Consider the following 55826-nt stretch of genomic DNA (forward strand, 5'->3'; position numbering starts at 1 on the left):
ACGGAATAGCCATGATGGCAAGCTTCCTTCCCGAGTGCAATGGAGAGATGAGTTTTGCCAGTGCCAGAGTTTCCATTTACGGAGCCGTTCATATATTGGTAAATAATGCTGGCGGAGGAATTAAGCAAAGCACATTCATGGATATGACTGAGGAACTTTGGGACGAGACGTATGCATTGAATGTAAAAAGCATCCTTCTTTGTTCCCAGGCGGTGTTAAAAGACATGCTATCTCGAAAAAGCGGTAAAATCATTAATCTTTCTTCAGCAGCGGCTCGGATTGGAGGTGCGGGTGAAAGTATCCACTATGCTTCAACAAAAGGTGCAGTAAACACGATGACAGTTGGGATGTCAAGGGAGTTTATCGAACATGGGATAATTGTAAATGGGGTTGCCCCCGGAATGGTTGAAACACCGTTCCATGATAAGTTTGCCCCTGATGGCAACCGCCTCGAACTATTAGTAGCCTCCGTGCCGATGGGACGTGCTGCAACACCATACGAAATTGCAGAGGTCATCAGCTTCCTTGCATCCGATGCATCTAATTATATATTGGGTGAAACGATTACCGTGAGCGGCGGTAGATGAGAATACGTACAGTGCAAGCGAAAGAAGGGTCTTGGCTTTTTTATACATGTTGACCTTTGCAATTTCGCTGATGAGTCAATGGAAATGATATGATAAACTGGAAGCTAACGATAGAGGAAAGGCTGATTGTACATGAACCCAAAAATGACAAGAGCCGGACTTGTTACAGAAGTGATCCAGTACATTGCGGGAGCAATTTTATTGCTATTTGGACTGATTATGATCTGTGGGGCACTTGCTTCCGAACAAACAAAGTTGACCGTAACGGAAGATTTGGTACTTTTTCTTCTGATTGGAGTTCTTCCAGTACTGTTAGGTGGCTGGTTATTGTTTGCGGCAAAAAACAATTCCAAGCTCCGAAAATTAGATGCATTGGAAAATTTGGTGCTTCAGATTGCTTCGCGTAACGGCGGCAATTTAACCGCTTCCGAACTGGCGATGAATTCAAAGCTGTCGATCACGCAGGCAAATGAAGTGTTGGGGCATTTTACGAAGCAGAACGTAGCCTACCTCAAAATAGCGAACAATGGGACGTACGTGTATCAATTTGAGGGAATCATCAGTCAGCAGGACAAAGATCAGGCAGAATCGTTGAAATCCTTGATTTATAAAGAATAGCTTCGTCTGCAATTGATGGCAGAAACCTCAACCTTTCGTGGATGAGGTTTTTTGGTTTGTTCCGTAACCCTCATTCGGAAAAGGGAATAAATGAACTAACCAATCGATATGTAAAAAAACACCCGAATCAATGGAATGTTTGAGGGTGTTGCAGTTCAAAAAGATCGAGGAAGTTACCCTGTTTCATGGACATTAAGAATCAAAATAAATTCCTCCACTTCTACGCCACGTGCGTTTGAAAAGCCCTTGTCTTCTTCGATAATCATGAGGAGGAGATGTTCGTACATCCGATTAGTAAATGCTTATGTAGATCCATCAACCATTGAAAGACATGACATTATTTCGCCCCATGAAGCTTTACCAACAACTTTAAATCCAAGTTTTTCATAAAGACTGGCTGCGGCTTTATTTTCAGGGTGGTAGGCTACCATAATGTTTGTTGTATCAGGCTTTTCTCTGATTCTGTCAATAACCTGTTTCATGGTTTCGATCCCGTAACCTTTCCCTTGGTGATTGGAATCGATCATAAGTCTATAAATCCAGTATTGCGAATCGTCGGGATCTATTCCAAACATGACAAATCCAACCATAGCTTGATCCTTGTACACGGCAAGTGTTTCGAAATTCGGTAAAAATTTTGACTGAGCTAAGGAATACAGATTAGAAGCGATAAAATGTTCTTGGTCCTCACTGGGTTGTAACTGAATGCATTCTTCCCAGTTTTCAGAAGTTATTTCCTTTAGGAGAAGAGTCATGATAGTGCCTCCTTCATTGTTTTTAGGAAAATTATACTACGTCGATGAATGGAGAATACGGAGCTTATCAAAATGTCTATGATGAATTGCTGCTCTCGGGCGTGGAAGACACCATTGCTAATGATTCGGACGTGCTGTCTTATCTATATGAACGGTTCCAAGAAAAGAAACAAACACTTCCGTTTTTTGACGATATTCGGGTGAATCAGGAGGAAGTAGTCCACAGCCGTACTCAATTTCAATGCTTCTACCAAAGGGAACTTTGACTGATTGAAGTGCTTTATCGGTACCACAGCCATCGGTCGTATTCTTCCAAGCTTGATTAAAGCCGGTTATTGCAGTATGTCTTGCGTAGTTGTCTGTGATCCAAGGAGAGAAATAGCTAATGACGATGGCAAGCATTGTAACAACAACAAGAAATACGTATCTCCAGTTCACGGTAACCACCTCTTGAAATCATTATGCCATAAGAACAAGAGGGTTTTACAAATTTTTGAAGTTTCTGAATTTCCATCGCTTATTAAACCCCATTATTTCCTCCAAGTGTTTACGGTATACTAGACCTTTCTGATTGCGTGAGCAGTAGGTTAGCCAAAATAACCCCAAAGAAAAAACAAGGCCCTCTGCAATTGACTCAGAGGGCCATCGATATTCGAGCAATGGATCATTTTATTCTAGTACCATACTCTTCCATCCCAAAAGAATAGAATTTGATCTCATTTTCATTGATTTTTGAGACGTACCAGTCAAATTCGTATTTCGCTTTTAATAAGACGATTCTTCCATCAGGTTCTGCTTTCCATTGGCCAGTGATCGTACCTCCTGTTGTTTGCCACGAATAAGTGCCGTTAGCCAGGATGCTGAGGGTGTATCCTTGTGCCCCTTTACTATATTCCTGGGTAATCGTTTTCGATCCATCACCATGAGTGGTTGTTCCAGTAGTGGCAAATCCACCAGGAATCCAGATCGACCAGTTACCGACAAAAGAGCTGGTTTGGTTGATGGGCTGCGTTTGTACGGGGACAGCATTGGCTTTACTGGCATCGAGATAAAAATACAACCATTCGTCAATCGTCACTTTTGTGGTAGTGGTTTCAAAATCGACTTTGTATTGGAGAGCTTGGGGTAGTAAATGGAGTGGAATAAAGGTATGGCCATTCACGATTTTCGCCGCTGCTTCTAATTTGACCATGTTGCCATTCACCATTGCCATATCGTTATTCAGGATCAGGTGAACGATGGTATTTTCTTTTCGGAAGGTCAGCAATTGTTTGATTGGATCAAATTGCAGTTCTACTCCAAGCGGTTCTAAAACATCACGTGCAGGGATGAGGATTTTTCCATTCTCAATGACTGGTGATACTGCTGGTTGAAGCAAGGTTGGTTGCTTTGGTGCGTGTATGCCATCGGGTACGGATACTGGCATTTGAGGAGACGGAGAAGTGGATGGTGGATTGTCTTGCCACAGATTTTCTGACCACAGTCCGTTGTTTGGAGGGGGAGTAGGTGAATTTGGAGGTGGATTGTCCTGCCACAAGTTTTCAGACCATAGCTCGGTGTAAGGGTTCTCAGGATTTTGTGTAGACGGTTGTTGGTTAGTGGGTGAACCCAGTTGCCAATCTCCATCCGACCATACATCTGCTGCATGAGCAAGAGGCACAACGCTTAGACAAAAAAAGAAAAGGACAATAATGGCTGCTATTTTTCTTAGCATGTTCTTTCAGATCCTCCTTTTGCTGATATACAATAAGGGTAGCATTAAATACATAATATTCACACAAAATGGTTTCGACAATGAAATCTTGATATGAAGAGCACGAAATACGCGTGGTTTGTCTGAGCGGGAAATGTACTTGAGGAAGCCATTTAGAGGCGATCTTGGTACTAGCTTCAGCATGTGGGGAGTAGGGATAGAGGAAAAGCCCTTAGAAGAACGTCACGAAAACGAGGGCTACTCCGGATAGTGTAGCCCATAGCCAAGAAATAGCTCAGAGATGTAGTGATAGACCCTCGTGTGAACCTCAGGGAAGACAAACGCCACTTCACCCTCATTGAGCTTCCACTTTTCAGAAGACTGCTCGATCCAATACGGTACGTACATGATGTCCAGTGAGTCTTTCAAGTAGCCAACATCACTACTAGGGACAGTGTAGTAAAAAGATATGGTCAAAATGATCACTCTCCTCACAGCCAGTATGCCACAGGAAACAGGATAAAAATAGCATACGGAGGGGAGCAGAATGATTTTTTCTGTGAAAACTTTTTTGTATATGAGGTGTTCAGCGTATTTCCGCAGTGGCAAGGTTCGGGAAAGAATAAAGATCTGCTGGAGGGTGCGTTATTTATTCGGGATCGTTGGTTAGCGAATGAAAAAGTAACGCAGGTAGAGATAAGGATAGATAGCCAATTGGAATTGGAAAATGATATTCTCCACTCAGATTCTTCAGCAATTAAAAGAAGCGGCTCGCGTGATCAGCGAGGCGAAGCCAGGTGCCATTTTCACCATTGGCGGAGATTGCGGTATTGAAGTCGCTCCCGTATCTTATTTGAACCAAATATACGACGGTGATCTAGCTGTGGTTTGGCTCGATGCACATGGAGATCTCGATACCCCTTCCACTTCGCCGAGCAAGCTCTTTCATGGTATGCCGCTGCGAGCTTTACTGGGCCAGGGGGACGAGGAGATCCTCAAGCAGTGTTTTTCCACTCTTTCCGTCGATCAAGTCATCCTTGCAGGTGTCAGAGATTTGGATGAGCCTGAAGAAAGCTATATTCAGCAGTCATCTATGCGTGTATGGACGGTAAAGCAATTGGAAGAAGGCAGCAGTGAGCTTATAGAATGGATCAACATGCGAGGATTCAGCCATGTCTATATTCATGTAGATTTGGATGTTCTCGATCCGGGTCATTTTCCTTTTACCATGTGCCCGACGCCAAATGGATTGGGTGTCCATGCATTAATGAATATAGTAGAGGAGCTGCAGAGGAATTTTCAGGTTGTTGGGTACAGTGTTACAGAATTTGCCCCCAAGGGTCAGGATGAGATTGATACGTTGCATAAGCTGATTGAATACGGATGCTCGATTCATACAGAAACCGAACAAAAAACCTAACTCATAGACAATCTCGTGATTGCGAACAGCTGCCTAAAGAATGGAAAGCGTGCTAGTACAGAAGCAAATCGGGCATGCTGCGCTGCTGCTCACGTGGATGTAACTTTAAGGGTACTAAAAACATGAAAAAAAGCCCTTCTGGAAAAAGATGGGCCTTTTTTCGTTCCTATTCTTCAGGTGTCCGATCCAGAAAAAGCTTCGTGACGGAAGTATAGTCACCCTTCTTGATTTCTTCAGCGGTAGCCTTTTCTTCGAGAGGATCATGACCATTCATGCTTGGGGCTACAGTTGGCTCGTCTTTGGTGCTCGTTTCCTCTTTGTCTTTGTCCATGGGATGATCCACCGCCTTTGCTGCTAGTTTGTGGAAATATGGCTGATTCTATGCTCCTTCTGTCCGAAATCGGCTAAGGGAATACAACCAGAATCCCGATATCACTAAGGGAAGGGAAAGCAGGATCACCCATTTTCGATTCGCCAATAATCCGATAGAGGAGCAATGAACATGAGAGTGGAGCAACAGCTGGTATTTCATTTTGAAAAAGGAGATACCGTGACCGTGAAGACAACAGAACCGGAAGAAATCATTCAAATGATCGCCAATCAAAATGATGGATGGCTTCAATACGACGATGTTGTCATTAATGTGAAGAACGTCTCGTATATCCGAATCCTGAGCGAGTAGCCCCTGCCAGTACCACGACATGATGAAGAAATGCCGAACACAAGACAAGGTGCAGCGCGTTTGCTGCCGACACCTTGTCTTTATATGTTCCATTCGTTTGGAGGGAATGAAGAATGAATCGATCCTTTCATCTGGAGCAAGTTGGGAAAGAGGAAGACCTTTACGCTACAAATGGAGAAGCTACTTCAGGATTTGGTCTGTTTCGTTTAACGAATGAGCGCTATCCAGATCTGAAATGCCCAGATGGCTTAGCCGATGCGCATGGAAGGGATATCTTACGTTTTCTTTCAGTAAGCGATATTTATCTCTACAGAAATCCTTATGACAAAAATGATGCGCAATTTGGAGCAAGCGTTTTAGCCAGTATGGAGTGGGAGTTTGTCACAGTCTTTTTAGCTAATCGCTAATGCTTAATCTAACCTTTGCATGCGAAGCATCGTACGGGCACCCTTCTGGAATTCGTAAGAGGCTTCACATTCTTCAGCACTCCATCCTTGACTGCGGACAAAATCGAGTAAGCAATCCATAGACGCATACCGTCTGCCAGATAAATCAACCAGAGGGAAGATGCGAATTTCTGAGCGAGTTACCCTCATCAGCTCGTGGATGGTCTGTACATGAAAAGCGTAATCCAGCCTGTCTGCATACATAAACAGGAAGTGTGCTGACAAGGTTATATCAAATTCCTGCACGGAGAAGGGGAGCTGTGGCAGTGTCGCGGGAACATAGCGTTCTGGTCTGGCTCTCATATCCTTGACACATGCTGTCAGTGCCATCGATCTGTGCTGCTTCAGCTCAGCTACAGACCGGAACTCATTCCATACATAGTTGCTTTGTGTTTTTCCCATCTGTTCCATGGCGTGTTCGATATCCAGAAAGCCCTTGTTCTCCAACTCAGAAACAGAGTGATCGTAGGCGATGTCCGTTGCAGTCACGTCCAATCCGTTCCTTCCGGCGATTGCCGTAAATGAACAAGCACCAGCAGGACAATCCAGCACCCGTTTTCCTGTTAGCTCTTCTTGTGTCAAATCGAACATCTTCAAGTACTCGTCGAACGTTCTCCCGATAAATACAATGCGATTGATATCCAGCTTTACTCTCTCTCGGCTCATCTCAGCTCATCTCACCTTTCTCATTTTCATACAGGGTACTCGTTTAGCATACTACAGCAATCTAGAAATTAGGAAGGATTTCCCTATCGATGGCGATTCTTCATGAACTCCACAAATCCCCGTACCGCTGGCAGCCTCATCAACTCTTTTCGATAAAGAATCCAGGTTTTCCACATGATCGGCTCCGAGTCGAGAGTCGTCAAATTCCATTTATACAAACCATCTTTTGGATCAAATACGCTACTCGGAGCGATCGTATAACCCAGGTCATTCTTGACCATGCGTTTGGCCACCTCCACATTGTCAACAGTCATCGAAATGAAAGGAGGGGTCGTAAAGTTTTCCCTCCACCAGTTATCGATCACGATGTTGAGTGAGGGCTTAGGCTCATAATCAATACGAGGCATGGCAGGCAGATCGTGCAGTCCTACCTTCTCTTTGGCAATCACACAGATCGTCTCATTCGCAATAATCTCTTTTTCGTCCGGCCAATGCTGGATACCCCGAACGATGGCGACATGCGTTTCTTGCCGATGCAAGGAATGGGTGAGATCCAGATTGGACCCGGTCGTCACTGTAAAATCCACGTTGGGATACTGAAGCCTGAAGTCTCGTAGCAGCGTAGGCAGCTTGTAGAAAGCAAAGGACTTGGTCACGGCCAGCTTTAGCGTGCCGGACACCTTTCCTTCCAGATTCAACAAGGTATCTTTCGTCTCCCGGAGCTTGGCTAGCATACGGTAGCGGAGGGGATGAGCGGTTTTACCTCGGTCAACGGATCTGCTGATGGCCCCCCCACCTTGCCTGGCATGGCATTGGCAGATGGAGTGAGCGGTGCGTTCGGAGCGTTGTCTCTGATGATTGCCCTCCATGAGAGGGCGAACAATCCTGAGAGAAAAGGACAGTGCATCGACATCTCTCTTTATGAGCCATTGATGAGACTGCTCGAGCCGCATATTGTGGCGTACGATCAGCTGGGGATTATCGCCAACCGCGTAGGCAATGGAAGCCTGTCAGTCGCACCGAGGAATGCGTATCAAACGAAGGAAGGCAAGTGGGTCGCCATTTCCGGAGCTGATCGTTGTCCGAATAATTACCTGCACAAGTATTGGTTCGTCAAGGCAGAGCTAGCTAGAATGGAGCAAAAAACCATCAAGCGGAACGATTCTATGAACAGGCGATCACGGCTGCACGTCGCTATGGACTGATTCATGACTATGTGGAACGGGCTGATTATCTATCAGTTGTGATATCTGCTCAAGCCTTGTCAGGTGAAATGGAGATGGGCAAACTACTGAGCACATTGATGCGCATCATGCTTCAAAACGCTGGGGCGGAATACGGTGCACTCCTATTCAAAAATGAAGTCTGGATGGTGGAGGCGTATGGCAAGGCAGAGAAGCTGCAAATCGAATCGATTCCGCTGTATGCAGCAGAGCATCTGGTTCCGTCAACGATTATTGAATTTACTGCAAGAACGAAACAAGCCGTGATCCTGCATGATGGTGCAAAAAACAGCATGTTCCAGCGAGATGAATACGTCAAGAAAAAAGAATGCAAATCCGTGCTTTGTTTGCCTATTACCTACCAGAACGAATTGATTTGTCTGTTGTACGTGGAGAATAATTTGTCCAAAGGGGTATTCACAAAGGAACGGCTGGATGTGCTAAAGCTGCTTAGTTCCCAATGTGCTATCTTCATTACCAATGCCAGGCTGTTTGCGCAAATGCAGTTTTTAAATGACAACCTGGAGAATCAAGTTGCAGAACGAACAAGCAGCCTGGAGAAATCGATGAAAGCGACCTCCGAAGTGCTGGCAGAGATGACAGTGTATGCAGAGCGCAATCGAATTGCCCAAGAAATCCACGATATTGTCGGTCACACGCTAACCTCGACCGTTCTTCAGATCGAAGCTGGGAAGCGATTGCTGCATAAAGATATGGACAGCGCTGTCGGGCGTTTGCAGGAAGCGCAAGATCTCGTCCGACACAGTCTCAGCGAGATTCGCAATTCTGTTCACATGATGAAAGAGGACCGATATTATGACATTGGCCAAGCCCTGCAACAGCTGATTCAAGATACGGAACGGAACACAGGAGCGGTCATACATGCAGAGCTGGATTCCGTAGAGCGCTTGCCCTTGATTCATAAAAAAGTTCTCTATCATGCTTTGCAAGAAGGTTTGACCAATGGTATTCGACATGGCAAAAGCACTGAATTTCGTTTTTACTTGTATAATGACGGGGCGAACGTACAATTCACCCTCGCTGACAACGGAGTGGGTGCCAGCAATCTTGAATTGGGATTTGGTCTAAAAATGATGAAAGATCGTGTTCAGCAACTAAAAGGTACATTATCCATTGAGTCCGAACCCAATGAAGGGTGTTTGCTGCGCATCAATCTGCCATACTGAGTGGATGAGATGGGGGATGGGGTACAAGATGATAAAGATAGTCATAGCCGATGATCAGATGTTAACAAGAGAAGGCTTGCGTACCATACTGGATTTGGAGGACGATCTGGAAGTCGTAGGAGTCGCCAGTAATGGGGTGGAGGCTATTGAGTTGACGGCAAAACTTTGTCCAGATCTCGTGATCATGGACATTCAGATGCCCATTATGGACGGAATTACCGCTCTAAAGCAAATCAAGCAAAACTCACCGCAAACCTTCATCCTCATCTTGTCTACGTTTCTCGAGGACAACTATATTATTGATGGCATGGCGAGTGGTGCAAGCGGCTATTTATTGAAGGATATGGATACAGATAAAATGATCGCGGCGATCCGTGATACCGTCTTGGGACAATTTATCTTACCCTCAGCCGTTGCTTCCAAATTGGCGAGCCGCATGTTGCACATGTCTCATGATCAGCATCACTCATCCACGTCCAAAAGCTTAAAGATTGAGCTGACAGATCGAGAAAAGGAATAGGCTGGACTGATCATGAAGGGGTATAACAACCGTGAGATCGCTGCAGAGTTGTATATAGCCGAGGGCACAGTGCGCAATTATATCAGTAATCTCTATCGAAAACTGGATGTTGTCGACCGCGTTCAGGCAATCGTGCGCTTACAGGCATTGTGATCTAAAGGGGTATGGAATGATACGATGTTTTCTACTTGAGTATAAAATCAAAAACCTGCCAAACACCAAAAGGAAGTGTTTGACAGGTTTTGTTTTTTTATCTCTTACACAATAGATCCTCCTGGCAACCATTTGCTGCAATCGTCAGCCCGCTCTTGCAGCTCATTGAACAGGACGCCTGCATGATAGCCGTCGCATACGGCGTGGTGGAGCTGTACCGACAAGGGGAGGAGAGTTCTGCCGTCCTGCTGTGAATATTTTCCCATTGTAAAGATAGGCAAAAGATAGGTCCCTTCCGTGTAGATGTTCAGGTTAAAAGCAGTGAAGCTGACCCACGGAATCGAAGAGATGGGAAACGTGTTCGGCGGCTCGTCTGTCTTTGCAACGAACTCTCGAATGTCCCCGTATTGTTCCATGTCATCCAGATAGTCCTTGTAAAACGCGAGGAAGTCATCGCTGTAGGGAGTCCAGATGGTTGAAAAGCTTTTATCCTCATCATGAAAAACGGTAAAGGACGGAGACATGCTCTCCCAGTACCCGAGCTTTCCTTCTTCATCCACGCAGGTGCGAAATTCGCTGTGTCGGTTTACTACAGTGGTAATCATGTGAATCAGTGCCGGGTAGAGTTTGATTCCTTTGCTTCGCAATTCCGTCAGCAGTTGGGTAATGTCCACGCTGGCTGTCATGCTGTACGTGCATCTGACTTGATCGTAATAGTGATCAAAATACGGTTTTCTACGCCAGCTTTCGACATCAATCAGTTTGAATTTCATCGCGGATAAACTCCTAAAATGATCAGCTAGTTCAGATTAGGAGGTTATATCAACTGCTTTTACCATATCCTCATCCCATTCCTCGAAAAATTTTCTCCTGTCTGCCAGGGGAACTCGCAGCCTTGTTTTGATTGATTATTCCTCAATCACCAAGCCTTTTCCTCTATTTCCCGACATCCATTCTTCCTGTTACCGAAATCAATTTGGTCATTTCAGACTATAAACACGATATTGACTAGATAGCAAATTCAGATTATTTTAATAGTAACCGGTTACATGCGAATTGATAATTGTGTTGTTTAAATAGTGATAGATTGTGTAAACCGGTTACACATAGTCGGTGGTGATTGGAAAAGTATGAAGGCAACGATCAGAGATGTAGCCAAGCTGGCGGGTGTTTCCGTAGCGACGGTGTCCCGGGTGATGAATAAAAAAGGATACGTGAACAGCGATACCGAGCTAAAGGTCATGAAAGCGATGAAGCAGCTGCAATTTGAGCCCAACCAGATGGCGAGGGGATTGGCAGGTAAACGAACGAAGACGATCGCGTTGATATTGCCGGATATCTCCAACCCGTTTTTTCCCGGGCTCGCCAGGGGTGTCGAGGATATTGCGCAAAACAACGGCTATACCGTGATACTGTGCAACTCGGACGATATGGGAGTAAAAGAACGCTCCTACATCGAGGTATTGAAAAAGAAATACGTAGACGGGATTATCTTTGCTACCAATAATCTGGTACGAGAAGACCTGGAACGGATGGAAGAGGCGCGGATTCCTTTTGTGATGCTGGACCGAGCACCCAATATGGAGTCTGGATGCGTCATTAAGGTCGATAATTTCGGAGGTGCAAAGACGGCTGTCGAGCATCTGCTGGAGGCAGGCTGTAAAAAAATTGCTCACGTCTACGGTCCTCAGGAGCTGGTCACAGCAAAGGAGCGTCTCGCGGGCTACGAGGAAGTGGCGAGGCAGCATCCCTGGTACACCCCGACTCTGATGATCCCTGGAGATTTCACTATCGATGGAGGCATCCGAGCAGTAGACGCCTTGCTCAGCAAGCATCCGGATGTGGATGGTGTTTTTGCGGGCAATGACTTGATGGCGGTGGGTGTTCTGAAAGAGTTGAACCGCCGGGGCGTATCCGTACCAGGGCGAGTGAAGGTTTGCGGCTTTGACGGCGTCAATCTGACGGAGATTACCCAACCGGAGCTGTCTACGATTGCACAGCCAATCTATCAGATCGGGGAGCTGGCGGCGAACAAGCTGATTGAGCGAATTGACCATTCTAGTAGCCATTATGAAACCGTAGAGCTGGGTGTCTCGCTTATTGTCAGGGGGTCCACACAGAAAGCATGATGACTCTCCCAGACAAGATTCCGACTGTCGATGAACCCGGAATGAGAGAAGCGCATGTAACGTAGAGAAAGGACGGGTCGGAACGTTCGTATAGTCGAAGGAGTAGTGGAAGAGTGAAGCCAAAAATCGTCGTGATTGGAAGTTTGAACATGGACATGGTAGTCCAGACACCTCGTGTGCCCGTCATGGGGGAAACCATCCTGGGTCAAAGCGTGCAGTTCGTGCCGGGAGGAAAGGGAGCGAACCAAGCGATTGGACTCGCCAGGCTCGGAGCGGAGGTTGCCATGATCGGCAGCGTTGGCCAGGATCTTTTCGGCGGGGAGCTGCTGGGCTCTTTGCAGACAGGAGGGGTGAACAGCACAGGCGTGAAGAAGACGGAGTCCGGTGAAACAGGGACTGCCTTCATCGTGCTGGCAGAAGGGGATAACAGCATCATCGTCGTGCCCGGAGCCAATGCCCAGTGCATGCCGGCTGACATCGATGCCCAGATCGAGCTGATCGAGCGCGCGGATATCGTTCTGATGCAAATGGAGATACCGCTCGCGACTGTAACCTATGCCGCCAAGGTAGCAAAGCTGCTTCAAAAGACCGTCATTCTCAATCCTGCACCTGCACAAAAGCTGCCGCCTGAATTGTTGGCCTGCGTGGATTATTTGACACCGAACGAGACGGAGCTTTCGATTCTTATCGAGGGTGAGTCAGATTTGGAAGGAAGAATGGATGCTTTGCTGAAGCAAGGTGTTCGTCACGTCGTGGCAACGCTCGGAGCACAGGGAGTGGCATACAAGGCTCAAGCTGGATCGCTGCTGCACATTTCCGGCCATCAGGTTCCGGTCGTCGATACGACTGGCGCCGGAGACGCTTTCAATGCCGGACTGGCCTTTGCGATCGGCAGCGGCCAAGCCGTACCGGATGCGATTGCTTTTGCTAACAAGGTAGCAGCCGTATCCGTTGGCAAATTTGGTGCTCAGCAGGGGATGCCAACGCTAGACGAAGTGGTTGTTTTTTCAGAATCATTCTAATTAAAAATCTTTTTATCTATCAAAAGGGGTGCAGTGCTGTGAAAGTATTGTTTATTGGGGAATCCTGGATTGTTCATATGATTCATACGAAAGGGTACGACAGCTTCACGTCGACCAAATATGAGGAAGGCGCCACACACCTGCTGCAATGCTTGCACAACGCTGGAATCGAAGTTGACTACATGCCTTCTCACGAGGTACAGGTTCGCTTTCCCAAAAAGCTGGAGGAGCTGGAGAAGTACGATGCGATCGTGCTGAGCGACATCGGTGCCAACACCTTCCTGCTGCAAAACGCTACCTTCTACCAGATGGAAATCATTCCGAATAGCCTGGATCTCATTCGCGATTATGTCGCGGATGGCGGCGGTCTGATGATGATTGGCGGTTATCTCTCGTTCATGGGGATTGAAGGAAAAGCCAATTTCAAAAACACTGTGCTCGCGGACGTCCTGCCTGTCGTCATGATGGATGGGGATGACCGCGTCGAAGCGCCGCAGGGCGTACAGCCAAAAGCAGTAAAAGAGCATGCCATCACGGCTGGCTTGGGCGATTGGCCGCGCTTCCTCGGCTACAATCGCTTCGCTGCCAAGGCGGACGCGGATGTGCTGGTCCAAATCGACGAAGATCCTTTCATCGTACTGGGCAGCTACGGCAAAGGAAAGACAGCCTGCTTCGCCAGCGACTGCGCTCCGCACTGGGGGCCAAAAGAATTCATGGAGTGGGAGCATTACCAATCGCTGTGGGCTAGCATGCTGGAACAGATCAAGCGCTAGAAAAAAGCAAAAACACAAGAGGGAGAAGGTGTTCACGTGCAAGTGAACGAGGTCGTTTCGCAAAACAAGGATGCGTACATTGGTTTTCTTTCCGAGCTGGTGCAAACCGATACCCAGGTCATCGGTCACGGGGTGCTCGGCGGAAACGAGCAGGCTGGACAAGCCATCATCCGGAATAGGCTGGAGCAGCTGGGCTTTGAGATCGACGAATTTTGTGTGGACGATGAAAAAATCAAGAAGTACCCGGGCGCCAATCTGGGTCACAAAAACGAGGGCCGCCCCAATATCGTCGGCGTCCTGAAGGGAACGGGCAACGGCAGATCACTGATCCTCAACGGCCATATCGATACGATGCCGTTTGGCGATCGCGACAGATGGGCAGACGATCCTTTTTCCGGTCAGGTAAAGGGTGATGTCTTGTACGGTCTCGGATCGACAGACATGAAGGCCTCCCTCGCCGCGATGATTCTGGCGGCTCAGGTGCTCCACTCGATGGGCGTAAAGCTCAAGGGAGACCTCATCATCCAGTCGGTGGTAGACGAAGAAGGCGGCGGCAATGGTACCTTGGCTTGCGTAGAGCGTGGCTACACCGCAGATGCCGCGATCGTCGGAGAGCCTACGCAGCTGCACATCCAGCCGGCACATATGGGTTTCCTTTTCCATGAGATCCAGGTGGAAGGAAAGAGCCTTCACTCCAGCCAGCTGTGGGAAGGCGTCAATGCGATCGACAAAGCAATCAAGATCTACCAGTCGATCAAGGAGCTGGAGCACCACTGGCTGATGACCGAGAGACATCCGCTGCTGCCAGGACCTACGATCAACCTCGGGGAGATCAAGGGTGGGATTGCTGGCTCCGTGGTTCCCGGCTCTTGCACGCTGAAGACCTGCCTTCACTACCAGCCGAAGCAAGGCGAGTCGTACCAGGAGACGCGTGACCGTGTGCATCAAGAGGTATTGGATGCCATCAACCGTGTCGTCCTCGGAGATGAGTGGCTGCGCGAGCATCCGCCTCAGGTGACAGTCTATCAGGAAGGCTTCCCATTTGAAACGCCGGTGACGCATCCGTTAGTCCAGGAAGTCAAAGAGGTGCTTGGCGAGGTGCTGCAAGAGGAAGTTATTATCGAAGGCATGCCTGCGGGATGTGATGCCCGTTTGTTGGCCGGATTCGCCAATATCCCGACTGTCATTTTGGGCTGTGGCGACCCCAGACAGTGCCACTGTATCGACGAATCGGTTCCGGTGGACCAGTTTCTGAAGCTGATCGAGATTTATGCCCGTTTTATCGTTTCTTGGTGTGGAGTGGATTCAGATATTCAAGCATAGAAAAACAGGGGGTAATGAGAAATGGTAAAAAAAGTATCGCTGTTGGCAATGGCTGCACTGGTGTCGATCATGGCGGGATGTGGAAGCTCCGGCGCAGGGGAACAGGCTGCTAATCCGCCAGCTTCTGAAACGCCTGCTGCAAAAGAGATCACGATTGGCGTATCGACGGCTACCCTGCGCCACCAATTTTTCATCGATATTGACAACGGCATGAAAAAAGCAGCGGAAGAAGCTGGCGTGAAGCTCTTGGTCAACGACCCGAACCTCGACCTGGCGAAACAGGTATCGGCTGTAGAAGACTACATGCAAAAAAAGGTGGATGGCTTGATCCTGCTGGCCGTTGACAACGCTGGTGTGGTTCCTGTCGTGGAAGAAGCCAAGGACAAGGGCATTCCGGTCATCACGGCAGACTCGGTCGTTCCCAGTGATAAAGTCGACACCTTTATCGGGACTGAAAACCTAGCAGCAGGAAAAGAGCTTGGCGAGTATCTGAAAAAGCAGATTGAAGCAGATGGAAAAGACGTCAAAATTGCCGTAGTCACTCACGTGCAATCGTTCGTGCAAAAAGAACGTCTGCAGGGCTTCAAGGAAGTGCTCAGCTCCGTGAAAGGCGTCACCTTCCTGAATGATCAGCCTGGCTACGACCGCGAAAAATCCATGGCTACCGTAGAGAACATTCTGCAAGCGAATCCCGATGTCGACTACATCTACGCGACAGCTGAAAACAGTGTTCTCGGTGCTTTGGCAGCACTCGAATCCGCTAACAACACCAAGACCAAGATCGTAGGCTTTGACGTGACTCCGGAAGCGGCAGAAGGCATTCGCAATGACAAGATTTTGGCTATGATCCAGCAGCAGCCTGAGAAGATCGGGGAAGAAGCGGTCAAGGCTGCGATTGAAGCGATCAATGGAAAACAGCTTGAGAAAAACATCAGCATCCCTGTCATTTTGATGGACAAGTCCAACGTGGACGAACACTTCAAAAAATAAGCGAGAATGCGGGGCTCGACGAGCGTGAAGCAAGCCGGGCCCCCACTCTGTAGAAGATGCTCCACATCATGGAGAGGAGGGATCCGTTTGCAATCACCGATTCTGGAGCTGCAAAACATCAGTAAGGAATTTTCCGGCGTAAAAGCGCTATCCGACGTATCCTTGACGGTTTACCCTGGAAGCGTGCATGCCCTGGTTGGAGAAAACGGAGCGGGAAAATCAACCTTGATGAAAATTCTGACCGGAGCATACAGCAAGACCAGCGGCCAGATTTTCTTTGAAGGAAAAGAAATGGAACAGATGGACCCGAAGCTGTCCAAAAAATTGGGGATTCACTGTATTTATCAGGAATTGAACGTCATGAAGAACATGACAGTAGCGGAGAACGTCTTTATTGGCGCACAGCCGGTCACCAAGCTCGGCTTGATCGACTGGAAGAAGATGAACGATGCAGCCAAGGAGATCTTCGTTTCCTTGCAGCTCGATATCAACCCCAAGAAGCTGGTAAAAGAACTGAGCATTGCGCAAAAACAAATGGTAGAGATCGCCCGGGCGATTTCCCAGCAAGCCAAAATATTGATCATGGACGAACCGACCTCCTCCTTGTCCGAGCGCGAGACAGAAGTGCTGTTGTCCCTGGTCGAGGAATTGAAGAAAAAAGGCGTCAGTGTCCTTTACATCTCGCATCGAATGGACGAAATCTTCCGAATATGCGATACCGTCACCGTTCTGCGTGATGGCACCCATATTAAAACCTTGCCATTGAAAGAAGTAAAGAATGTCGACTCCCTGGTGGAGCTGATGGTGAATCGAAAAGTGACAGATTACTTCAACAAAGTAGAAGTACACTTGGGCAAGCCCCTCCTGCGCGTCGAAAATTTGTCCAAGCACGGTGTCTTGCGGGATATCAGCTTTGAAGTTCGAAGTGGAGAAATTCTTGGGGTAGCCGGGCTGGTCGGCGCAGGGCGCTCCGAGATTGCCAAGGCCTTGTTCGGGCTTTTGAAGACGGACTCAGGCGAGATCTTTATCGACGCTCAAAGGGTGGAGATTCAAAAGCCTTCGGATGCGATCAAGCTGGGGCTTGGCTTTGTAACAGAAAATCGCAAGGAAACAGGTTTGGCGCTGAAACAAAGTGTGCGTGCCAACATCACGATGTCCAACCTGAAAAAATATGTGAAGTACATGCTTGTCAAACAATCAGATGAGAAGCAGATCGCAGAGGAATACCGGCAAAAGCTGAACATCAAGACGGCCACGCTGGAGCAGCCGATTTCGAGCTTGAGCGGAGGCAATCAGCAAAAAGCCATTCTTTCGCGCTGGATTATCCAGGAGCCGCGCATTCTCATTCTGGATGAGCCGTGCCGCGGGGTTGACGTCGGAGCCAAGGCTGAAATATTTGCCCAAATCAGCCAGCTTGCCCAGCAAGGAGTCGCCATCATCATGATTTCCTCTGAAATCCCGGAAATCGTCGGGATGAGCGATCGCGTTCTCGTCATGCGTGAAGGCTCCATCGCCGGATTGCTCGATAAAAACGCCATTACACCAGACAACATTCTGAAACTCGCATTTGGGGGTGGAGTAAGTGCCTAAAGGAACGTCAACCGATCTGGAAGTCACACAGCTAAAGCAACACAACTGGAAGCAAACCCTGTTTACGATCTTTGATAAAGGCAGCACCATGATTGGTCTCGTGTTGCTGTTTGTCATTCTGTCCATAGTCACGACAGATTTTTTAACGGTTGACAACCTGATCAATGTGACACGTCAGGCAACGGTGCTCTGCATCATGGCCGTGGCTATGACGTTCATCATCATAACCGGCGGAATTGACTTGAGCGCTGGCTCGCAAATCGCTGTCAGCGGTGTAGCGGTGAGCGGTTTGATCGTCGCGGGAGTTCCGATTCCGCTCGCGGTGCTATTGGCCATCATGATCGGTGGACTTATCGGATTGTTTATTGGAACGATCGTGTCGACGCAAAAAATCCCTCCGTTCATCGTGACCTTGGGGATGACGACCATTCTCTCTGGACTAGCCTTTGTGTACACACAAGGAAATCCCATTGCGGTGAGCGATGCTGCATTTCGCGCATTGGGGCGCGGCTACATCGGTCCGATCCCGATCCCGGTTATCATCATGGTGATCGTCGTCATCATCGGTCATATTCTCTTGACCCATACCCGTTTTGGTCGCTATGTCTACATGGTCGGGGACAACGAAGAAGCCGCGAGATTGTGCGGGATCAACGTCAATCTGGTCAAGACAGGCGTCTACGTCCTGGGTGGAGCGGTCATGGCGATTGCAGGGATCATCCTCGCTTCCCGTCTTTCTACTGGTTCACCCAACTCAGGTACCGGCTCTGAGCTGGATGCGATTGCGGCTGTTGTCTTGGGCGGCACCAACCTGTTTGGCGGAGAAGGGAAAATCATCGGGACTTTGATGGGAGTAGCGATCATCTCCATTCTCAACAACGGATTGAACCTGTTGGACGTATCCTCGTACAACCAGCTCATGATCAAGGGTGTTGTGATCTTGCTGGCTGTTTGGCTGAACTCAATCAAAGCAAGGAAAAAAATGAGTGTGTAGGTGATTACTATGAGCGGAGGAATTTTCCCTCCTAAACAGAATGCATTATTGGAAATCCTTCCCGTAAAAAAACCGATCATCGGGATGATTCATCTCAAACCACTGCCAGGCTCCCCGCATTATAAAGGAGAATCTGTCCAGGAGATGATCGACTTCGCGCTGGAGGATGCCCGCAGATTGATCGAAGGTGGCATAGACGGATTGCAGATCGAGAATGCCTGGGATCTTCCATTTCCCAAGCCGGAGGATTTCGGCCATGAGACGGTCGCTGCGATGACAGCAGTCGGTATCGAGCTGAAGAAAATGTCCACGGTGCCGATCGGAGTAAACTGTCTGGCGAATGCGGTCCTGCCAGCTATCGCGATAGCCAAGGCGATACAGGCCAAATGGGTGCGCTCCAATCAGTGGGTCAACGCCTATATTGCCAACGAAGGCTTCGTGGAAGGAGCCTCCTCCAGGGCGATGCGCTACAAGGCGAGACTGTTCGGGGACGATATCAAAATTCTCGCGGACGTGCATGTGAAGCATGGCAGCCACGCGATTGTTGCGGATCGCAGCCTTTCTGAGCAGACGCGGGACAATGAGTTCTTCGATGCGGACATCCTGATTGCGACCGGAAATCGTACCGGGGATGAAACCTCGCTGGACGAGATTTTGGGGATCAAGGAAAATGCGTCCCTGCCTGTTATCGTGGGCAGCGGAATGACCGAGCAGAACGCGAAGAAGATTCTTTCGGTAGCAGATGGCGCCATCGTCGGCAGCTTCCTGAAAGAGAACGGCAACTGGTGGGAGCGCGTAGACACGGAGAAGGTCAAACGCTTCATGGATCAGGTTGATTCCTTACGATAGGCTGGGGTCTGGATATGGGAAAGATAGCGGTGCACGGTTTTGTGAATACAGATATCATCTGTCAGGTGGACGCCCTCGCAGAAGCTGATCAGGAGACGGAAGTGAGCAGCCTGCAATTTTTGCCTGGAGGATCAGCAGCGAATGTCGCTGTTGGTCTTTCTCGTTTGGGTGAAGAGGTATTCTTTCTGGGAGCGGTCGGCCAGCATGCGTATACGACCTTTCTTTTAGACAGCATGGAAAAGGTGCGCCGAGACTACGTCCAGATCGTGGAGGATGCATCGTCCGGCATGGTGATGGTGCTCGTGAACAAGCAGGGTCTTCGCACGATGTATACCTATCCGGGAGCCAATGTGCAGTATGAGGTAAACCGGATACCAGAAGATTTTTGCCGTGAACTCGACATTCTTCATCTGAGCAGTCCGCATCTGTCTATCGCCGAACAGCTTTTCGCCTGGAAAAAGCGAAACCCCAGGCTGCGCATTTCCTTCGATCCCAGCTCCTTGCTGACCAAAAAGGGATTGGATTCAATCAAAGTGTTTCTTGCGCAGACCGATATCCTGTTTGTGAATCGTTCGGAGCTGCAGGATTTGGTCGGTGACAGGGAAGTGGAGCAGGCTTTGCTGGAGCTGCACGGTCTTGGCGTACAGGAAATTTTCGTGAAATTGGGAAAGGAAGGGGCCGTCTACAGCACAGCCCGTGAGCGAGTCTTTCTGCCTTCCTTGCCGGTCAAGGCTGTAGATTCTACGGGCTCTGGAGATGCATTTGCGGTCGGTGTACTGTACGGTTTTTCGCGGGGATGGGACAAGAAAAAGGTTTTGCAGGCCGGCATTACCCTGGGTGCCCGTGTCGTAGAGCAGGTAGGGGCAAGAACAGGTCTGCCGCATTCTTGGGAATGAGGAGGTTAGGGAGAATGAAGGGAACGGATTTGTTTGCGCAAGTCGATCAGGAGAATGCCATTTCCTTTTTGCAGTCGCTCATCCAGATCAATAGTGTAAATCCGCCAGGTGCTGAACTGGCGGTTGCGGAAGCGATTCAAAAACGGCTAGTCAACAGTGGCTTGCATATGGAGCTGGATTTGGTGGCTGAGAATCGGGCCAATTTGCTCGTCTCACTGAATGGCGATCCGACACAGAATACCTCTCAAGACCAGGGGAAAACCTTGGTGTTTAGCGGACATTTCGATACCGTTCCAGTCGGGGGCGTGGATTGGACGTACCCGCCATTTGCAGGCGAAAGAGTAGGCGACCGCATTTACGGGCGCGGCACGACGGACATGAAAAGCGGAGTAGCCGCGATGATTATCGCGATGGAGTGCCTAGCCAAGTCAGGTATTACGCTGCCTGGAAACTTGCTTTTCGCGGGTACGGTAGGGGAAGAGGTAGATTGTCTCGGTGCCAAGGAAGTGGCGAGAAAGGGACAGATCGATCACGCCTCTGCGATCGTCGTCAGTGAGCCGACAGCCAATCAGGTGATCGTCGCCCATAAAGGAGCGCTTTGGCTGGAAGTCACCATGCTTGGCAAAACGGCGCACGGCTCCATGCCTGATCACGGGATCAACGCAATCCAGGCGATTCATCGATTCATTACCGAGCTGAATCACTATCAACTAGAGCATACACCGCATGAAATTCTCGGTGGCTCCACGTTGAATATCGGCATGATCCGCGGGGGGATTAGCGTCAATGTCGTACCGGACCAATGCAGCGTCACTCTTGATATACGGACGGTTCCGGGTCAAAATCATGCCAAGATCCTGGAAGAAATTCAACAATTGGCCCAGAAAGCGAGTTTATCTGCCTCTTGTCATATAAAGGTCTTAAATGACATGGCTTATGTCGATACGTCTGCCAGCAATCCCTTCATTCGAACAGCCATGCAGGTAGCAGGCATGGAGCAGGATGCATCGCCGCGCGGTGTCAATTACTACACAGACGCTTCTGTTTATCAGCCACACCTAAACGGAATTCCCGTCCTGATCTACGGACCCGGTGAACCGAGCATGGCCCATCAACCGGATGAATGGGTCGATGTTACGAAATATCTGGATGCGATTCGCTATTTTATCGATCTGGCAGTAGCTTACTTGAACGATGAGAACCTTGCCTAAATGGAACGAGCAAACCCTACCTTTCACCGCAAAGGTAGGGTTTCTCTTTTAAGCATGGTCACACCGATCAGGGATTGCGCTTGATGACAGGAATCCAGATCTCGCTTTTATACGCAGGCAAAGTCGTATCGGGATGTTCGTTCCACAGGATTTCCGGCCCTTTGGCCAGTTCATAGCTGGACGTGGGAAACCACTCGGCATAGATGCGGCCCCATATTTGCTGGAGTGTTTCTGGAAAAGGACCAACTGACTCGAATACAGCCCAGGTGCTAGCAGGAACTTCCAACACAGCGAAGCCAGGGGGGCATTCGTTCGTCGTCGCTACCCCGATGTAATGATCCAACTCCCCTTTTTCCTCCATTCGGCCTTCGGAAAAGTTGGTCGAAGCACTGATAATGCCTTTTGGCTCGATATTGGATTGCTGCTTAAGCAACTGGATCGTCTCTATATCCAGCTTGCCAAGCATCGCGGCAATCTCCGGATTCTCGCCTTGGAATACGATCGGCACTCGCTTCATGATCCCAATGATGCGAAACGCCTCTTTTTCCTCGATGCGATAGTTCATTTCATCTCCTCCTTGAATGGTTAGCTGAAAGTTCATTCGAGGATAGGCTTTGAGTGCCTGCTCTCGCATCCTCGATTTGGAAGGAGTGACCCCATGCAGCTCTTGAAAGGCGCGGGTGAAAGAATCAGCGGAGTTGTAGCCGTATTTGATGGCGATATCGATGACTTTTACGCGAGGGTCCTAAAGATCAAATGCGGCAAGCGTGAGGCGTCTGCGGCGAATGTATTCGGACAGCGTAACTCCCGCAAGGAAAGAAAACATACGGGTAAAATGATACTCCGAGCAATAGGCCAGCTTTGCTGCTACTTTGAAGTCGATCTCGCCGCTGAGATGATCTTCAATATAGTTCAAGGCTGCATTCAGGTGTATGAGAGAGTTCATCCTTCGTCCCTCCTTCTTAGTCAACAGAATAGCAGGAAAGCCAGCGAGCCATCCGACTTTTCGTGCACAGATTTGCAGGGATCTTCCGCAGCGTTCTTCTCTGGAAAGCTGGAAAACCTGAAAGTAGAAGTAGACTCCGACGATCAGCCTTTGTTACGGTAAATAGGAGAGAGGGAGGCAGATCCATGAGTCAGGCAAAAATCTTATTGATAGAAGATGAAAGGAAAATCGCCCGCTTCCTGGAATTGGAGCTGGAATACGAGGGATACGAAGTGTATGCTGCCGAAGACGGCGTCACCGGACTGGATCTAGGCGCCAATGATTACATTACCAAGCCATTTGCGATTGAGGAGCTTTTGGCCAGAATTCGCGCATGCATGCGTATGGCGAACGTGTTAAAAAAGGAAGTGGATACAGGACGCTACACGCTGTCCGATCTCCTGATAGACGAAAAACAACGCAGCGTGATGCGGGGCAGCATGCAGATCGAGTTGACGCCCCGTGAGTTTGATTTGCTGCTCTATATGGTGAAAAACGCAAACCAGGTGCTAAATCGAGAGCAGATTTTGACGAAGGTATGGGGTTATGACTATCAAGGTGACTCGAACGTTGTGGACGTGTACATCCGCTATTTGCGCAAAAAGCTGGACGCGTCTCCGCATGTCCCGATTATTCATACTGTACCGGGAATCGGATATACAATAAAGGGGTAATTACGGATGAATATCCGAAACAAGATCCATCTATTTTCAACAGTATGGCTGATTTTGATCGTATGCATCATCAACACTTCGATCTATTGGCTGTTTCATAAGCAAATGATGGACCAGGAGCTGGAAAGAATTCAGCTGCAGGCCGAGAATATCACGGAAACACTCCATTCATCCGCCAATCAGGTGGAGCCTGCAGATATGCTGCAAGCCTTTTTGACGCAGCTTGGCATGATCAGGGTGATTAACGAGGAGTCACGTCCCATCCTTACCGCTACTAAAGATATAGCATTTCGTGATCTCCTCCCGGAATACAGCAAATCTGAAGCTTATCGGATTGTGGAGCGGGACGGCGTAGCCTATGCGATGGCGCAAATGCCTGTCATCTGGAAGGACGGAAAGATTGTCTCCCTCGAAGTAACAACCAGTCTGGCGGATACACAGGAGACGATGCGCATGCTGCGCGTGGTGCTGCTCATCGCCTCGCTTGTTGTTTTGCTCCCTTCCTTTTTTGCTGGCAGACTGCTGGGAAAAGTGATCCTCGGTCCGATCCATTCGATGATCCAGACGATGGAGGAAATTCAGAATCGGGGTGTTTTCAAGAAGCTGGATTTGCAGCAGCATCAGTCCAAGGACGAACTGTACCAGCTGGGTAACACCTTTAATCGAATGATCGACATTTTGCATCAAAACTTTATCAGGCAGCAGCAATTCGTCTCGGATGCTTCGCATGAGCTGAAAACCCCGTTGACCGTCATAGAAGGCTATGCAACCATGCTGAAGCGATGGGGGATGAAAAAGCCGGAAGTGCTGGAGGAGTCAGTAGACGCCATCTACGCTGAAGCCGTTCGGATGAAAAAAATGACCAGACAAATGCTGATGCTGGCCAATCCCCATGAAGAGTCCCTTTTATCGATTCAGGAAGTGGGTCTGGTTCAGTTGAGCGAAGAGACGGCCAAATGGATGAGGAGAACGTATGATCAGCAGATTTCCGTCCATGCCCCAGCAACAGAAATTCGCGTACATGCCGACGAGCAAAAGCTGAAGCAGCTGCTCGTGATCTTGCTCGACAATGCGCTGACGTACAGTTCGGAACCGATCCGTATCGAATTAACGGAACAAAATGGCGAGGCAGCCCTTTCTGTTGTGGATCACGGAGTAGGCATTCCCAATGAAGACCTGCTTCATATTTTCGACCGGTTTTACAGGGTAGACAAGGCGAGAGCAAGGGATTCTGGCGGCAGTGGACTGGGCTTGTCTATTGCCAAACGAATTGTGGATGCGCACGGCGGCAGAATCGATGTCTTCAGTGAAGAAGGCAAAGGAACGACCTTTACCGTAACATTTTCCATGTCCAAACAAGCAGCAGGGGAGGAGCAGCGGTGAATCGAAAGGTTGGCATTTACTTTGGCGTGCTGATGGTGGTGCTGGTCGTCTTCGGCGTTTCGCAGCTGACTGCAAGCAAGGAAGAAGAGATCATCACGGCCGATGAGATGAAAAAAACAATCGAATCCAGGTATGCGGGCGAGGTGACCTCGATTGAGCTGATCGAGGAAGAGGGATTAAATCGCTACAGCAGTACGTTACAGGGAGCGAACGGGATCTATCAAATCCGTACAGATGCTCATTCTGGACAGATTTTGCAGCTCATTCCCTTGAAAATGGAACCAGCAGATTCCACACAGACTCAGAAGCCATCCGAGCCTGAGCAGCCCCCGCTCAAACAAGCCAACCAAAACACCGGAATTTCGCTGGACCAAGCGAAAGCCATTGCTTTGGAGCAGATTGACGGGACGTTTGACGGTATAGAAGTGGAGGAAGTAAACGGAGCCTTGGCCTATGAAGTAGAGATCGATACCTCTGACCATCAAGAGGTGAAGGTGCAAGTAGACGCTCATACCGGCAGGGTTTTGTCCGTTCTTTGGGAGGATTGAGGAATCTCTCATCATTTTCTAATCTTATTCTTATTTCTGTTTCATTTTCAGGCGCTATCATGAGGGAAACAGAGAGGAGAGATTTCTCATGAAGAAAGTACTGGATCGCTGGGAGCATCAGCCTGACAGCTATTGCAGAAGACAAAAGCGATGGGAATAAATCGACGCAGCAGCAAATGAATCGTCCTGTATATCTGGAGATTGATGATGATATACCCGCAGATGTGTTGAAAACAGTGCGGATTTCGCAGGAAGTAGCCAGGAAGCTGGCACTCGGCGTTCAGCCCGGAACGATCCGGGAAATGGAGCTGGAAACGGAGCGGGGTACGCTCTATTACAAATTCGAAATCAAGACCACCAATCGGAAGGTAGACGTCTATGTCGATGCCATGACCGGTGAAGCGTGGCGCGAAAACGATCCGGAACGCATGAAGCAAAAGGTGAAAATCAGTCTCGAAGAAGCAAAAAAAATTGCTTTGAACCAGGTGAAAGGAACGATCGTCAAAGCTAAATTGGATGAAGACGACGGACAGTATCTGTACGAAGTGGAAATGCGGACGGACCAATGGCGTGAAGTGGAGTTCGAGATCTCCGCAACGACAGGTGATGTGCTTGATGTAGATTGGGACGATTAAGTCAAATCATAAAAACCTTAGTCCGAAGCGAAACAGGACTAAGGTTTTTTCGCCATTTCATAGATCCTTAAGCAGCTTTTCGAGCTTCTTGCTCTGTTCCCGACGCCTCTTTTTGGCAGACCGTTCTTCTTCACGAAGGGCGCGCATCAAGGAGAAGCACATCAAGACCATGATGACGGCGAAAGGGAGTGCGGCGACGATCGAGGCCGTCTGTAATCCCTCCAATCCTCCGCTGAGCAGAAGGACCACCGCAATCGTAGACTGGAGGATGCCCCAGGTGATTTTGACGCGAGTGGATGGATCGAGAGTACCGTCGGCAGACAGCATCCCCAGGACAAATGTGGCTGAGTCAGCCGAGGTGATGAAGAAGGTGAAGATCAGAACCAGGGCGACAATCGCGAGAATGGTTCCCCAAGGCAGCTGTTCCAGCGCGAGAAACAAGGCGGTAGAAATATCATTCTGAACAGCCTCTCCAATCGGGGCCTGATCAAAGATTTCCAGATGCAAGGCGGTACCCCCAAAGACAGAGAACCAGATGAAGCTGAGCAGACTGGGGACGAGCATCACACAGATGACGAATTCCTTGATCGTACGCCCCTTGGACACTCGGGCGATAAACATGCCGACAAATGGGGCCCAGGCGATCCACCAGGCCCAGTAGAACAAAGTCCAATTGGCAACCCAATTCCCCTGGGTAAAGGGAGTGAGGCGCAAGCTCATGGAAATGAGATTGTTCAAATAGCTGCCTAGCGTGCTGGTAAAGGTGTCGAACAAAAATGAAGTCGGCCCCAGGATGAGGGTCAGCAGCAACAAGGCCAATGCTACTATCAAATTGGTGTTGCTGAGTATCTTGATCCCTCTATCGAGTCCCGTGGTAGAGGACAAGAGATAGATGACCGTAATAATGGCAATGATCGCGATTTGTACGGTGGTATTGGAGGCAAGTCCAAACAGATGAGACAACCCGCCGTTTATTTGCAACGTGCCAAGGCCAAGCGAGGTGGCGACTCCAAAAACGGTGGCGATCACGGCGAGGATGTCGATTGCTTTTCCGATAGGCCCATGTATTCTCTCACCAAGCAAAGGGGCAAAAGTGGAAGAAATCAACCCCTTGGAGCCTCTTCTGAATTGGAAGTAGGCAAGCGAAAGCGCGATGACGGCATAAATGCCCCACGGATGAAGTCCCCAATGGAAAAAAGCGTACCGCATAGCGACCTGCGCTGCTTCCGTCGTTTGGCCTGTTACTCCTGCTGGAGGCGCAAAGTAGTGGGAAACAGGTTCGGCGACTCCCCAAAAAACAAGTCCAATTCCCATTCCTGCACTAAAAAGCATACTAAACCAGGTAGGCAAAGAGTATTCGGGTTCGTCGTCATCCTGCCCCAAAGGGATCTGACCGTATTTGCTAAAGGCCAAATAGATACAGAAGATCAAAAAACTAAAGGCGACGATCAAATAAAACCAGCCAAAGTTCGTGGTGGTCAAGTCTAGAACGCGAGTAGCTGTTTTGGCAAAAAGCTCTGGAGAAAAGGCGCCAAACAAAACGATCACGACCACGATAAGAAACGATATCAGAAATGTCATGGGATTCCTCCAGGATATGGACTGACCATTAGTTGTAGAATCTCTCATGACATCTGAAAATATTCCTTGAAATGGAAACGTGGGCAATTAGAAAACTTGGCTACGCCAAGCTTTTGGCGGAGCCTTAGTTGCACTTATACTATCTTCCGCTAATCTTTTTAGCGCTTTAGCGCACTCAACACTTTCCGATAGTATAAAAAAGGCTGCCCAGCAGGCAGCCGTATGTGCGTGTGCTACAGATCAGCCAGTTCCAGGATGATTGGACAGTGATCGCTGCCTGTTACATCGGCATCGATACGGGCGTCAATCAAGGACGGGGCAAGCCTTGTGGAGGAGAGGAAGTAGTCGATTCTCCAGCCGATGTTGCGCTCTCTTACCTTTGGCATATAGGACCACCAGGAATAGGCATCTGTTCGATCTGGATAGAAATGCCGGAACGTGTCGATAAAACCGGATTGGAGCAGTTCACTCATCTTGCCACGCTCTTCGTCAGTAAAGCCGGAATTTCCACGGTTCGATTTTGCATTTTTGATGTCGATTTCCTGATGAGCCACATTGAGATCGCCACACACGATGACTGGCTTTTGCTTGTCCAGCTGCAAGAGATAGCTGCGGAACCGGTCTTCCCATTCCAGCCTGTATTCCAGTCTCGACAAGTCTCGTTTCGCATTTGGCGTGTATACGTTGACGAGATAGAACGAATCGAATTCCAGGGTGATCATCCGTCCTTCTGGCTCATGGTTGTCTTCCAGACCATAGTAGACAGATAAGGGCTCTTGCTTGGTGAATACAGCGGTTCCGGAATAGCCCTTTTTGATCGCATAATTCCAATACTGATGATACCCGTCAGCAAACTCAACCGAAATCTGGCCCTCTTGCAATTTTGTTTCCTGGATACAAAAGATATCCGCATCCATTTTCACAAAGTACTCTTGAAACCCTTTATTCACGCAAGCTCTTAATCCATTTACGTTCCATGATATCATTTTCATCGTCGGCTTGATCTCCTTACAGCTTTTTGACAGATGCCGTCTTCCCTAAATCGTCTCACATTTCACATTTGGGAATCCTGCCTCTTTCTTTTTTGCCTACCAAGGAGCGCCATTTATTGAACGCTCTGTTTGATTTGCTCCATCGATGCTTGATTGATCAGACCCAGTCGCCAGATGGCGTAGCCTTTGAGATTGTATCGCTTGGCAAGGCCGATTTTCTGATTCACCGACGATTCATTTTCGCTTCCCATCGATACTCCCAGAATCAGTTTTTCCTTAGGGACGTGGACCAAGGCCATGCGAATCGCTTCGTCCACTTTGTTCATCGGCTCCGGACCTTTCTCACCTTCGTAGGCGTAAGCCATGATGACAAGATCATCCGCCATTGCACCTAACGTGGCATAGTCGTAGCCCTTGTAGGCACCGTTCAGCGGATGTAGGATCAGAGTCAAGGGACATTTCCTTTCCTCGTGAGTTCATTCTTTTACATGAATAGGTATACCAGTTTAGAGGTTAGGAAGGCAATGAATATTTTGAAATAAAAAACCTCTGCAGACAGGACCCGATCGATGGTCTGCTGCAGAGGTAGCGTCATGAACGTGTTGGTGGAGTGGAAGCCATTTCGAGCATCCGGTTGGCGACAGCTTCGGCCAATTCCGTGGTTGTCTTTGGAACCAAGCTTTTTAGTACAGAGTTGATCATAGGGGCCTTTACGCCTTTGGCTGTGATGTCGAGGGAACATGTCATTCTGGTACGCTGATTACCCAGTGACGCGGTCTTGAAGTAGCCTTCACCAGAAAAATTCTCGTTGATTCCTGTCAGGTTAAACTTCACCAGTGATGGCGGTGTCCATTCCGTAATATCGACCTGAAGATGTATTTTTTTCTTCATAATGCCGATGTCGCCATTGAACATCCAGGTGGACTGACGCTCATTGATAATCTCATGGCTGATGTAGCCTGGAACCAGTGGAATCCAGTTTTCCATTACACTTACGAACTCCCAGATCGTCTGGACCGGGAGATCGAGATCTATTTCGTGTATTCCCTGAGGCATGGATACTCATTCCTTTCCCCTCGATGGTTGTCGATCTTGATATGTGTATGGAGGAATGCCGCAGGATATATCGGAAAATCTTTTTTGTTCAATGAAAAAGGCCCCATACTCGGGGCCATTTTTCGGCTAGGATTTGATCGATGCTGTTTCGTTGATCCGATTGGCGATGGCTTCCGCCAAATCAGTCGTCGTCTTTGGAACGAATGTTTTGAGAATCGAGTTGATCATGGGACCCATGACACCCTTTGCCGTGATGTCTATCTTCAAGCTCACTTTTTTCTTCATGATTCCGATGTCGCCCATGAAGGTCCAGGTGGACTGGCGGTCATTGATGATCTCGTGGCTGATGTAGCCGGGAACCAGCGGAGCCCACTTGTCCATGACGCTGACAAATTCCCAGATGGTACGGTGCCGTTTCATATTCGTGGAGAAGTCTCATCGGTACCATGATGCCAGCGTTGTTCAAAAAGCCTTTGGCATCATTCGTATAGAGAATAATGCTATAAGTTTATTACAATAGGCAGGGGACATTTTGAACGAATCAATCGCAAATGACCAATATGAGGTGTAAATCAACGGAAAGTGGGTGGAATTGTGGAGCGGTCGATCGACGAGGGATTGCGAGTATGCATCAATCAGGTACTCGCGGGTGATAGGGAGGCTTTCGGTGAACTGTATGATAGGACGATTCATGATGTCAAGAAGACAGTTTCGTTTCTGCTGGACAACAAGCAAGACGCTGAGGATGTGATTCATGACATATATCTAGAGGTATTCAAGTCATTGCGTCATTTTGATCAATGAACCTGCTGGCGACTGCGCAAACGGTACCAGATATCTCCAAGGAGGTAGTCGAACAGTTGGAGCAGCAGCAGCTCATGGAACGGATCCAGCATCTTCCGTTCAAATTCCGAAGTGTCTTGGTTCTGAAATATTGGCATGGCTGTAGCCAGAATGAGATTGCCGAAATCCTGCAATTGCCTGTCGGAACCGTAAAATCACGTTTGCACCATGCTTTGATAAAAGCTCGAGAAATCGTCAGTCAGCAGCCATTAAGCTTGGGAGGGGATCGGTCATGATGGAAGAACGAATGAAGAAGGCAATGGATGCTTTGGGTAATGAGCACGAATCAATTCCGCTTTCCCCTTTGTTGCGGGAAAGAATCCTTCATTCTGCCGGAAAAGACAGAAAAGGATCGACAACCAAGAATGCCATAAAGACCAAGTGGTTTTTGGTCGCTACGCTTGTATTTGTTTTCGCGACGGGATTTACATCGATAACCTTGTACAAAATCCAGAACCAAGCCAAAGAGACGGTGATCGAGTATCAGGCTTCCCCTCCTCTTTCCAAGGAACGACTCGCTCAATTGCAAGCTTCGCAGGCCAAGCTCGACGAGGTTAGGAGCGGGTTGAAACCCGGTACGGCGGCAGCAGTGTTTCAGAAAAATGAAGCAGGGCAAGGAGAGGTTATCTATATCGTGAATCCGCTCAAGGTAAGAGAATTGTCCGAGCTAAACACACTGGTCCAAGGGGTACTCGATTATCCCGCACGTATTGCTGACACGTACGACTTTACAGAAGGTCTGATCAGCTACGATTATACAAAAGACGAATCCCTGGAAGTGAGCTTGAAAAATCGGGGGTTGGAAAATAAGCAGGAGCTGATAGCTGAACCATTGCCAGCTCTGCCCACCTACTACCAGGTGTCTGCTACCTATGAAGACCCAACTGGAAACCTGCTTCGTGTCAATGGATGGAAGCAGGACTGGGAAGGCAAAGGCATGATCACAGTGCCAGGGGCTAATCAAACGGTAGAAGAGGTGCAAATCAGCGGTTTGGAAGGCTTGTATATCGAACGAGATGATCCGTTTGGGAAGCCGCGAAAGGAATTGAGATGGATGGATCAGGACTGGTCGCTCTCTCTTCATACGACAGATACAGGCATGAGCAAAGATGCAATGCTGGACATTGCAAGTCAGATCATGGAGAGGAGACCGTAACATGAAAACATGCATGAAGTTTGTATGTACAGCAATGGTGATGGTAGTCATGTTCGCTCAGGATTTTGTCCAAGCAGAAGAAGTCGTACAGAAAAAATGGATATGGAAAAATATAGAAATAACAATTAGTGATCCTTCAGATGCTGAAAGATCAGATGTGATTACGACCTCTTTGGAGGACTACCAAAGGATTAGCAAAGGAGGGAAGGTTATGACGACAGAAGAGACGAAAAAAACCTTCGGCGCCCCTCTATATCGACCCGTTGCCGCACATCTACCTCTCCTCTCTTCCAATGGACTCATTACGCAATATTTCACACTAAAGGACGGGAAGTTGGGGGAACCGGTCCAAAAACTTGCGCATTGGGACATTTTCCGAAAAGAACGAGAGTGGGCTGCTGTCACCCAAGATATTGACACGTATACTATGGATATTCTGAATCGAAAAGAGCGAGTTCACGAGACATATCCTGCATATATGAAAGTCATGCAGATCCCAGGTAGCGACAATGTGGCTACACTTACTCCATTTCAGAATAGTGATGTCAAACGGCTTGCTGTGCATATTCTTGATCCGAAGGGAAAGGTCATCCGTCTGCAAATCATTGGAAATCTATCAGAAAAGGACTTGATTCGCTTGGCCTCTGCTTTCAAACCCTCTTCTGAATAACATCACATTAAAACAATCACCTGGGTGCCTTCTGCTAATGGAAGGCGCCTTTTTCATGTTAAAAATAACCTTTATTTCCAAAAGATATGAAAGTCACCCGCTCCATATATGGGGATAATTTTCTTTTGAATGGTTGATACTATCATTGGAGGTGAGAGCAGATGACAGTAGGATCGCAGGTGAAGCAAACACTGGCTAGCTTGAAAGGTGCGCAGGCCAACCTGGAAACGTTTGCGCTGAATACGCAAAACCAACAGGCAAAACAACTGTATACCCAAGCAGCTGAGCAAACGCAATCGATCATTACCAATCTGGAACAACGCGTTACTGAGCTGGAAAACGAAGAACCACAATACAAAGGATTTTAATTGCTTCCAAACAGGAGACGGAGGAGGGGACTCTCTCCCTTCCCTTTCCTGGTGGGAATTGGAGGTAAGTGAAACATGCCGGATTGGCTGGACATCGTCATAAGATCGCTCGTAGCCTTTGTGTATCTATTTATCCTAACCAAAATCATCGGGAAGAGACAGATAAGACAGATTACCTACATCGAGTATATTGTGGGAATTACCATTGGTTCCATTGCCGCTTTTATGGCTACTGAAGTGGATAGTCCCATTTACCACAGCTTGATTGCGCTAACCATTTTTGCCTTGTTCCCGGTCTTATTGGAGTGGCTCTCTCTTAAAAGCAAGCACATTCGTAATTTCGTAGAAGGCAACGCCACGATTCTGATCAAGGACGGCAAGATTTTGGAAGACAATCTCAAAAGTGAACGGATGTCTACGGAAGAATTGATGGAGCATCTGCGAATGAAGAACGTCTTTCGCGTAGCCGACGTCGAATTCGCCTTGATGGAATCCAGTGGAGATGTCAGTGTTCTGCTCAAGTCACAGCATCAGCCAGTGACCCCTCAACACCTTGAACTGATTGTGTCTCCAGCGGAAGAGCCCCAGGCGGTGATCATGGATGGAGCGATCATGGACGAGTCTTTATCCAATCTGGGATTGAACCGCAATTGGGTAAGGGCCGAGCTGGAGAAAGCAGGGGTCGCGCTGGAAAATGTCTTCCTTGGTCAAGTAGACAAGGGAGGGCAGCTATACCTGGACTTGTACGATGATAAATTAAAGGTTCCGGAGCCGCAGGCCATGAAGCTGACATTTGCCACTTTGAAAAAATGTCAGGCAGATCTGGAATTGTACGCAATAGGGACAAAGGACAAGCGAATGAAGCGGGCCTATCAGGTCGATTCAGAAGAGCTTCAAGAAGTGATCGACCAGGTCAAACCACTGTTGATCCGTTAAGAGGGAGTGAGCCGGATGGCTGATGAAAAAAAGAAAAATCTTACACTGTCTCAGCAGAAATACCAAGAGCTGGCCAAGCGGCATGAACCGCCGCGTCCCTTGGTGCGCAATTTCACTCGTGCCTTCCTCGTCGGAGGGGGGATCTGTCTGGTGGGGCAAGCGATTCAGGAAATCTTTATTCGCTATTTTCACTTTACGGAAAAAACGGCAGGGAACCCGACTGTTGCGGTCTTGATCTTCATCTCAGCCCTGTTGACGGGATTGGGGCTGTACGATCGGATTGCACAATGGGCGGGAGCGGGAACGAGTGTGCCTGTGACAGGCTTTGCCAACTCCATTACTTCAGCGGCGCTTGATCACCGCAGCGAGGGCTTTGTGCTGGGGGTAGGTGGAAATATGTTTAAACTTGCGGGATCGGTCATCGTATTTGGTGTCGCTTCCGCATTCATCGTCGGACTCATCAAAACGCTGATCAAAATGGGAGGATAACGTATGCGCCAGGGCTACCAGTCATGGGTGTTTCCATCACGGCCAGTGATTGCCGGTACTTCTGCGATTGGCGGACCATTTGAAGCACAAGGACCGCTGGCAGACGACTTTGATATCCTGCATGGTCATCTCATGATCGGGCAGGACAGCTGGGAGAAAGCGGAGCGAGTTCTTCTGGAGGAGGCTTGCGACAAAGCGATTGAAAAGGCAGGCCTTCGAAAAGAGCAGATACACTTCATGCTGGCTGGCGATTTGATGAATCAGACCATTTCCGCCAATTTTTCTGCACGGACGCTGGCTATTCCCTTTCTGGGCATCTTCGGCGCGTGCTCTACTTCGATGGAAGGGCTCGCTTTGGCAGCTCAACTGGTAGACAGCGGATCTGCTGACTATGTACTCGCTGCGACCAGCAGTCACAATGCGGCAGCGGAAAAGCAGTACCGCTATCCTACCGAATATGGCTCGCAAAAACCGCCTACTGCACAGTGGACCGTGACAGGTGCAGGAGCAGCGGTGGTCGCAAACAAAGGCACTGGCTTGCGCATTCAAGCTGCCACGATTGGGCGGATTGTAGACATGGGCATGTCTGATCCGTTTAACATGGGCGGAGCGATGGCCCCGGCTGCTTTGGCGACGATCGAAACCCACTTTCGGGATTTGCAGCTCCCGCATGATCATTACGACCTGATCGTGACGGGCGATCTTGGAAAAGTCGGCCATTCCATTTTGTCTGAACTGTTACCCCAGCACAACGTCCACGTCCCGCTTGAGCGCTATGTGGACTGTGGCATGCTGATTTACGGCGATAATCCCACGGTATGGTCCGGTGGCAGCGGATGCGGCTGTAGCGCTACGGTCACTTACGGCCATCTGTTGCGTCGGATGAAGGAAGGGGAGTGGAACCGCATTCTCGTGGTCGCCACTGGAGCGTTGCTGTCGCCTATTTCCTATCAGCAAAAAGAAAGCATCCCATGCATCGCGCACGCCGTAGCCATTGAAGCTGATAAGTAAGGAGGGGGACCATGACGTTTTTGTGGGCATTTCTAGTGGGGGGGGCGATCTGCCTGATCGGTCAGTTTTTGATGGATGTGGTAAAGCTGACGCCAGCGCACACGATGTCATCTTTGGTTGTGGCAGGCGCAGTTCTGGATGGCTTTGGGTTGTATGATCCACTCATCGAATTCGCTGGCGCGGGTGCTACCGTCCCCATCAGCAACTTCGGCAATGCGCTGGTCCACGGGGCGATGGCAGAGGCTGAAGCGAATGGATTGGTCGGCATTATCACGGGTATTTTTGAGGTGACGAGCGCAGGCATATCTTCCGCCATTGTTTTCGGTTTTTTGATGGCCCTCGTCTTCCGGCCAAAGGGTTGAAGGGGGAAGTGTGTTGGTAAAGACGATGAAGCTTCCGTATCTCGTGATGATCGTACTCCTACTCGTCGCTGGATGCAGTACACCTCCTCAAGATCGGGCCAATCTGCAAAGAATTCAGTCCTCTGCCCCCGAAGCTGCCAAGCCTGTCATCGTCATCCTCGTCGATTCGTTAATGGACAAGCCACTGCGTGAAGCGATCCAACAAGGTCGTGCTCCCGCCCTTCAGTTCTTGGTATCCAAAGGACATTACTATCCACAGATGGTAAGTTCTTTTCCCACCATGTCGGTAACGATAGACAGCACCTTTTTGACGGGTACATACGCAGACCAGCATCAGGTGCCGGGCTTGGTCTGGTACAGTGGCAATGAAAACCGCATGATCTACTACGGCAATGGACCCAAGGAAGCGCTGAAGATTGATCAAGTGCAGCAGTTTATCGATTCCGTCTATGAACTAAATCAGAACCATCTGAGCAAAAAAACGAAGACCATCCATGAAGAATTAGCCGAAAAAGGAAAACATTCCGCTTCCATCAATGCGATTGTCTATCGAGGGAAGACGGAGCACAGTTTGCATGTGCCGACGTATCTAGCAAAAAGCACGCGATTGCCGGAAGAAATCCGAGTCAAGGGACCCTCCCTGCTTTCCTATGCAGCTCTGGCACAACTCGACCCGCAGAATCACCGGAATGCCCAACTGTGGAAGAAGTACGGACTGAATAACCAATTCTCCGCGCAGGACATCGCTTATCTGATCGAGCAGCGCAAGCTTCCGGATGTAACCATCGCCTACTTTCCAGAAAATGATATGTCTGTACATAATAAAGGAAGTGCCCAAACTGAAGGGATCGTAAAAGCGGATCAGGCGCTTCAAATCGCGCTGAACGCATACGGCTCCTGGGAGCAGGCCGTCCATCAGGCCGTCTGGATTGTCATGGGAGACAGTGGTCAAACCGATGTTCAGGAAGATAGAGAAGCTGCTACCATCGACTTGAGGTCATTATTAGCTGGTTACCGCATTGCGAAAATAGGTCAGCCCGTGCAGGTGGCAGACCAGTTGGTGATTGCCGCAAATGAGCGGATGTCCTATATCTATGCCATCGACCCGCAAGTCTCGCCCGCGCAGGTGGTGAAGCTTTTGCAAAAGGAGGACAAGCTCGACATCATTGCCCTGAAGGACAGTCAAAATGTGCAAGTTACGGCAGGGAAAAGCAACCAGACATTCTCCTATCGTCCAAAGGGAAAATTCGTAGATGAATACGGTCAGTCGTGGACATGGACGGGCGACCCCGGGCTGCTGGACATGACGATTACAAACAACCGGATCACGTATGGAAAGTATCCCGACGTATTGGCTAGGCTGTACGGAGCCATGCATTCTCACGAAGGGAAATACGTGGTCATCACTGTCAAGCCCGGTTATGAGCTTGCAGGTGAAAATTCCCCTTCCCATCGAGGGGGAGCAGCTCACGGATCGCTGCATGAACAAGATTCGCACGTTCCTATACTCGTAACCGGAACAGACACCCGCCCAAAGACGTTGCGAATCGTTGATCTGAAAGATTGGATTCTGCAATTGGTGAAATGATGAAAAAAGGACCAGGGAACGTGAGATTCCATTGGTCTTTTTCGAGCTGTTCAAATGCATGTTCAAACGCTACAGCAAACCTTCCGCCCTCATCCGTCTTCCTACATCCAGCAATCCCAAGGCAAATTCCTGCGGCAAATCCTCAGGCAATTTCGCAAAGATGCCGCTCTGAAACAGGATGGCCTGTCCAGAGACACGAACCTGACAGGTATCCATATCCATCTCATGAATCTCGTCGATCTGTAACGGTGTCAAGGAAAGAGAGACAAGTGTCGCGATTTTCGTGCCGACTTCAACCTGTTCGCTGAAATCCTTACCGACCTGGCGTACCACTCCGATCAACATACCGCCCGAACCGGTGACAGGATTATGCTGCTTCCCGCGCTGTTGGACGGTCTGCAAGATCAGACTGGCTATTCCATCAGGAGTTTGGGCTTGACTGAGCATTTGCCGAAAGCTGGCAGCGTCAATATTGAGCATTTCTACATCAATCAACAGCTCATTCTCGTACACCTGCATCGTATTATCCAATTTCCAGGCGGCTTGTGGCAGAACGCCTTCAGGCTCCAGGACACGGTGGCTTCCGTAGGGACATGCTTTTTTCAACGTTTACGCCTCCTGCTTTATGAATGTAATGCGAAGAATGGAAATTCACGATCAATGGGTGAATTTCGTCCCGATCTCTACTTTCGACTAATCGTGTTTCCGATCCATATTCCACCGCTGCGCGAACGAGCGGAGGATGTCGTCGGCATCATGCTCAGCTTTTTGGAACGCTTCAACCATCTGTATAAAAAGAGACTTATGTTTCATCAGCGGACCATTGATAAGCTGCTTGCCTATTCCTGGCCAGGCAACGTGCGCGAGCTGGAGCATTTCGTACAGCGGCTGGTGCTTACGGTAGATGACGGTGTGATCACTGTAGATGATCTGCCGGAGCACATCCATGCCAAGTCTTCGGAGGAGCGCGTGGAGCAGGCGAGTCTCAATCTGCCTCAAACCCTCAAGGAAGTGGAGCGAAGCATGCTGCAAAAAGCTTACATGTAAGTGAATAGGTACAAAGGTGAGGAGGGAGAATCATTCGGGATGAGTCTGTACAATCCGATCGTAGAAATCAAAGCATTGCGAAAGAGCTATGGAGACACGGAGGTTTTAAAAGGGGTCAGCCTTTCTGTCTCCAAGGGTGAGGTCGTCGTCATGTTCTACGATCACGCCATTGTCCACGAACACCACACGATCGGCCACATCGCGCGCGATCGCTACACGCTTTTTTTGCCCTCCAGACAGCTTGGAGGGATACACCTCCGCCTTGGCCTGCGGATTAACTTTTAAGAGGGGCAAAAAGGATTTTCAGAAGAACGTGTAGTATGGTGTAGGAGAAATCCATGCATGAAAAGAGGGGAACGGCACATGAACCAGATTCGCTATGAACGCAGAACCTATACAAATGGATACACGCCGATTCAAAAGCTGGAACGGCTTTCGAAAGCATTGGGAGGCCCAGCTATTTGGATCAAACGAGACGACCAGCTCGGACTGACCGCAGGTGGAAACAAAACGCGTAAATTGGAGTATCTCGTGGCGGATGCGATCAAGCAGGGGGCGGATACGTTGATTACCTGTGGGGCCGTACAATCCAATCACTGCCGTCTGACTCTTGCTGCTGCCGTACGGGAAGGCTTGCGCTGCCAGCTGGTGTTGTCGAAGCCGGAGGCGGGGGAATACAACCCGCAAGCGAGTGGCAATCATCTGCTGTTTCACTTGATGGGTGTGGAAAAAATCGAGCTGATTCCTGCTGACGGTGACATACAGGTGGCGATGGAAGCCTTGGCCCAGGCCGTGGAGAAAGAGGGGAGGAAGGCGTACATCATCCCGCTCGGCGGCTCCAACCAGATCGGGTCTCTCGGTTACATGGCGTGCGCAGACGAGATCGAGCAGCAGGCCATGGAGATGGGAACACCGTTTGACTACGTGGTTACAGGCACGGGGAGCGGGGGCACGCATGCAGGACTGGTCGCAGGCTTCCTCGCTCGTCAATCCCATACAGAGGTGATTGGAATCAATGTCAGCGGCACCAAGGAAGGCAAGGAGAGCCAAGTGCGAGATCTGCTGTATCGTACCGCTGCCCTCGTAGGACTGCAAGGAGAGATTCCAGATGATGCTGTCCGCTGTGATGACCAGTATGTCGGTGCCGGGTACGCGATTCCGACCGAAGAGATGGTAGAGGCCGTGACGCTAGTTGCCCGCACAGAAGGTATATTGCTGGACCCTGTCTATACGGGTAAAGCGATGGCGGGATTGATCGGGATGATTCGTAAAGGCGAGCTGACTCCAGATGACCGTGTCCTGTTTTTGCATACAGGTGGTACCCCTGCGTTGTATACCGTTCCTCAGCTTTTCATTCCGTAACAGCATAGCAGTCTGATAGAACGTCTTTTTATGGAAAGCAAAGCACAATAGGAAAGAGGTAGAAAGGAACGCTCAACACGTCCCTGACTACCTCCTTTTTTTGCCCTATAGCTCGACGATCTTCGTGGCGATATTTTGGCAAAATTCACGGTCATGCTCTACAAACAGAATGGTCGGGGAGTATTCGAGCAAAAGCTCCTCGATCTGCATGCGAGAAATAACATCAATATAATTAAGCGGCTCATCCCAAATATGCAAATGTACCTTCTCGCAAAGGCTTTTGGCAATCAGCACCTTCTTCTTTTGACCGCCGCTAAAAGCCGAGATGTCCTTTTCAAATTGGACTCTGGAAAAATCGAGTTTTCGTAAAATCGATTTAAAAAGAGATTCATCGATTCCGTTGCTTCTGGCATAGTCCGTCAAATTGCCCTGCAAATGCGAGGTGTCCTGTGAAACAAACGATATTTTCAGCTGGCTTCCCTTTCTGAAGGTACCCGTATAGTGGATATCCTCACCGTAAATGAGCTTGAGAATGCTGGATTTCCCAGAGCCGTTTCTCCCTGCCAGCGCAATTCGCTCCCCTTGTTCAATCGTGAAGCTGACATCCGTGCAAACCGTCTTGTCACCGTAATTGATAGAGACATGTTCGAGCTCTGCAAGCTGGTTTTTGTGGAAGGCGAGCTGAGATATCTTCAAGCTGTCAGCGTGTTCCACATTTTTTAGGAGCTTTGATCGTTCATCGATCGCCGATTGCTGTCTATGCTCGATGGATTTAGAGCGTTTCATCATTTTGGCTGCCTTGTGGCCAATGTAGCCTTTATCCACCTTGGAGCCGGAATTCCTTGTACCGTTTTTGGTTTTTTCCACTTCATGAGACCAGTTGCTCGTTCGTTTGGCTGATTCTGACAAGCGTTTAATGTCTTTTTTCAGCTTTTCGTTCTCTGCCAGCTCGTATTGGTCTTGTCGCTGTTTATTTTCCCACCAATCCGAGAAGTTTCCTTTTTGAATTTCGATGTTGGTCTTATTGATGGAAAGAATATGGTCCACGCAGTTGTCCAGAAAAGCACGGTCATGGGACACCAAAATATAGCCGCTTTTGGTATGGAGATAATCACTGACAAGCTGCCGGGCATTCATGTCCAGATGATTGGTTGGCTCGTCGATTAGCAGGAAGTGGTTTTCCTTCAGAAACAAGGCAGCCAACAGCAGTTTTGTTTGCTCGCCATTGGACAGGGTATCAAAAGGGCGATACAAAACATCCTCCGATACCTTCAGCAAGGAAAGCTCGCGCATCAATTCCCAGTGCTGATAGTCTGGAGTGATGTCGTTGATCACATCCAAGGTCTGCTGCTCCTTGTTTGCGATCTGGAAAGGGAAGTACTCAAAATGGACGTTCGCAGAAATCTTGCCGCTGTAGTCGTACTTGCCGAGCAGCAGGTTGAGAAAGGTTGTTTTTCCTCTGCCGTTCCTTCCCGTAAATCCCAATTTCCAATCGGTATCGATCTGGAAATTTACGTTTTCAAATATGTGATCGAAGCTGCCTTCATAGGCAAACGTCAGGTTGGAGACTTGAATTAATGACATCACAATACCCCCTGTATGAAAAAATAAAAGCTACAAGAAAGTTACTTTCTCGCAGCTCGAATACATACAGTAAATCCAACCCAAATATGGCGTCAGATCAGGATATGGTATGAGAGAAAGGATATCGTAACTTTCTTGCGTATAAAGAAATAAAACATGCGAAAAAAACCGCTGTTTTGTTTGACTTTACGTGCAAGAAAACTTACATCCTCTTCAACTCCCATCATGAATTACAAAAATTGTATCACAACCATGTGCAAAATCCAAATCGATTTTGTCGGAGGTACGCTGGGTTCATCGGGTCATTAGGAATGTATGGCAATGGCTTGGGGTAAAGTAAGAGGGACTGGAAGACGAAAGGATGACGAGCAACTTGACGAAAAAAGACTATGTCCTTACCATCGTAGATCATTTGCAGAAGCACCAGGAGATCATGTCAAGCGATCTTCAATCCTTGCTGCAAGATGTGAAGACCAACATCGAGCAGGTTCCGGCAGATACCTTTTTCCTCGAAAGCAACATGGTGATGACAGAGACTGTTTCCGAGCGGAAGCCTAATGTGTCTGAGCCGCTGTTTCGGCTCTCTGAAGCATACGATGAGCTGAAAAAGCTGGCCGAGGCGAACCGGGAGTCACGACCAGAGCTGTTGTCAGCGGTGACACAGCTGGAAGGTCTTCTGAATTCGTCCGAAGGCTATTTTCCTGAATAAAATCAAGGGTTTATATTCTAGAGGCAATCTCCAAGTACTCACTATGCAGAGTACGAGATTGCCTCTAAATTTGGTTGCGCGCAGGCTTTAGCGAGCGTACTTGCGCTTATTTTGTATAGTTATCAAAATAACCTTGAATATAAACAACAGGCGTACCCTTATCTCCGCTGCCAGAAGTTAAATCGGATAGGGAACCGATCAGGTCGGTAAGTTTTCTAGGTGTAGTACCCTGTGCTTCCATCGATCCGACAAGATCAGAATCTTTATTGTTAATGTAATGAGAGATCGCTTGCTTAAGCTCTTCTCCTCTTAAATCTGCAAAGTTATTATCAGCAAGATATTTTAGTTTGACTTCATTGGGCGTACCGTCAAGTCCTGATGTGTAAGCTGGCGAAACAACAGGATCAGCGAGCTCCCAAATCTTCCCTACCGGGTCTTTAAAAGCTCCATCTCCATAAATCATGACTTCAATATCCTTACCCGTCTTTTCTTTGAGAAGATGCTGTATTTGATCCACGATAGGCTGGCAATTACGCGGGAACAGCTTCACACTGGTTTCAGTCGATTTATTTGATCCCAGCAGGCCGTAAGCTTCGTTATATCCACTACCATCAATAGACTCAGACAAAATGTTATCGAGGCTATAGATTTTGACTCCGCCATTTGCCTTCAAGATTCTTTTTGTTCTGAATCTCGAATGGATATCACAAGTCAGAACGCTTTTGGTGTATTGTAAAATGGTCTTTGGATGATTGGAGAAAATCACTTCACATTCGACACCGTATTCTTCCACGATCGATTTATAGTAATCAATATAGTCCACACCCGTAAAAGGATGTTTATTATAGCCAAAATGTTCACGGAATTGCTGTTCTGTTAAAACATCCGTCCAAGGATTCACTCCTTTTTCATCCAGCATATCCAAATCTACCAAGTGGTTTCCTACCTCGTCTGATGGATAGCTAAGCATCAGAACCATTTTTTTAACGCCTTTTGCAATACCGCGCAGAACAACTGCAAAACGATTACGACTCAAGATCGGAAAAATAACGCCAACCGTATCTTCTCCAAATTTCGAACGTACATCTTTCGCAATATCATCGATCGTTGCATAATTCCCTTGAGCACGAGCAACGATAGACTCTGTGATCGTAACGATGTCTTTGTCATTCATGTGAAAGCCTTCCACTTCCGAAGCCTTTAGCACACTATCTACAACGATTTCCTCGATGCTGTCCCCTTGATTGATGATCGGGCAACGAAGGCCTCTAACAACAGTTCCAACTACTCTTTCCACTATGATCACTCCTTGTAAGGACTAAAGCTTATTCACAAGACTTACTGCTTGTACTATACATCGGTTGAGTGATATAAGTAAAATGAATATATGGAATGATAGGTATAAGGGGCGCTTATATGATAAGCAAATTAGATTTATATAAAATATTTTGCAAGGTAGGAAAAAGGAAAAGCTTTTCTAAGGCAGCCAAAGACCTTTACATGACCCAACCCGCTGTTAGCCAGGCAATCATGCAATTGGAAAGAGAATTGGATATACGTCTTTTTAATCGAACGCCTAAAGGGGTATCTTTAACAAACGAAGGCAGTCTTCTCTATGAATATGTAAATTCGGCTTTGAAATTAATTGATGTTGGGGAAGAAAAGATTTTAGAATTCAAGAATTTGTCGACAGGGGAATTAAAGATTGGGGTAGGGGATACGATATCGAGATATTTTTTACTTCCCTATCTGGAAGCTTTTCATAGTAAATATCCCAATATTAAATTTAAGATCGTGAATGGTACCACATTAGAGCTTTGTTCGATATTAAAATCAGGAGAGGTTGATATTGCCATTGTTAATTTGCCTCTTGATGATTCTACCTTAGAACAAAGACCGTGCATCGATATCCATGATATTTTTGTTTGTGGGGAGAAATACAAGCATCTCGTATCGAAACCCATAACCCTAGATGAAGTGGTAAAGCTGCCTTTAATCCTGCTTGAATCGAATTCAAATTCCAGAAGGTATGTAGAAGATTATCTGCTATCGAAAGGCATACAGATTTCTCCGGAATTTGAATTGGGCTCTCATGACTTATTACTGGAATTTGCGAAAATCAATTTAGGAATAGCCTGTGTGACCAAAGAATTTTCCCAAGAGTATTTGAAAAAAGGATTATTGTATGAAGTACCTTTAACGGATGAGATACCAAAGAGAGAAGTAGGAGTCTGCTTTTTAAAAAGTGTGTCGCTCTCACCAGCTGCATCGAAATTTGTGGAGATATTGGAAAATAATAAAGTCGATCACGCTACCTAAAAAATAAAGCGGGATCGGCTTTTTTTCATGTTGCTCTGGTATACTGAAGCAGGAAAGTGAATGGATAAGGAAGTAGGGAATGGCATGATATTTTTCCAAGTGATTTTACCTGTATTACTGATTTTTTTGAGTGGTTACATCTTGCAGCGGATCTACAAGCTGGATCTCAAACCCATCTCGACACTTGCCATATACGTGTTGTCTACGGCTCTGGTGTTCCGTACGTTTTACAAGACGCCGCTCGATATGCAGCTGTTCTACATCGTGGTGATCTCCACCTTGCTGACGATTGGGCTGATCCTGATCACGCAAATGACAGCGAAATGCTTCAAGTACGACAAGCAGCAGGAAAGCGCGATGATGCTCTCCACGGCTTTCATGAACAGTGGAAACTACGGGACGCCGATCATTCTGTTTGCTTACGGCGAGACGGGCTTTCACTATGCGGTACAGATCATGGTGTTCCATGCCATCATCATGGGAGTCTTCGGTGTCTATTTCGCTTCCCGGGGCAAAGGCGGGGCGAAGGACGCGATCAAGATGGTGCTGAAGCAGCCCTCTAATCATGCGGTTGTGGTCGCTGTCTTGTTTCAAAAGCTTCAGATTTCGATACCAGAAACCTATTACCAGGCGATTGATCTGGTTGCCCAGGCTGCAATTCCGGTGGTGATGCTGATTTTGGGCATGCAGCTGGCCAATGTATCGGCAAAAGGACTGGAGTGGAAAGGGATCAGTATCGCGAGCGTGATTCGGCTGGTCGCATCCCCGGTGCTCGCTTATCTCATCTGTCTGATGTTTCCGATTGATCCCTTGCTTCAGAAGGTACTGATTGTTTTGGCAGCGATGCCTTCAGCGGCGACCACCGCGATGTATGCCATCCAATTTAATGCCAGACCGCAGTTTGTCTCCAGCTCCGTCTTGGTGACGACGGTGATGAGTGTAGGAACCTTGACATTCCTGCTGCACTTTTTACAATGAAGCGCGATTTTCATGAACATTCCGATTGCGGCAGGGAAGGATTTGGAAGGATACCGGAGGATTCAGAAGAAAGAGAAAACTGATTACGGTTAACTCCCTTTGAGAGAGTCAGAGGGGGTTATACGGCGTTTTTTGAAAATTGAGTATACATTCACGTTATGGTAAACTGAATTTCATTACCCAATCCGTTTTAGTAGCGATTTAACCAACTTCATATCGGGCCTAGTTTCGTCCTTGACGAAAACGGGGGAACCATCATTGGGGTTAATTCTGTGCAAACAGAAGGGATGCTACCTGCCATCCTACCCGTCAGCTAACCTCGTCGGCTAAAGCAGAATCAGCATACAATCTACGTGTACATGCTTGCTTTTCGTGTATTGACTAGCAGCTCTATTTGGGCTACCAGTCGCGCACTATGCAAGCTTATTTCCCCATATTTGTATGTGAGAAAAGAGTCGATATACTGCTTTCGTCCGGAAGGTCCTCCAGACGTGAACAGTGTCTCGACTTTTTTCTTTTCATAAATCTTTTTCGAAGGAGTGGTGCTTATGATTTCCTTTCAACAAGTGGAAAAACGCATTGGCGACGCCTCCATTATCAAGGGTTTGAACCTGGAGATCCATGCGGGTGAGCTGTTTGTCCTGATTGGCCCCAGTGGATGCGGAAAGACGACAACGATGAAGATGATCAATCGACTGATCGAGCCGACCGCAGGCAGGATTGAGATCAACGGAGAGGATATTTTCAAGACTGATCCAGTGGAGCTTCGCAGGAGCATCGGGTATGTCATTCAGCAAATTGCCCTGTTTCCGCACATGACGATTGGCGAAAATGTCGCGCTGGTGCCCAAGCTGAAAAAAATGGAGCGCAGCCAGTACGAAAAAAAGGTAGACGAACTGCTGGACATGGTAGGACTTGATCCAAAGGTCTTCAAAAATCGCTACCCTGCTGAGCTGAGCGGCGGTCAGCAGCAGCGCGTCGGCGTCATTCGCGCGATGGCCGCAGATCCACCGATTATTTTGATGGATGAACCATTCAGCGCATTGGACCCGATCAGCAGGGAGCAGCTGCAGGATGAATTTGTCCGCTTGCAAAAAACGATCAACAAGACGATCGTGTTCGTGACGCATGATATGGACGAAGCGATCAAGATTGCCGATCGCATCTGTCTGATGAACGACGGCACTGTCGTTCAGCTGGATACACCGGATGTGCTATTGCAAAATCCGGCCAACGAATTCGTCGTGAATTTTATCGGAGCCAAACGCCTGCGCAAGGTAAAGGAGCTGCACCCGGCCACTTCCAAAAAAGCGGCGCTCCCGAAGTGGAGTATATCCTAACAAGGGGGTGTGAAGATGAATGATTGGATTTTGTTTTTGACAGAAAGGTATGACCTGGTCCTGTCCCTTCTTTGGGAGCATAGCTACATTTCCTTTATCGCCGTAATGGCTGGATTTCTGATCGCTGTGCCGCTCGGTATTCTGCTGACGAGGACAGAGAAAATCAATAAATACGTCATCGGGTTTGTCAACATCCTGCAGACGATTCCCAGTCTTGCCCTCCTGGGTCTGATGATTCCACTCCTCGGAATCGGGGCCGTACCTGCGGTCGTAGCCTTATTTCTTTATTCTCTGTTACCCATGCTGCGCAATACGTTTACGGGTATCCGAGAAGTAGACCCGGCCCTGATCGAAGCAGCTCGTGGCATGGGCATGACCAGCTTTCAAATACTGCTGAAAATTGAATTGCCGATGGCGATATCCATCATCATGGGAGGGTTTCGAACAGCAACGATCTATACCATTAGCTGGGCCACGCTCGCTGCCGTGATCGGCGGGGGAGGACTCGGATACTTGGTATTTACCGGACTTGGGCTTGCAAACGACAACATGCTGATTACAGGTGCGCTTGCAACCGCAATGCTGGCGACGATTGCTGACTTATTGACAAGAAAAGTTCAGAAGCTATGCACGCCAAAAGGATTAAAGATAAAGCGTGCGGATTAAGGGGGAACAACCATTGAAAAGCAATTGGATGAAAGCACTTATCATAGCAGGATTATCACTGGTACTAGCCACTGGATGCAGCTCTGGCGATGTCGTCAAGATCGGACATCAGCCCACATCGGAGCAGACGATTCTTGCGCATATGCTCCAGCAAGTCATTCAAGGCAATTCCGACCTGAAGGCTGAGCTGGTTGGCGGTCTCGGGGCGACTCCTGTCGTGTTGAAAGCGATGCAGAACAACGATATCCAGATTTCCGCCGTACGTTATGTAGGAACCGATCTAACAAGCAGCCTCGGCTTGGAAGAATTCAGCAAGGATCCGCAGGAAGCTTTTGAACTGGTGAAAAACGGTGTGGCCGAGAAGTTCGACGAGCTCTGGTTCCCTTCGTATGGGTTTGATAACACGTATGTTTTTACCGTTCGTCAGGAGCTGGCTGATAAGCACAATCTGAAAACCATCTCCGATCTGGCTCCTATTGCCAAAGATTTGAGCTTGGGTACGGATTCAAGCTGGCTGGAGCGTCCGAATGACGGTTATCAGGCATTCAAACAAGATTACGGCATTGCGTTTGGCAAGACAACGCCGATGGACATCGGATTGGTGTATAAGGCTGTTGACTCCGGAGAGGTCGATATTGTGCTTGCGTATTCGACAGATTCCCGTCTGAAGGAATACGGTCTGGCAACCTTGGAGGACGACAAGCACTTCTTCCCGCCGTACGGAGCTTCTCCTGTCGTACGCAAAGACACGCTGAAGCAGTATCCGCAGCTGGAAGAGGTCATCAACAAGCTGACTGGCAAGATCGATACGAAGACGATGACGGCCTTGAACTACAAAGCAGACATCGAGAAAAAGGATCCGGCTGAGATTGCTCGCGAATTTTTGCTGGAGCAAGGACTGATACAGAAGTAAAAAAAGTGCACGGGAAGGGAGGTAGATCTCCATGGATGCCTTGATAGGAACACTGGGAGTGTTTGTGACATACTGGAGGCAGCTTTTAGCCTTCACAGGGGAGCATCTCTTCATGAGTGCCAGTGCAATTCTCATCGCGATCGTCGTAGGTGTCCCGCTGGCCGTCTGGATGACGCGAAATCAACGTATCGCGTTTGTCATCCAAACGACGATAAACGCCATCCAAACCATACCGACCATCTCCCTCTTGCTGATCATCATGATTTTTCTGGGACTGGGCTATGGGACTGCCATCGTGGCGCTCGCTCTCTATTCGCTGCTGCCGATCGTCCAAAATACCTATGCTGGCCTCGAAAATGTCGATAAAAATCTGACAGAAGCGGGTACAGGCATGGGCATGACGAAGCTGCAGCTGTTGACCAAGGTCAAAATACCCCTTGCCCTGCCGATCATTTTGACAGGAATTCGCGTAGCTTCCGTCGTTTCCATTGGTGCGGCGACGATGGCCACTTTTGTCGGGGCTGGTGGACTTGGCGAGATGATCATGCGCGGCATCGTGACGACTGATGATCAGAAGGTGCTGGCGGGAGCGATTCCTGCTGCTTTGCTGGTGATATTGGTCGACCTGATCCTGGGCAAGATCGAAAAACGCGCCAATTTCCGCATGCAGGCTGCTAGAGCGCAGAAATAAAAATGATTTGAAGGAATCCCGATCTCCGTGATCGGGCTTTTTCATGATAAAAGCACGTTGATCCAACTGTAGTGGTGGTCAGGAAACAGGAGTAGAAAATGCCCTGCCCGACTCCATGAAAAAAGCGAAAGTCTTTGGGATTCCATCCGAAGCGGAGTGAAAAAAGAGAAATCTGCCTTTAGCGTCCACCCATGAGATCCGACAAAAATCATCTATACCTTATAGAAATCTTCAATAATCACAATTTTTAGATAAATGGTACTGTAGGTGTTAATTCATATTACCTTTTAGGAGGATGGCACATGGTACCTACAGCATACCTCAAAAAGCTCTTCTCGACCGCAACAATGGTGTCCCTGTCAATGGCGCTGATAGCCGGATGTAGTACACCACCAGCAAGTTCGCCACCGGAAGGTTCAGCACCGTCGACTACGACTTCGACTGAAACACCGGCAGCAACAGCGGACCTCCAACCGAAAAAGGGAGGAACCATCACGATCGGGATCGCCAACGAACCGGATCAGCTGGATATCCACAAGACGGGGATGGCCGTCGCCAACCAGATTGCAGGCAATCTCGGCGCGAGTCTCGTCACGCAAGACCCGGACACGCTGGAATTCAAACCGTATCTGGCAGAGAGCTGGCAGGTATCGGAGGACGGCAAGACGTGGACATTCAAGATTCGTACAGGCGTCAAATTTCACGATGGGACCGCGATGACAGCCAAATCCATAGCGGAAACCTATCAGCGCGCGCTCAATCCGGAAACAGCTGCGAAGGTAGCGGGAAGCAATCTGTCTGAGGTAGAGTCTGTGGAAGCTTCTGATGATACGACTCTGGTGCTTCATCTGAAACAGCCATTTGCCCCTCTGCTTCAATTCCTGAGCGATCCGGGCTGGCTTCAGCCGTTGTCGATGCAGGCGATTGAGCAGGCAGGCGACAAGTACGCACGTCAACCCGTTGGTGTAGGGCCATGGAAGTTTGAGAAGTGGGAGAATGGTCAGTCCATTTCCTTTACACGAAACGAGGAGTTTGCCTGGGCGGATCCGATCTTTAAAAACCAGGGAGCGCCATATGCAGATAGACTCGTCTACCGCTTTATTGCTGAAAATCAAACGTTGCTCGCTGCCTTGGACAGCGGCTCTATCGATATCGCACGCGGTGTCGTAGCCAAGGACGTCGCCAAGTACCGGGACAATCCGCAATTCGAGGTTAAAGAGATGCTGCGCAATGGTTTGGGATTGTTCGTCATGCTGAATACGCGCAAACCGGTGTTCCAGGACGTAGAAGTGAGACAGGCTTTGAATAAAGCGATCAACAAGGAAGCAATCATGAAAGCCGTCATTCAGGGCGAGGGCGTCGTTTCATACGGTCCACTGCCTCCATCCTTGTTCGGCTACGATGAATCCGTGAAAGATTACGGCCTCACCTATCAGGTAGACGAAGCGAAAGCCTTGCTGGAGAAAGCGGGATATACGAAAAACGCGCAGGGACTGTATGAGAAGGACGGCAAACCACTCAAGCTGGATCTGTTGACGCAGACAGGCACTTGGGCGCAGGCTTCTCAGTTGATTCAAGCCATGCTGAAGGATATCGGGGTTGAAGTGAACATCGTGACGCTGGAGTGGGGAGCGCTGGTGGATACAGCGACCAAGGGAAGCTTTGATATGACGCTGATGGGCTACACGCTGAACGATCCGGATGTGCTCTACCTCTTCCTGCATTCCAGCCAAGCAGATAGCGGTTTGAACTTCAGCTATGTAAAAGACGAAAAGATGGATGAGCTTTTGGTAAAAGGCAGAACGACGGTAGACAGTGCAGCACGTAAAGACGTGTACAAAGAGGTTCAAAAATACGTGGTCGAGCAGGCATGGTGGGTACCGATCTATACGGAGAAGCAGTTCAACGTCGTGCGCAAGCCCGTTGAAGGCGTGGGCATCCATCCACTGCGTGGCCTGATGTACCACGATAGCTGGGTAAACCAATGAAGCAGTACATTCTCCAACGGCTCGCTTCTGGATTGATCGTTCTGCTTGGTATTTCGATCTTTTCGTTTGCGCTGATCCATCTCATTCCCGGAGACCCAATCCGGATCATGCTGGGAGAAAATGCAACAGCCGAGCAAGTTCATGCACTGAGAGAGCAGCTGGGTTTGAACCAGCCGCTCGTCACACAGTACTTCCAATACTTAGCGAATGTGCTTCAAGGGGATTTGGGGACGTCCTTCAAGACGGGACGCCCCGTCCTGTCGGAGATTCTGGAGCGTTTTCCCGCGACCGTCAAGCTGGCGGCGAGCGGCATGTTTCTAGCCATTTGCATCGGGATTACGATGGGAGTTCTGGCAGCTCGCTTCAAGGATACGTTCATTGATTTTTCTGCGATGAGCATCGCGACACTGGGGGTTTCTGTCCCGAGCTTCTGGCTCGGCATCCTGTTAATCATGCTGTTTACGGTCAAGCTGGGTTGGCTTCCAATCGCAGGCGGAACCGGTTTTCGTGATCTGATTTTGCCAGCTGTTACGCTCGGGGTGCTGGCCTCGACGGTCATCAGCCGTTTGACTCGGGCAGGTATGGTAGAGGTCCTTTCCTTTGACTATATCCGCACTGCGCGGGCCAAAGGTCTGGGCGAAGGAGCAGTCCTGTTCATCCATGCTTTCCGCAATGCGATGATTCCGGTCGTCACCATCATTGGGCTGCAAATCGCTTCCCTGTTGGGGGGGACCGTCATCATCGAGCGCGTATTTGACTGGCCAGGTCTTGGTTCGTTGGCGATCAGCTCGATTGCCTCCCGCGATTTTCCTTTGGTGCAGGGGATCATCCTGTTTATTGGCGTCATCTTTGTCCTTGTCAATATGCTGGTCGATATCGTCTACAGCCTGATCGATCCGCGCATTGAAGTCGGACAGACGAAGGAGGGGACCTCATGAGTCAGGCCAATCCAGCCGTCATTTCACCATCACAAAAACAGGTTCCGGTCCGTGAAGATGGTGTCCTGCTAAAGCTTTGGCAAAATCCGAAATCCAGATACAGCATGATCATTCTGCTGATGGTCATCGCGGTCGGGATCATGGGCCCCTGGTTCGCACCTCATGATCCTACAAAGCCGTACTACGAATCCTTGCTTGCGGAGCCATCCGCTGAGCATTTGCTGGGCACGGATTCGATTGGCCGCGATGTCTTTTCCAGACTGCTGCACGGCACGCGTGTGACCCTCATGGTCGCTGTGATGGCCGTCTCGATTACCTTTATTACGGGTACCTTTATCGGTGTGACGAGCGCCTTCATCGGCGGTGTCGTCGATACGGTATTGATGCGGATCATGGATATTTTACTGGCGATACCGAACATTATCATGGCTATGGCGATTGTGGCGATCCTCGGCCCCAGTCTGACCAACGCCATGATCGCGGTCGGAATCGCGGGGATTCCCAAATACGCACGGCTGACACGGGGCTCGACGCTGGCAGTCAAGTCATCCGGCTATGTGGAAGCGAGCAGAGCAGTGGGGACCTCCAATGCGCGGATTTTGCTCTTCCAGATCATGCCGAATATCATGAGCACCCTGCTGGTCTACACCACGCTACAGATCGGCATCGCGATTCTGGATACAGCAGCACTCAGCTTTATCGGACTCGGGGCGCAACCGCCGACACCGGAATGGGGCACGATGCTCAGTGAGGGCAAGGAATACATTTCAGATGCCTGGTGGCTGGCTACCTTCCCAGGAATCTCGATCAGCATCGTCGTCTTTTCCGTCAATATTTTGGGTGATGCATTGCGAGACATCCTCGATCCGAAGTCCAATTAACTGCTTCTGCTGATCAACAGCTTTCGTTCCATTCCCTTGACGGCGTGGATGAAAAAGTCGATCAGGTCGCGTTTGGATTCGCGCAGACAGATAATATCGATCTTGCGGGTGAGCTGTGCAACTGGATGGGGCGATATTTCTACCAGATGGCCGCTTGCCAGCTCCTCCTGGATGCACAGCTCAGGCAGGAAGCTGATGCCGACACCGCGCATCACCATTTTTTTGGCGGCTTCGAAGTTGTCTACCTCCATCATGATGTTGGGGAGGATCTGATTGCGATGGTAGTGACGCTGAATCATGAGCCACTCCAGCGTGCCGTGAGCGAGAACGATGTGAGGTTCACGCCCTACTTTTTCCCATGTCAGCTTGTGTGCTGGCATCGAGAGAAAAGGATGTGCGGATGGGACCATGAGCCGCAGATTGTCCGTGTGGAGATGAAAAGAGTCGATGAGTGGATGGGATACGGTTCTGGCCAGTCCAAAATCAGCCTCCTTGTTCAGAACCTTTTCCAGCACATAAGCGGAAGAACCGACGAGGATCCGTATATTGACTCCCGGATACTTTTCCCGATAGAGCGGGAGGATCTCCGGGAGGATATGAGTAGACATCAATAGGGTACAGCCGATAGTCAGGTTGTTTCCAGACAGGGGTTGCTCGCGAAGGGTGGTAGATATTTCCTGATAGGCGTTGAGAATCTTCTGGGCGTAGGGCAGAAATTGCTTGCCCCGTTCAGTCAGGGAGATTTGTTTGTTGTCGCGGTAAAACAAGGGCCCGCCCAGCTCCCTCTCCAACGATTGAATCCTGGCAGTGACGGAAGGTTGGGTTAGGTAAAGCGCTTCAGCAGCCTTGTTGAAACTACCGAGTTGGAACGCGTAAAGAAACGCCTCAATGTGATCCATATTCATGACGTAAACCCCCTCCGGAATGTTTTAAATATTTGGATTACGAGCAGTATAACACATCTTGTGAGCTTTCTTGTTAAGGAGGTGCCTTATGAATGGCCAACCGTCCGTGCTTGAAGTAAAAGGTTTGACCACTCAATTTTCCAATCGCAAAAACAGGTCGGTCACTGTCGTAGATGGAGTCGATTTTCATGTGAAGAAGGGCGAAACGCTCGGGATCGTGGGCGAGTCAGGCTGCGGGAAAAGCGTCACATCGCTGTCTATCATGCGGTTGTTAGGCAAAAACGGCAAGGTAACAAGCGGAAGTGTCCGCTTTGAAGGACAGGAGACCCTGACGTTGACAGAACAGGAGATGCGCAAGCTGCGGGGCAACCGGCTCGCGATGATTTTTCAGGAGCCGATGACTTCGCTGAACCCTGTGCTGACGATTGGCAGGCAGATCGGGGAGGTCTTGCAGCTCCACACGTCGCTCGGTCAAGAAGAACGAAAGCGTCGGGTGATCGAACTTCTGACGCTGGTAGGTATACCCCGCGCAGCGGACGTCTATCGCGAGCATCCGCACCGCTTGTCAGGGGGAATGAGGCAGCGCGTCATGATCGCGATGGCGATGGCGTGCCAGCCTCAGCTGCTGATCGCGGATGAACCGACAACGGCGCTGGATGTGACGATTCAGGCGCAGATGCTGGGGCTGATCCGCGATATGCGGGACAACACAGGCATGGCGGTGATGCTGATTACGCATGACTTGGGCGTCGTTGCTGAGATGTGCGATCGGGTACTTGTCATGTACGCCGGACAGGTGATTGAATCAGCGGACGTTCGCACCTTGTTGCGAAATCCCAAGCATCCCTACACGATGGGTTTGATACGCTCGGTCCCCCATCAGGCAAAAGGGGTAAAGCGGCTGTATGCAATCCCGGGAAATGTGCCATCTCCGGGCGAGTGGCCCCAAGGCTGCCGTTTTGCTGCCAGGTGCAGTGAGGCAATGCCGATCTGTCAAGAGCAATGCCCAAGCCTGATGAAGATGGAGGACGGTTCGGAATGCAGATGCTGGCTGCATGTGCCAGGTACCGAAGGGGGTGAGCGGCCGTGAGCAAACCCATTCTTGAGATCAAAGGGCTGAAAAAGCATTTTGCAAGCAAAAAGGGATGGTTCCAGCCAGCGACCTACGTGCAGGCAGTAAATGGCATCGACTTGACGGTGTACGAAGGCGAAACGCTCAGCATCGTCGGCGAGTCAGGCTGCGGTAAATCGACGACTGGACGCTGTCTGTTGCGCTTGCTGGAACCCACTTCGGGCGAGGTTTGGTATCGGGGACAGGATCTGACCAAGCTGTCGAGCAAGGAAATGCGCGAGAAGAGAAGCGATCTGCAAATCGTCTTTCAGGACCCTTTTGCCACGCTCAATCCCAAGCTGACGATTCGCAGCATTCTGGAGGAGCCGTTGATCGCACAAAAGGTACCGAGAGATAAGCGGGCGCAGATCATTGAAGAGACCGTGCAAATCGTGGGCTTGACGATCGCCCATCTGGATCGCTATCCGCATCAGTTTTCCGGTGGTCAAAGACAGCGGATTGGGATCGCACGAGCACTTATGCTGCGTCCTCAGCTGATTGTGGCGGATGAACCCGTCTCCGCACTGGATGTGTCGATTCAGTCGCAAATCCTGAATTTGCTGCAGGATTTGCAGGAGCAGTTCGGGATGACGTACATCTTTATTTCCCACGATTTGGGTGTCGTGGAGCACATCTCCGACAGAGTGGCGGTCATGTATCTGGGAGAGATAGTAGAGCTGGGGCGAAAGGAAGATCTGTTCAAGACGCCTCTGCATCCGTATACCCAAGCCTTGATCTCCGCGATTCCGGTGACGGACCCGGATGAGAAGAAAGAACGGATCATCCTGCAAGGGGATTTGCCTTCCCCGGCCAATCCTCCGACAGGCTGCCGTTTCCATCCTCGCTGTCACGCTTGCATGGACATCTGCAAGACAGAAGTGCCCAAGGAAACGTTCATCGCAGGGCAAATGGTCCGCTGTCATCTTTATGAAGCGAAAAAGGAGAGTTAGCGCATGTACGCATCTATCAACGGAACACGCATTTTTTTTGATGTCGAGGGTATGGGCTGGGTGCCAGATGGGCCTATTTTGCGGGAAAAGCCGGTATGCTTCGTCCTGCATGGCGGGCCAGGTGGCGATCACACGGGATACAAGCCGGGATTGACCCCGTTATCGGAGCATATGCAGCTCGTCTACATCGATAATCGCGGAAGTGGACATTCGGATCATGGACCACAGGAGTCGTACTCGCTGGAAAACAATGTGGCGGATATCGATGCGCTGAGACGCCATCTGGGGCTGGAGAAGATCGTGCTGCATGGACACTCCTACGGCGGGATGGTGGCACAGGAATACGCCTTGCGCTATCCGGAACACGTAGCGGGCTTGCTGCTGCTGACGACATCACCCAGCTACGAATTTTTGAACAAGGCCAAGAAGATCGTCGAGGA

At 49.1% G+C, this 55826-nt stretch carries 65 protein-coding genes, 3 pseudogenes and 1 riboswitch (1 of these 69 running past the window's edge); of the genes and pseudogenes, 48 read left to right on the plus strand and 20 right to left on the minus strand.

What is annotated here, in order from left to right; translation table 11 throughout:
• On the minus strand, window positions 1-92 hold a 92-nt coding region (locus JZI27_RS11790; protein WP_280207683.1), incomplete at its 3' end, for an ATP-binding protein.
• Between JZI27_RS11790 and JZI27_RS11795 the strand changes: the two genes are divergently transcribed.
• Both JZI27_RS11795 and JZI27_RS11800 read left to right on the plus strand, forming a co-directional pair.
• Window positions 48-587: an SDR family NAD(P)-dependent oxidoreductase gene (locus tag JZI27_RS11795; protein WP_280207627.1), complete on the plus strand. Its 540-nt coding sequence runs from the start codon at window positions 48-50 to the stop codon at window positions 585-587. The two genes, JZI27_RS11790 and JZI27_RS11795, sit on opposite strands and share 45 nt — an antisense overlap.
• A 132-nt stretch (window positions 588-719) precedes the next feature.
• Entirely contained in the window at window positions 720-1205 is a 486-nt protein-coding gene (locus JZI27_RS11800) for a hypothetical protein (RefSeq protein WP_122909728.1), read from the plus strand.
• 302 nt (window positions 1206-1507) lie between these two features.
• On the opposite strand, the gene JZI27_RS11805 is transcribed toward JZI27_RS11800, so the two are convergent.
• The 4 genes from JZI27_RS11805 to JZI27_RS11820 form a co-directional block, all read right to left on the minus strand.
• Window positions 1508-1960 (minus strand): GNAT family N-acetyltransferase, encoded by a 453-nt coding sequence (locus JZI27_RS11805; RefSeq protein WP_251245395.1) that lies wholly within the window; start codon window positions 1958-1960, stop codon window positions 1508-1510.
• A 117-nt stretch (window positions 1961-2077) separates the two neighbouring features.
• Window positions 2078-2398 (minus strand): hypothetical protein, encoded by a 321-nt coding sequence (locus JZI27_RS11810; RefSeq protein WP_251245394.1) that lies wholly within the window; start codon window positions 2396-2398, stop codon window positions 2078-2080.
• Between the two features lie 226 nt (window positions 2399-2624).
• Window positions 2625-3674, minus strand: coding sequence for a copper amine oxidase N-terminal domain-containing protein (locus tag JZI27_RS11815; protein WP_122909725.1), 1050 nt, complete (start codon window positions 3672-3674; stop codon window positions 2625-2627).
• A gap of 237 nt (window positions 3675-3911) precedes the next feature.
• Window positions 3912-4130: a hypothetical protein gene (locus tag JZI27_RS11820; RefSeq protein ID WP_251245393.1), complete on the minus strand. Its 219-nt coding sequence runs from the start codon at window positions 4128-4130 to the stop codon at window positions 3912-3914.
• Window positions 4131-4380: 250 nt separating this feature from the next.
• Here JZI27_RS11820 and JZI27_RS11825 point away from each other — a divergent pair, with 250 nt between their 5' ends.
• Window positions 4381-5073 carry an arginase family protein gene (locus JZI27_RS11825; protein ID WP_280207628.1) on the plus strand — a complete coding sequence of 231 codons (693 nt, stop codon included), beginning with the start codon at window positions 4381-4383 and terminating at the stop codon, window positions 5071-5073.
• Between the two features lie 166 nt (window positions 5074-5239).
• On the opposite strand, the gene JZI27_RS11830 is transcribed toward JZI27_RS11825, so the two are convergent.
• Window positions 5240-5404, minus strand: coding sequence for a hypothetical protein (locus JZI27_RS11830; RefSeq protein ID WP_251244589.1), 165 nt, complete (start codon window positions 5402-5404; stop codon window positions 5240-5242).
• Window positions 5405-5575: 171 nt separating this feature from the next.
• Here JZI27_RS11830 and JZI27_RS11835 point away from each other — a divergent pair, with 171 nt between their 5' ends.
• Both JZI27_RS11835 and JZI27_RS11840 read left to right on the plus strand, forming a co-directional pair.
• Complete coding sequence (locus JZI27_RS11835; protein ID WP_122909722.1) at window positions 5576-5755, plus strand: hypothetical protein; 180 nt, start codon at window positions 5576-5578, stop codon at window positions 5753-5755.
• 113 nt (window positions 5756-5868) lie between these two features.
• The gene (locus tag JZI27_RS11840; RefSeq protein WP_280207629.1) at window positions 5869-6162 is read left to right on the plus strand and encodes a hypothetical protein; all 294 of its coding nucleotides are present in this window, start codon (window positions 5869-5871) and stop codon (window positions 6160-6162) included.
• A 3-nt stretch (window positions 6163-6165) separates the two neighbouring features.
• Here JZI27_RS11840 and JZI27_RS11845 read toward each other — a convergent pair whose 3' ends face one another.
• The gene (locus JZI27_RS11845; RefSeq protein WP_280207630.1) at window positions 6166-6867 is read right to left on the minus strand and encodes an SAM-dependent methyltransferase; all 702 of its coding nucleotides are present in this window, start codon (window positions 6865-6867) and stop codon (window positions 6166-6168) included.
• Between the two features lie 83 nt (window positions 6868-6950).
• Window positions 6951-7568: a substrate-binding domain-containing protein gene (locus JZI27_RS11850; RefSeq protein ID WP_280207631.1), complete on the minus strand. Its 618-nt coding sequence runs from the start codon at window positions 7566-7568 to the stop codon at window positions 6951-6953.
• Between the two features lie 48 nt (window positions 7569-7616).
• Between JZI27_RS11850 and JZI27_RS11855 the strand changes: the two genes are divergently transcribed.
• The 4 genes from JZI27_RS11855 to JZI27_RS24920 all read left to right on the plus strand — a co-directional run bounded on the left by JZI27_RS11855 (window position 7617) and on the right by JZI27_RS24920 (window position 9950).
• On the plus strand, window positions 7617-8072 hold the full coding sequence (locus JZI27_RS11855) for a CoA transferase (RefSeq protein WP_122909719.1): 456 nt from the start codon (window positions 7617-7619) through the stop codon (window positions 8070-8072).
• A gap of 74 nt (window positions 8073-8146) precedes the next feature.
• A complete protein-coding gene (locus JZI27_RS11860; protein ID WP_183185109.1) occupies window positions 8147-9277 on the plus strand; it encodes a GAF domain-containing sensor histidine kinase in 1131 nt (376 codons plus the stop codon).
• Window positions 9278-9305: 28 nt separating this feature from the next.
• Window positions 9306-9797 carry a response regulator gene (locus tag JZI27_RS11865; protein WP_338068321.1) on the plus strand — a complete coding sequence of 164 codons (492 nt, stop codon included), beginning with the start codon at window positions 9306-9308 and terminating at the stop codon, window positions 9795-9797.
• A gap of 12 nt (window positions 9798-9809) precedes the next feature.
• On the plus strand, window positions 9810-9950 hold the full coding sequence (locus JZI27_RS24920) for a LuxR C-terminal-related transcriptional regulator (protein ID WP_338068320.1): 141 nt from the start codon (window positions 9810-9812) through the stop codon (window positions 9948-9950).
• Between the two features lie 104 nt (window positions 9951-10054).
• Here JZI27_RS24920 and catA read toward each other — a convergent pair whose 3' ends face one another.
• On the minus strand, window positions 10055-10723 hold the full coding sequence (gene catA, locus JZI27_RS11870) for a type A chloramphenicol O-acetyltransferase (RefSeq protein WP_280207632.1): 669 nt from the start codon (window positions 10721-10723) through the stop codon (window positions 10055-10057).
• Window positions 10724-11080: 357 nt separating this feature from the next.
• Here catA and JZI27_RS11875 point away from each other — a divergent pair, with 357 nt between their 5' ends.
• From JZI27_RS11875 to JZI27_RS11920, 10 genes are all read left to right on the plus strand, one after another.
• Complete coding sequence (locus JZI27_RS11875; RefSeq protein WP_280207633.1) at window positions 11081-12079, plus strand: LacI family DNA-binding transcriptional regulator; 999 nt, start codon at window positions 11081-11083, stop codon at window positions 12077-12079.
• 113 nt (window positions 12080-12192) lie between these two features.
• Entirely contained in the window at window positions 12193-13101 is a 909-nt protein-coding gene (gene rbsK / locus JZI27_RS11880) for a ribokinase (protein ID WP_280207634.1), read from the plus strand.
• A 38-nt stretch (window positions 13102-13139) separates the two neighbouring features.
• Window positions 13140-13874 carry a glutamine amidotransferase gene (locus JZI27_RS11885; RefSeq protein ID WP_251244578.1) on the plus strand — a complete coding sequence of 245 codons (735 nt, stop codon included), beginning with the start codon at window positions 13140-13142 and terminating at the stop codon, window positions 13872-13874.
• A 36-nt stretch (window positions 13875-13910) separates the two neighbouring features.
• On the plus strand, window positions 13911-15197 hold the full coding sequence (locus JZI27_RS11890) for an ArgE/DapE family deacylase (protein WP_251244577.1): 1287 nt from the start codon (window positions 13911-13913) through the stop codon (window positions 15195-15197).
• Between the two features lie 21 nt (window positions 15198-15218).
• The gene (locus tag JZI27_RS11895) at window positions 15219-16187 is read left to right on the plus strand and encodes a substrate-binding domain-containing protein (RefSeq protein ID WP_251244576.1); all 969 of its coding nucleotides are present in this window, start codon (window positions 15219-15221) and stop codon (window positions 16185-16187) included.
• Window positions 16188-16274: 87 nt separating this feature from the next.
• Window positions 16275-17777 (plus strand): sugar ABC transporter ATP-binding protein, encoded by a 1503-nt coding sequence (locus JZI27_RS11900; RefSeq protein ID WP_251244575.1) that lies wholly within the window; start codon window positions 16275-16277, stop codon window positions 17775-17777.
• 88 nt (window positions 17778-17865) lie between these two features.
• The gene (locus JZI27_RS11905) at window positions 17866-18771 is read left to right on the plus strand and encodes an ABC transporter permease (RefSeq protein WP_276531847.1); all 906 of its coding nucleotides are present in this window, start codon (window positions 17866-17868) and stop codon (window positions 18769-18771) included.
• Window positions 18772-18780: 9 nt separating this feature from the next.
• Window positions 18781-19620: a BtpA/SgcQ family protein gene (locus JZI27_RS11910; RefSeq protein ID WP_251244573.1), complete on the plus strand. Its 840-nt coding sequence runs from the start codon at window positions 18781-18783 to the stop codon at window positions 19618-19620.
• A gap of 14 nt (window positions 19621-19634) precedes the next feature.
• Window positions 19635-20516 carry a carbohydrate kinase family protein gene (locus JZI27_RS11915; protein WP_251244572.1) on the plus strand — a complete coding sequence of 294 codons (882 nt, stop codon included), beginning with the start codon at window positions 19635-19637 and terminating at the stop codon, window positions 20514-20516.
• A 14-nt stretch (window positions 20517-20530) separates the two neighbouring features.
• Entirely contained in the window at window positions 20531-21727 is a 1197-nt protein-coding gene (locus JZI27_RS11920) for a M20 family metallopeptidase (protein ID WP_251244571.1), read from the plus strand.
• A 67-nt stretch (window positions 21728-21794) separates the two neighbouring features.
• Here JZI27_RS11920 and JZI27_RS11925 read toward each other — a convergent pair.
• Window positions 21795-22673 (minus strand): annotated as a pseudogene (locus JZI27_RS11925) (AraC family transcriptional regulator).
• A 185-nt stretch (window positions 22674-22858) separates the two neighbouring features.
• Here JZI27_RS11925 and JZI27_RS11930 point away from each other — a divergent pair.
• From JZI27_RS11930 to JZI27_RS11945, 4 genes are all read left to right on the plus strand, one after another.
• Window positions 22859-23386: a response regulator transcription factor gene (locus JZI27_RS11930; RefSeq protein ID WP_251244570.1), complete on the plus strand. Its 528-nt coding sequence runs from the start codon at window positions 22859-22861 to the stop codon at window positions 23384-23386.
• A gap of 6 nt (window positions 23387-23392) precedes the next feature.
• Complete coding sequence (locus JZI27_RS11935) at window positions 23393-24769, plus strand: HAMP domain-containing sensor histidine kinase (protein ID WP_251244569.1); 1377 nt, start codon at window positions 23393-23395, stop codon at window positions 24767-24769.
• Window positions 24766-25317 (plus strand): PepSY domain-containing protein, encoded by a 552-nt coding sequence (locus JZI27_RS11940; RefSeq protein ID WP_251244568.1) that lies wholly within the window; start codon window positions 24766-24768, stop codon window positions 25315-25317. Before JZI27_RS11935 ends, JZI27_RS11940 begins: the two co-directional genes overlap by 4 nt.
• 176 nt (window positions 25318-25493) lie before the next feature.
• Window positions 25494-25952, plus strand: a complete 459-nt coding sequence (locus JZI27_RS11945) for a PepSY domain-containing protein (RefSeq protein WP_280207635.1) — start codon at window positions 25494-25496, stop codon at window positions 25950-25952.
• 57 nt (window positions 25953-26009) lie between these two features.
• On the opposite strand, the gene JZI27_RS11950 is transcribed toward JZI27_RS11945, so the two are convergent.
• The 5 genes from JZI27_RS11950 to JZI27_RS11970 form a co-directional block, all read right to left on the minus strand.
• A complete protein-coding gene (locus JZI27_RS11950) occupies window positions 26010-27533 on the minus strand; it encodes a glycine betaine uptake BCCT transporter (RefSeq protein WP_122909716.1) in 1524 nt (507 codons plus the stop codon).
• 233 nt (window positions 27534-27766) lie between these two features.
• Entirely contained in the window at window positions 27767-28525 is a 759-nt protein-coding gene (locus JZI27_RS11955; RefSeq protein WP_251244566.1) for an exodeoxyribonuclease III, read from the minus strand.
• A gap of 113 nt (window positions 28526-28638) precedes the next feature.
• Window positions 28639-28977 (minus strand): glycoside hydrolase family 18 protein, encoded by a 339-nt coding sequence (locus JZI27_RS11960; protein WP_338075401.1) that lies wholly within the window; start codon window positions 28975-28977, stop codon window positions 28639-28641.
• 139 nt (window positions 28978-29116) lie between these two features.
• A complete protein-coding gene (locus JZI27_RS11965) occupies window positions 29117-29581 on the minus strand; it encodes an SRPBCC family protein (protein ID WP_251244565.1) in 465 nt (154 codons plus the stop codon).
• Between the two features lie 126 nt (window positions 29582-29707).
• Window positions 29708-30001 carry an SRPBCC family protein gene (locus JZI27_RS11970; protein WP_122909713.1) on the minus strand — a complete coding sequence of 98 codons (294 nt, stop codon included), beginning with the start codon at window positions 29999-30001 and terminating at the stop codon, window positions 29708-29710.
• A gap of 174 nt (window positions 30002-30175) precedes the next feature.
• On the opposite strand from JZI27_RS11970, the gene JZI27_RS11975 reads away from it, so the two are divergent.
• From JZI27_RS11975 to JZI27_RS12020, 10 genes are all read left to right on the plus strand, one after another.
• The gene (locus JZI27_RS11975; protein WP_280207636.1) at window positions 30176-30385 is read left to right on the plus strand and encodes a sigma factor; all 210 of its coding nucleotides are present in this window, start codon (window positions 30176-30178) and stop codon (window positions 30383-30385) included.
• A 56-nt stretch (window positions 30386-30441) separates the two neighbouring features.
• The gene (locus JZI27_RS11980; protein WP_280207637.1) at window positions 30442-30660 is read left to right on the plus strand and encodes a sigma factor-like helix-turn-helix DNA-binding protein; all 219 of its coding nucleotides are present in this window, start codon (window positions 30442-30444) and stop codon (window positions 30658-30660) included.
• The gene (locus JZI27_RS11985) at window positions 30657-31580 is read left to right on the plus strand and encodes a hypothetical protein (protein ID WP_122909711.1); all 924 of its coding nucleotides are present in this window, start codon (window positions 30657-30659) and stop codon (window positions 31578-31580) included. Before JZI27_RS11980 ends, JZI27_RS11985 begins: the two co-directional genes overlap by 4 nt.
• Window position 31581: 1 nt before the next feature.
• A complete protein-coding gene (locus JZI27_RS11990) occupies window positions 31582-32250 on the plus strand; it encodes a hypothetical protein (protein ID WP_280207638.1) in 669 nt (222 codons plus the stop codon).
• A gap of 161 nt (window positions 32251-32411) precedes the next feature.
• Complete coding sequence (locus JZI27_RS11995) at window positions 32412-32618, plus strand: DUF1657 domain-containing protein (RefSeq protein ID WP_122909708.1); 207 nt, start codon at window positions 32412-32414, stop codon at window positions 32616-32618.
• Between the two features lie 75 nt (window positions 32619-32693).
• Window positions 32694-33554 (plus strand): DUF421 domain-containing protein, encoded by an 861-nt coding sequence (locus JZI27_RS12000; protein WP_280207639.1) that lies wholly within the window; start codon window positions 32694-32696, stop codon window positions 33552-33554.
• Between the two features lie 15 nt (window positions 33555-33569).
• On the plus strand, window positions 33570-34043 hold the full coding sequence (gene spoVAC / locus JZI27_RS12005) for a stage V sporulation protein AC (protein ID WP_122909706.1): 474 nt from the start codon (window positions 33570-33572) through the stop codon (window positions 34041-34043).
• A 3-nt stretch (window positions 34044-34046) separates the two neighbouring features.
• Window positions 34047-35054 carry a stage V sporulation protein AD gene (gene spoVAD / locus JZI27_RS12010; RefSeq protein ID WP_280207640.1) on the plus strand — a complete coding sequence of 336 codons (1008 nt, stop codon included), beginning with the start codon at window positions 34047-34049 and terminating at the stop codon, window positions 35052-35054.
• An 11-nt stretch (window positions 35055-35065) separates the two neighbouring features.
• Window positions 35066-35416, plus strand: a complete 351-nt coding sequence (gene spoVAE / locus JZI27_RS12015) for a stage V sporulation protein AE (protein WP_122909704.1) — start codon at window positions 35066-35068, stop codon at window positions 35414-35416.
• Between the two features lie 25 nt (window positions 35417-35441).
• The gene (locus JZI27_RS12020) at window positions 35442-37004 is read left to right on the plus strand and encodes an alkaline phosphatase family protein (RefSeq protein ID WP_280207684.1); all 1563 of its coding nucleotides are present in this window, start codon (window positions 35442-35444) and stop codon (window positions 37002-37004) included.
• Window positions 37005-37073: 69 nt separating this feature from the next.
• Here JZI27_RS12020 and kdd read toward each other — a convergent pair whose 3' ends face one another.
• Complete coding sequence (kdd, locus tag JZI27_RS12025) at window positions 37074-37610, minus strand: L-erythro-3,5-diaminohexanoate dehydrogenase (RefSeq protein WP_251244560.1); 537 nt, start codon at window positions 37608-37610, stop codon at window positions 37074-37076.
• A gap of 54 nt (window positions 37611-37664) precedes the next feature.
• Here kdd and JZI27_RS12030 point away from each other — a divergent pair, with 54 nt between their 5' ends.
• A complete protein-coding gene (locus JZI27_RS12030) occupies window positions 37665-38051 on the plus strand; it encodes an AAA-type ATPase lid domain-containing protein (protein ID WP_251244559.1) in 387 nt (128 codons plus the stop codon).
• Window positions 38052-38243: 192 nt separating this feature from the next.
• Here the strand turns inward: JZI27_RS12030 and JZI27_RS12035 are convergent.
• A pseudogene (locus tag JZI27_RS12035) lies at window positions 38244-38315 on the minus strand (polar amino acid ABC transporter ATP-binding protein); the annotation flags it as partial.
• A gap of 99 nt (window positions 38316-38414) precedes the next feature.
• On the opposite strand from JZI27_RS12035, the gene cuyA reads away from it, so the two are divergent.
• A complete protein-coding gene (gene cuyA / locus JZI27_RS12040) occupies window positions 38415-39413 on the plus strand; it encodes a D-cysteate sulfo-lyase (RefSeq protein WP_280207685.1) in 999 nt (332 codons plus the stop codon).
• Between the two features lie 105 nt (window positions 39414-39518).
• Here the strand turns inward: cuyA and JZI27_RS12045 are convergent, their stop codons facing one another.
• Complete coding sequence (locus tag JZI27_RS12045) at window positions 39519-40997, minus strand: Lsa family ABC-F type ribosomal protection protein (protein ID WP_280207641.1); 1479 nt, start codon at window positions 40995-40997, stop codon at window positions 39519-39521.
• Window positions 40998-41358: 361 nt separating this feature from the next.
• Between JZI27_RS12045 and JZI27_RS12050 the strand changes: the two genes are divergently transcribed.
• Window positions 41359-41706, plus strand: a complete 348-nt coding sequence (locus JZI27_RS12050) for a hypothetical protein (protein WP_280207642.1) — start codon at window positions 41359-41361, stop codon at window positions 41704-41706.
• Between the two features lie 106 nt (window positions 41707-41812).
• On the opposite strand, the gene JZI27_RS12055 is transcribed toward JZI27_RS12050, so the two are convergent.
• The gene (locus JZI27_RS12055; protein ID WP_280207643.1) at window positions 41813-43003 is read right to left on the minus strand and encodes a coenzyme F420-0:L-glutamate ligase; all 1191 of its coding nucleotides are present in this window, start codon (window positions 43001-43003) and stop codon (window positions 41813-41815) included.
• Between the two features lie 119 nt (window positions 43004-43122).
• Here JZI27_RS12055 and JZI27_RS12060 point away from each other — a divergent pair, with 119 nt between their 5' ends.
• The 9 genes and pseudogenes from JZI27_RS12060 to JZI27_RS12100 all read left to right on the plus strand — a co-directional run bounded on the left by JZI27_RS12060 (window position 43123) and on the right by JZI27_RS12100 (window position 52420).
• Complete coding sequence (locus JZI27_RS12060) at window positions 43123-44025, plus strand: LysR family transcriptional regulator (RefSeq protein ID WP_280207644.1); 903 nt, start codon at window positions 43123-43125, stop codon at window positions 44023-44025.
• An 84-nt stretch (window positions 44026-44109) separates the two neighbouring features.
• Window positions 44110-45003 carry an AEC family transporter gene (locus JZI27_RS12065; protein ID WP_251244591.1) on the plus strand — a complete coding sequence of 298 codons (894 nt, stop codon included), beginning with the start codon at window positions 44110-44112 and terminating at the stop codon, window positions 45001-45003.
• Between the two features lie 209 nt (window positions 45004-45212).
• Window positions 45213-45346, plus strand: a riboswitch (cyclic di-AMP (ydaO/yuaA leader).
• Between the two features lie 205 nt (window positions 45347-45551).
• Window positions 45552-46292: pseudogene (locus JZI27_RS12070) on the plus strand (ABC transporter ATP-binding protein); the annotation flags it as partial.
• Between the two features lie 66 nt (window positions 46293-46358).
• A complete protein-coding gene (locus JZI27_RS12075) occupies window positions 46359-47009 on the plus strand; it encodes an ABC transporter permease (protein WP_122909697.1) in 651 nt (216 codons plus the stop codon).
• Between the two features lie 28 nt (window positions 47010-47037).
• Window positions 47038-47922: an osmoprotectant ABC transporter substrate-binding protein gene (locus JZI27_RS12080; protein WP_280207686.1), complete on the plus strand. Its 885-nt coding sequence runs from the start codon at window positions 47038-47040 to the stop codon at window positions 47920-47922.
• Between the two features lie 31 nt (window positions 47923-47953).
• Entirely contained in the window at window positions 47954-48613 is a 660-nt protein-coding gene (locus JZI27_RS12085; protein ID WP_280207645.1) for an ABC transporter permease, read from the plus strand.
• A gap of 302 nt (window positions 48614-48915) precedes the next feature.
• Window positions 48916-50601 (plus strand): ABC transporter substrate-binding protein, encoded by a 1686-nt coding sequence (locus JZI27_RS12090; RefSeq protein ID WP_280207646.1) that lies wholly within the window; start codon window positions 48916-48918, stop codon window positions 50599-50601.
• The gene (nikB, locus tag JZI27_RS12095; protein WP_122909694.1) at window positions 50598-51539 is read left to right on the plus strand and encodes a nickel ABC transporter permease; all 942 of its coding nucleotides are present in this window, start codon (window positions 50598-50600) and stop codon (window positions 51537-51539) included. Before JZI27_RS12090 ends, nikB begins: the two co-directional genes overlap by 4 nt.
• Complete coding sequence (locus tag JZI27_RS12100) at window positions 51536-52420, plus strand: ABC transporter permease (protein ID WP_280207647.1); 885 nt, start codon at window positions 51536-51538, stop codon at window positions 52418-52420. The genes nikB and JZI27_RS12100 overlap by 4 nt, the downstream gene beginning before the upstream one ends.
• Here JZI27_RS12100 and JZI27_RS12105 read toward each other — a convergent pair.
• Complete coding sequence (locus JZI27_RS12105; RefSeq protein WP_280207648.1) at window positions 52417-53325, minus strand: LysR family transcriptional regulator; 909 nt, start codon at window positions 53323-53325, stop codon at window positions 52417-52419. The genes JZI27_RS12100 and JZI27_RS12105 overlap by 4 nt on opposite strands.
• A gap of 88 nt (window positions 53326-53413) precedes the next feature.
• Between JZI27_RS12105 and JZI27_RS12110 the strand changes: the two genes are divergently transcribed.
• The 3 genes in view from JZI27_RS12110 to JZI27_RS12120 are tightly spaced (at most 3 nt apart) and all read left to right on the plus strand, a layout consistent with a single transcriptional unit that may run on beyond the window.
• Window positions 53414-54415, plus strand: a complete 1002-nt coding sequence (locus JZI27_RS12110; protein WP_251244553.1) for an ABC transporter ATP-binding protein — start codon at window positions 53414-53416, stop codon at window positions 54413-54415.
• Window positions 54412-55386 (plus strand): ABC transporter ATP-binding protein, encoded by a 975-nt coding sequence (locus tag JZI27_RS12115; protein WP_122909690.1) that lies wholly within the window; start codon window positions 54412-54414, stop codon window positions 55384-55386. The genes JZI27_RS12110 and JZI27_RS12115 overlap by 4 nt, the downstream gene beginning before the upstream one ends.
• 3 nt (window positions 55387-55389) lie before the next feature.
• On the plus strand, window positions 55390-55826 hold the 5' end (the start) of the coding sequence (locus JZI27_RS12120; RefSeq protein WP_122909689.1) for an alpha/beta fold hydrolase. Its footprint extends 457 nt past the window's final position; 437 of the gene's 894 nt are visible here — the first part of the coding sequence; the start codon lies at window positions 55390-55392; its stop codon lies off the right edge, out of view.

The sequence above is a fragment of the Brevibacillus sp. AY1 genome, assembly GCF_029870785.1.
In the GTDB taxonomy this organism is placed as follows: Bacteria; Bacillota; Bacilli; order Brevibacillales; family Brevibacillaceae; genus Brevibacillus; species Brevibacillus invocatus.

Bases quoted from the DNA above. Each gene is read 5' to 3' on its own strand.
- JZI27_RS12000 (WP_280207639.1), top strand. From the start codon at position 32,694: ATGCCGGATTGGCTGGACATCGTCATAAGATCGCTCGTAGCCTTTGTG.
- JZI27_RS24920 (WP_338068320.1), top strand. From the start codon at position 9,810: ATGAAGGGGTATAACAACCGTGAGATCGCTGCAGAGTTGTATATAGCC.
- JZI27_RS12075 (WP_122909697.1), top strand. From the start codon at position 46,359: ATGAATGATTGGATTTTGTTTTTGACAGAAAGGTATGACCTGGTCCTG.
- JZI27_RS12090 (WP_280207646.1), top strand. From the start codon at position 48,916: ATGGTACCTACAGCATACCTCAAAAAGCTCTTCTCGACCGCAACAATG.
- JZI27_RS11920 (WP_251244571.1), top strand. From the start codon at position 20,531: ATGAAGGGAACGGATTTGTTTGCGCAAGTCGATCAGGAGAATGCCATT.
- JZI27_RS11910 (WP_251244573.1), top strand. From the start codon at position 18,781: ATGAGCGGAGGAATTTTCCCTCCTAAACAGAATGCATTATTGGAAATC.
- JZI27_RS11845 (WP_280207630.1), bottom strand. From the start codon at position 6,867: ATGAGCCGAGAGAGAGTAAAGCTGGATATCAATCGCATTGTATTTATC.
- JZI27_RS12085 (WP_280207645.1), top strand. From the start codon at position 47,954: ATGGATGCCTTGATAGGAACACTGGGAGTGTTTGTGACATACTGGAGG.
- JZI27_RS11815 (WP_122909725.1), bottom strand. From the start codon at position 3,674: ATGCTAAGAAAAATAGCAGCCATTATTGTCCTTTTCTTTTTTTGTCTA.
- JZI27_RS12050 (WP_280207642.1), top strand. From the start codon at position 41,359: ATGACGAGCAACTTGACGAAAAAAGACTATGTCCTTACCATCGTAGAT.
- JZI27_RS11855 (WP_122909719.1), top strand. From the start codon at position 7,617: ATGAGCGGTTTTACCTCGGTCAACGGATCTGCTGATGGCCCCCCCACC.
- JZI27_RS11945 (WP_280207635.1), top strand. From the start codon at position 25,494: ATGAATCGTCCTGTATATCTGGAGATTGATGATGATATACCCGCAGAT.
- JZI27_RS11970 (WP_122909713.1), bottom strand. From the start codon at position 30,001: ATGAAACGGCACCGTACCATCTGGGAATTTGTCAGCGTCATGGACAAG.
- JZI27_RS12065 (WP_251244591.1), top strand. From the start codon at position 44,110: ATGATATTTTTCCAAGTGATTTTACCTGTATTACTGATTTTTTTGAGT.
- JZI27_RS12045 (WP_280207641.1), bottom strand. From the start codon at position 40,997: ATGTCATTAATTCAAGTCTCCAACCTGACGTTTGCCTATGAAGGCAGC.
- JZI27_RS12030 (WP_251244559.1), top strand. From the start codon at position 37,665: ATGGGTGAATTTCGTCCCGATCTCTACTTTCGACTAATCGTGTTTCCG.
- JZI27_RS11800 (WP_122909728.1), top strand. From the start codon at position 720: ATGAACCCAAAAATGACAAGAGCCGGACTTGTTACAGAAGTGATCCAG.
- JZI27_RS11860 (WP_183185109.1), top strand. From the start codon at position 8,147: ATGGGCAAACTACTGAGCACATTGATGCGCATCATGCTTCAAAACGCT.
- nikB (WP_122909694.1), top strand. From the start codon at position 50,598: ATGAAGCAGTACATTCTCCAACGGCTCGCTTCTGGATTGATCGTTCTG.
- JZI27_RS11825 (WP_280207628.1), top strand. From the start codon at position 4,381: ATGATATTCTCCACTCAGATTCTTCAGCAATTAAAAGAAGCGGCTCGC.
- spoVAC (WP_122909706.1), top strand. From the start codon at position 33,570: ATGGCTGATGAAAAAAAGAAAAATCTTACACTGTCTCAGCAGAAATAC.
- JZI27_RS11990 (WP_280207638.1), top strand. From the start codon at position 31,582: ATGAAAACATGCATGAAGTTTGTATGTACAGCAATGGTGATGGTAGTC.
- JZI27_RS11965 (WP_251244565.1), bottom strand. From the start codon at position 29,581: ATGCCTCAGGGAATACACGAAATAGATCTCGATCTCCCGGTCCAGACG.
- JZI27_RS12100 (WP_280207647.1), top strand. From the start codon at position 51,536: ATGAGTCAGGCCAATCCAGCCGTCATTTCACCATCACAAAAACAGGTT.
- JZI27_RS12105 (WP_280207648.1), bottom strand. From the start codon at position 53,325: ATGAATATGGATCACATTGAGGCGTTTCTTTACGCGTTCCAACTCGGT.
- spoVAD (WP_280207640.1), top strand. From the start codon at position 34,047: ATGCGCCAGGGCTACCAGTCATGGGTGTTTCCATCACGGCCAGTGATT.
- spoVAE (WP_122909704.1), top strand. From the start codon at position 35,066: ATGACGTTTTTGTGGGCATTTCTAGTGGGGGGGGCGATCTGCCTGATC.
- JZI27_RS11995 (WP_122909708.1), top strand. From the start codon at position 32,412: ATGACAGTAGGATCGCAGGTGAAGCAAACACTGGCTAGCTTGAAAGGT.
- catA (WP_280207632.1), bottom strand. From the start codon at position 10,723: ATGAAATTCAAACTGATTGATGTCGAAAGCTGGCGTAGAAAACCGTAT.
- JZI27_RS12080 (WP_280207686.1), top strand. From the start codon at position 47,038: ATGAAAGCACTTATCATAGCAGGATTATCACTGGTACTAGCCACTGGA.
- JZI27_RS11875 (WP_280207633.1), top strand. From the start codon at position 11,081: ATGAAGGCAACGATCAGAGATGTAGCCAAGCTGGCGGGTGTTTCCGTA.
- JZI27_RS11840 (WP_280207629.1), top strand. From the start codon at position 5,869: ATGAATCGATCCTTTCATCTGGAGCAAGTTGGGAAAGAGGAAGACCTT.
- JZI27_RS11905 (WP_276531847.1), top strand. From the start codon at position 17,866: ATGATTGGTCTCGTGTTGCTGTTTGTCATTCTGTCCATAGTCACGACA.
- cuyA (WP_280207685.1), top strand. From the start codon at position 38,415: ATGAACCAGATTCGCTATGAACGCAGAACCTATACAAATGGATACACG.
- JZI27_RS11835 (WP_122909722.1), top strand. From the start codon at position 5,576: ATGAGAGTGGAGCAACAGCTGGTATTTCATTTTGAAAAAGGAGATACC.
- JZI27_RS12110 (WP_251244553.1), top strand. From the start codon at position 53,414: ATGAATGGCCAACCGTCCGTGCTTGAAGTAAAAGGTTTGACCACTCAA.
- JZI27_RS11950 (WP_122909716.1), bottom strand. From the start codon at position 27,533: ATGACATTTCTGATATCGTTTCTTATCGTGGTCGTGATCGTTTTGTTT.
- JZI27_RS11895 (WP_251244576.1), top strand. From the start codon at position 15,219: ATGGTAAAAAAAGTATCGCTGTTGGCAATGGCTGCACTGGTGTCGATC.
- JZI27_RS12020 (WP_280207684.1), top strand. From the start codon at position 35,442: ATGAAGCTTCCGTATCTCGTGATGATCGTACTCCTACTCGTCGCTGGA.
- JZI27_RS11795 (WP_280207627.1), top strand. From the start codon at position 48: ATGAGTTTTGCCAGTGCCAGAGTTTCCATTTACGGAGCCGTTCATATA.
- JZI27_RS12060 (WP_280207644.1), top strand. From the start codon at position 43,123: ATGATAAGCAAATTAGATTTATATAAAATATTTTGCAAGGTAGGAAAA.
- JZI27_RS11930 (WP_251244570.1), top strand. From the start codon at position 22,859: ATGAGTCAGGCAAAAATCTTATTGATAGAAGATGAAAGGAAAATCGCC.
- JZI27_RS11805 (WP_251245395.1), bottom strand. From the start codon at position 1,960: ATGACTCTTCTCCTAAAGGAAATAACTTCTGAAAACTGGGAAGAATGC.
- JZI27_RS11985 (WP_122909711.1), top strand. From the start codon at position 30,657: ATGATGGAAGAACGAATGAAGAAGGCAATGGATGCTTTGGGTAATGAG.
- JZI27_RS11955 (WP_251244566.1), bottom strand. From the start codon at position 28,525: ATGAAAATGATATCATGGAACGTAAATGGATTAAGAGCTTGCGTGAAT.
- JZI27_RS11865 (WP_338068321.1), top strand. From the start codon at position 9,306: ATGATAAAGATAGTCATAGCCGATGATCAGATGTTAACAAGAGAAGGC.
- JZI27_RS11915 (WP_251244572.1), top strand. From the start codon at position 19,635: ATGGGAAAGATAGCGGTGCACGGTTTTGTGAATACAGATATCATCTGT.
- JZI27_RS11830 (WP_251244589.1), bottom strand. From the start codon at position 5,404: ATGGACAAAGACAAAGAGGAAACGAGCACCAAAGACGAGCCAACTGTA.
- JZI27_RS11935 (WP_251244569.1), top strand. From the start codon at position 23,393: ATGAATATCCGAAACAAGATCCATCTATTTTCAACAGTATGGCTGATT.